The following is a 41,330-nucleotide window of genomic DNA, read 5'->3' on the forward strand; positions in this document are numbered from 1 at the left end:
ACGTACGGTTCTTAGAGGGGCGGCACTTGGTAACAAGTGTCGTCTACTCGACAAAGCATTCCTCTCATTTTTAGTACACGGCATATTTTTTAAACTGTCGATAGCGTCCAACTTCGTTGAGGATTGGTCTGTTAAGGTTACCTTTGTGCATAAGGAAGTTGCACATCACGCTATTAAGCCAACTAGCGCGCCTGAATGACATCGGACAAAAGGATTTGTTATGCCCACTCTATTTTCTAACTCACCACTTTTTCAGAAATTGAAGCAGCCGTGGCTGGTTTCTCTGACTCTAGTCGTGTTGTTGTCGATCTGGCTTGGTTTAGGCGTAGGGCAAGCAGAAGAGTCACCTGAAAAAAAGGCAACAGAAATTCCGCTGGCTAAGGTTTCCTTTCAAACCTTCACCTCATCACCGACCTTTAAAACGATTGATCTCTATGGAAGAACGGCGCCCGATAGGCATGCTCGTCTAGGTGCAGAAGTCGCGGGTAAGATTATCAGATTGAATGTTGTTAAGGGGGGGATGGTTAAAGCAGGACAAGCCATTGCCCAGATAGATAAGGGTGATTTAGAGATTCAACTAGAGCGAGCATCTGCGTTATATCGCTTGAAGCAGAAAGAGTTCAAAGCGGCGCAGTCACTGAAGAAAAGAGGACTGCAAGGTGAAATCGCCTACACCACAGCTGAGGCTTCATTAACAGAAGCAAAAGCCATGATGCGCAATGCGGAATTGGCTTTAAAGAATACTGTGATTACTTCGCCTTTTTCGGGTGTGGTTCAAGATTTGATGGTGGAGCTCGGTGATTTCGTTAGTGTTGGCGATCCTGTTGCTGGCGTGATTGACCTCGATCCTTTGGTTATTGAGGCGGATGTCAGTGAGCGTCATATCCAACATTTGCTAGTCAATCAATCTGCTTTGGTTCGTTTGTTAGGGCGAGAAGAAGCGGAAGGCCGTTTACGCTATGTTTCTCGTATCTCTTCTGTTGCTACTAATACCTTCCCAATCGAGATAGAAATCGATAACTCTAAAGGCCTATTACCAGCAGGTGTCAGTGCCGAAGTTAAACTCAACCTAGAAACAAGAGATGCAATAAAGATAACACCGGCGATGCTAGCATTGGATGAGGCGGGTAACCTAGGGGTCAAAACCTTGGTTTCAGTCGATGACTCACCAACGGTGAAGTTTGTAGGCATTCAGCTAGTAAAGGCCGAACAAGATGGAGTGTGGCTCACGGGGCTAGGTCAACGCGTCGATATCATCACAGTAGGCCAAGGGTTTGTGCGTGATGGTGATTCGGTGATTGCTGTTGAGCAAGTCGCTGAACTCTCTAACGTAACCGCAGAGTAGGAGATAACCGATGTATTCAATTATTGATGCAGCCTTGTCTCGTGCTCGAACAATGCTCTCCCTTTTAGCGTTAATCCTTGTAGCCGGTGTCGTCACCTATATCACGATACCTAAGGAATCGAGCCCAGACATTACCATCCCAATTATCTATGTTTCGGTCGGGCACCAAGGGATCTCGCCAACGGATGCAGAACGTTTATTGGTTCGACCTATTGAGCAAGAGCTGAGGTCGATTGAAGGCGTAAAAGAGATGACAGCAACCGCAGCAGAAGGGCATGCCTCTGTTGTGTTGGAGTTTAATGTTGGCGTCGATCTCACCAAAGCAATGGCCGATGTGCGTGACGCGGTTGATCTGGCTAAACCAAAACTACCAGAAGACAGTGACGAACCGACCGTAAATGAGGTGACGCTGGCTTCTGAGCAACCTGTTTTGTCTGTTGTGCTATTCGGTACCGTTCCTGAGCGCACCATAGTGCAAATTGCCCGAGAGCTTGGAGACAAATTAGAAAGCTATCGCCAAATCCTTGAAGTCGATATTGCGGGCGATCGCGCTGACATCGTCGAGATCATTGTCGATCCGTTATTGATGGAGAGCTACAGCTTAGATCAAGCGGATATCTATAATCTGATCGCTCTGAACAATCGAGTGGTGGCCGCAGGTTTTGTTGATACTGGCTACGGACGTTTTTCTGTCAAAGTCCCTTCGGTATTTAACTCCTTAAAAGACGTGCTTGAGTTGCCTATTAAAGTGGATGGCAAGCAGGTGGTCACTTTTGGCGATGTCGCTACGGTTCGTCGAGCGTTTCGAGATCCTGAAAGTTTTGCTCGTTTAGATGGCAAATCTGCGGTGGTGTTGGATATCAAGAAGCGTGCAGGTGAGAACATCATCGAAACCGTTGAGCTAGTCAAAGCGGTAATGGCTGGTGCTCAGCAGCAAGCGGAATGGCCAAATAACCTGTTGGTCAAATACACCTGGGATGAATCTAAAGATGTGAAGATCATGCTTAATGATCTGCAAAACAATATCTTATCCGCCATTATTCTGGTGGTGATCGTTATCATCGCGATTCTTGGTGTGCGTACCGCTTTGTTAGTGGGTATTTCCATTCCAGGCTCATTCCTAACCGGGTTATTGGTTCTTTCGGTGTTTGGCTTAACCGTCAACATCGTAGTGCTGTTCTCTCTGATTATGGCGGTGGGGATGCTAGTAGACGGTGCGATTGTGGTGACCGAATTTGCAGACAGGCGAATGCAAGAGGGTGAAGGGCGCAAAGCCGCTTACCGAGATGCAGCGAAACGGATGGCGTGGCCGATAACCGCATCGACTGCCACAACCTTAGCCGCATTTGCTCCGTTACTGTTTTGGCCTGATGTGACGGGCGAATTTATGAAGTTCTTACCACTAACTCTGATCGCGACTTTAACTGCATCATTGATCATGGCGTTGTTGTTTGTGCCCGTGCTGGGCGGTTTGATTGGCAAACCTCAATACGTATCGTCTAAAAGCCAAGCTCGAATGGTCGCACTGCATAATGGTGACTTTTCACAGGCTACTGGTTTAACCAAGGCTTACTACCACACGCTTTCTTTAGCGATTAAACACCCCTTTAAGATTTTGTTCAGTGCGGCACTGCTCGCGGTTGCAGTTGGTTTTACTTATTCAAAAGCGGGTCTAGGTGCAGAGTTCTTCCCAGAAGTTGATCCGCCATTCTTTAATGTCAAAGTTCGCTCGCATGGGGATCTGTCTATCCAAGAAAAGGATGACATCATGCGTGATATTGAACTGATGATGCTCAATCATGATGAGTTCGATACCGTTTACACGCGTACTGGTGGTGACGACCAGATTGGTTTGATCTCAATTACGCCTGTTGACTGGCAATATCGACGCAGCGTTAAGGCGATTATTGATGAGTTGAAGGTACAAACCGATCAATACGCTGGTGTTGAGATTGAATATAAGTTCCCTGATGCTGGGCCTCCGGTTGAAAATGACTTAGTGATTGAGCTGTCGGCAAGAACTCCAGAGCAGCTCAATCAGGCTGCAAAAATTGTGAGAGGTTGGGCTGATGGAAATAAAGCACTGACCAATATCAGCGATACTGCGAGTAAAGATGGCATCGATTGGAAGGTGGATATTCGCCGCGACGATGCTGCGCGCTTTGCAGCTGATGCGACCTTAGTGGGTAATACCGTTCAATTCGTGACTAATGGTCTCAAGATTGGTGATTATCTGCCCGATGACTCTTCAGAAGAGGTCGATATCTTGGTGCGCTACCCTAATGATAAGCGTGATATCGGGCGCTTCGACCAGCTTAGGGTGAAAACGCCAGCAGGTTTAGTACCTATTACTAATTTCGCTCAGATCGTTCCCGACCATAAGCAAGACACCATTAAACGCCTTGATGGCAAGCGTGTGGTGAACATCATGGCGGATATGGAAGAAGGGTATAACCTTGCTCTCGAACTACCAAAGATCGAACAAGCATTGAGTGAGCTAGGGCTGCCGAGTAGCGTGGAATTTCGCATCCGTGGTCAAAACGAAGAACAAGAAAACTCGTCAGCCTTTTTACAAAGTGCTTTCTTGGTTGCTTTGGCGGTAATGGCTTTGATTCTGATTACTCAGTTCAATAGCTTCTATCAAGCGTTTTTGATTCTGAGTGCTGTATTGTTTTCGACCGTTGGCGTGTTCGTTGGCTTACTGATCTTCCAACGTCCGTTTGGCATTGTGATGTCGGGAATTGGGGTAATAGCGCTCGCCGGCATAGTCGTGAACAACAACATCGTGTTGATTGATACTTATAATCAGCTCATCAAAAGAGGCTTGGACAAGCGAGATGCGATTCTAAGAACCGGTGTTCAGCGTTTAAGGCCAGTAATGCTCACGACGGTTACGACTATCTTAGGTTTAATGCCGATGGTGTTAGAGATGAACATCGACCTGATTAATCAAAAGATAGAGTTTGGCGCGCCAAGTACACAATGGTGGTCACAGCTTGCGACCGCTATTGCTGGTGGTTTGGCGTTTGCCACGGTGCTGACTTTAGTATTAACCCCTTGTTTGTTAATGCTTGGACGGAACAACAAACCTGAAAAACAGTAGCTAGTTGTGGTATGTGAGCATAAAAAAGAGCGCCTTGATGGGCGCTCTTTGCATTTTTCTATTTTGCAGTGAAGCTACAAACGCCTAGTTAGTCGCTAGTAACTGACCGTATCGCTCAAGGTTTCTTAATCGAATCTCTGAGTTGGCAATAAAGGTTGCTTTTGCTTTACCAGTTAACGACTTGGATTGAGGCAATTTCACGGTACGCGCATTTTTATGTACGCCATTAACCAAGAATTCATAATGTAAGTGCGGGCCAGTCACACGGCCTGTACCGCCCAAAGTACCAATGGTTTGGCCTTGTTTTACGCGCTGACCGGTTTTCACCATACGTCGCTTCATGTGCAGGTACTTGGTGATGTAGGTGTTGCTGTGGCGGATGAACACGTAGTTACCATTGAATTGGTTGTAACCTGACTTCTGAACAATACCGTCACCGGCTGCCCAGATAGGCGTGCCAACAGGGGCTGCGTAGTCAGTACCGCGGTGAGCTCGAATCTTACCGGTTACTGGGTGTCTCCTGGTAGGGTTAAAGTTCGATGTTACGCGACGAAAATCAATTGGTGAGCGCAAGAACGCCTTCTTCATCGCACGACCATTTTCATCGAAGTAGTTGCCGCTTTTATCATCCAATACCGCGGTAAATGAATCGCCTTGGTTTTTGAATACGGCTGCCATGATCTTACCGCGACCAACTACTTCACCTTCAACCACTTTCTCTTGGTATAAGATTTTGAAGCTGTCGTTCTTACGAATATCTAACGCAAAGTCGATATCCCAACCGAAGATGCCGGCCAGTTCCATAATTTGGTTTGCGGTTAAACCTGCGCTGACGCCAGCGTTCCAGAAGTTAGAGGTGATGTTGGCTTCGGCATAATTGTATTGGTATACCACTTCTTTTTTGTCGAAACTTGATGAGAAAGAATCGCCAGATTTAGTGATCTTGAAGCTTTCAAACGCACTAAGTTGTCGTTTTAACTGAATAAGGTCGTTGTTTTCATCAAAGCCGAACTGCAAGACATCACCAGGTCTTAGGTTAGACAGCTGCTTCTTAATATCATTATTGGTATTGAGTAGCGTGATCAGCAGACGGTATGAGAGGCCAATACGTTCAAATAAAACAGAGGTGCTTTCGCCAGAGCGAACGGTGTATTTCTCCCAATTGAGCACTGCCGTCGGTGGAGCGTCACTTGAGCTAATAAGTGCAGAGGCATTGATAGTCAGTGGGTAATGTTTTCCCACAACTAAAGCGCCCGAATCGTCACGCAAACTGTTGACGTCGGGGAGTAAGAAAATCGCGACGAAAATTATGGCACTAAAAAATGCGATAAAAGCCCGGTGCAAAATAGGAAGGCGTGCAAAAATAGACAACATGTTCCGGTTCGTTCTGTAAATATTATGAAAATCGACGACGGAATAGTGTAACTGGTTTCAAAATACATCGCTATTCAAGTAAGATGTCTAATTAATGTATTTTTGCCAAATCTGTGGGAGTGAACAAGAATGGCGAGTATTGAAGCTGCACTAGCCGAGATCAAACGTGGCGTAGAAGAACTGATTCCAGAAGACGAACTGATTGCAAAACTAAAAGAAGGTCGTCCTTTACGCATTAAGCTGGGTGCCGATCCAACAGCTCCAGATATCCACCTAGGCCATACGGTTATCTTTAACAAGCTTCGTGCTTTCCAAGAGCTTGGTCATGAAGTGACATTCCTTATCGGTGATTTCACTGCAATGGTTGGTGACCCATCAGGTAAAAACTCAACACGTCCACCGCTAAGCCGCGAAGACGTATTGAAGAATGCTGAAACTTACAAAGAGCAAGTATTCAAGATTCTAGATCCTGCGAAGACGCAAATTCGTTTCAACTCTGAATGGCTATCTGAGCTTGGCGCTGAAGGCATGATTCGTCTTGCTTCTAACCAAACTGTTGCTCGTATGCTTGAGCGTGATGACTTCAAAAAGCGTTACGCTGGTGGTCAACCGATCGCAATCCACGAATTCATGTACCCACTTCTACAAGGTCACGACTCTGTTGCACTAGAGAGCGACGTTGAGCTTGGCGGTACTGACCAGAAGTTTAACCTTCTAATGGGTCGTGAACTGCAAAAAGCAGCAGGTCAAAAACCACAAGCGGTACTAATGATGCCACTACTTGTTGGTCTAGACGGTGTTAAGAAGATGTCTAAGTCTGCGCATAACTACATCGGTATTAGCGAAGCACCAAGCGAGATGTTTGGTAAGATCATGTCTATCTCTGACGATCTAATGTGGAGCTACTACGAGCTGCTGTCTTTCCGTCCTCTTGAAGAAGTTGCGGAACTGAAAGCTGGCGTTGATGCAGGTAAGAACCCGCGTGACGTTAAAGTGCTTCTTGCTAAAGAGATCATCGCTCGTTTCCACAGTGAAGCAGATGCTGAAGCCGCTGAGCAAGAGTTCGTTAACCGTTTTGCTAAGAACCAAGTTCCTGATGAAATGCCGGAGTTTGAATTCGAAGCAGGCCTGCCAATTGCGAACGTTCTAAAAGAAGCGGGTCTTGTAAACTCGACTTCTGATGCGATGCGTATGATCAAGCAAGGCGCGGCTAAGCTTGAAGGCGAGAAGATTGAAGACAGCAAATTCGTACCTGAAGCAGGTACTGCAGTTTACCAAGTAGGTAAGCGTAAATTTGCTCGTATTACTATCAAGTAATATTAAATCTCAATGATTTAACGAAAAGGCATCTACGGATGCCTTTTTTATTGACCCCTATTTATTGACAGGAATTTGACGAAGTTTTTGAACGGCTATTGCTACACTATGCGCGCTGTCATATTGACAGTAATTCTGGAGATTTTTATGAACAATACCGACCATCCTCCTAGTTTGAATGGAGAAGAATAACCCGTCTCGGTATTGATCTATTGTCCTGCCGTTCGGGTAGGGTATCTTTGTTTTTCCCCCTCATTCTTTTCCACACACTAGATTCTAACAAGTAGACACACCAGTAGCTTTCAGCTCTTGGTGCGCATAAATCCATAAATCTATAAATCTATAAATCTATAAACTTATGCTATTTGTTTTGATGGTCGTTACCTTTGCCAATCGGGAGATTCGCCATGACGGTAATGAACAACACTTTTTTATCTATTGAAGCTCTGTACTCAGAGCAAGACATCCAAGCTGTATCGAATGCATTTCAACAGTACGGACGTGAACAACAAATTAATCTTTTGAACCGAATGCCACTCGAAGATGCGGTGTTAGTGCTGGGACAATGCTCTTTGAGTACGATTCAGACTTTACTTAGTGAGTTAGAAGAGCAGGGCTTTGAGAAGCGCTCTCGACATCTAGCTCACCAACTAGGGCTGATTTACTCAGAGGTGGAGCCTCAACAGGGCTACCTTTCTACTGGCGTCATGAGCCACGTAAGGCAGCGTATCGGTTGGATTATTGCGCTAGCACTATTGGGAATTGTCTCAGGGCTTATAATTGCTCAGTATGAAGACATTCTCAGTCAGTTGGTTCTTTTGGCTATCTACATGCCGGTAATTGCTGCTGCTGGTGGTAATACCGGAACACAAGCCGCGACTTTGGTTATCAGAGCCTTAGCCACAGGTGAGTTAAAAAAACGCCAATGGGCTAATGTTCTGTGGAAAGAGTTTAGAGTTGCTATTTGTCTAGCTCTAGCGATTGCTGTAGTGATGATTGGACGTATTCTGCTATTTAGCGAAAACCAATCGACAGGTGGCTATGACATCAACATGATTGCGTTAGCGATTGCGGTAGCGCTGTTTATTCAGGTGACCATATCAACCGTGCTGGGTGGCGGATTGCCGATAGTTGCTAGGCTATTTAAGCTTGATCCAGCGGTGTTAGTGAGCCCAGTGCTTGCTTCCATAGTTGATATCTCAGGAATGTGGATCTACTTCACTGTGGTTAACTCATTCCTCGGTATCGCTTAGCTCCTATAAAAATAGGCACCTATAAAAATAGCTAAATACATCTGAGAAACAAAAATGGCGCTGAAGATTTAAGGTCTTCAGCGCCATTTTTATTGTTTGAGTAGAAGTTTACACAGAGCTAAGCATTACTTAGATTTGCTTTGTGTTTGACTGAACTCGACCACATCTTTGTAGAAAGCACGCTCAAACTGGGTGATAGGTGCTTCCACTGGTTTGTCTGGATCTTGTTCTTCAGGGAAGTAATCACGGACAAATTGTACAAACAGAGAGTTTGGTTTTCCCGCTTTATCTAATCCGTATCCCGCCATGTTGTAACTGCCGTATAGAGAACCACTCTTGGCGATAATGTTGCCTTGAATCGGTGCTTTTCTCATGCTCTGACGGTATTTGAGCGTTCCATCAGTGCCAGATGTAGGCATAGCCTCAATCAGGCTGAGCTGTTGATCGTTTTCCCAGATATAACGAAGCACTTGAGCCATGGTCTGTGACCTCATTCGGTTATTTCTGGATAGCCCTGAGCCATCGACGAGCTGCGCTTTACTGAGGTCAATATTAGCCTTGGTCAGCAGTATCTGTTTTATTGCTTCAGTGCCGTTATTGAAGCTGCCCGGTTGAACATAAAATGTTGCTCCTAGCGTTTTAGTTAGATTATCTGCGATAAGGTTATCTGACTTCTTGAGCATGATATCGAGCAGTTCAGGAAGCTTTTCTGAGTTGTGACTAGCGACTAACGTGGTTTTGTCTGCTTGCGCTTTTTTACCAATAATCACATCACCTTTTACTTCTATTTTCAGTTCTTTGAGAAGCGATGTAACGACTTGATAGGTGTAAAGTTCTGGATTTTGAATCGCGAACTTGAGTGGCAGTGGCTTCTTACGCTCTACTAAGCAACCAGAGAGCTTGTAAGCGTTGTCTGGAGTGGTAATGAGCTCTAAGTCGCATTGTGTCGCCTTCTGCCCTGATCGAGTTACCGTGGCTGCGGTGGTTGTCACGTCTATCGGATAGTGAGCGGGAATATAGACACGAGTGCTGCCGTTATCTTTTGTATAAATAGAGGCTTGTGCGCAGTTGCTGTCTAAGGTCATCGCACTCGAAGGCGCGCTGTAACAAACCCCTAGAATGTCCCAAGGCCAACCCACCGCTCGCTGATAGCCCGTAAAAGTCGAGTTATCTAGGTATAAGTTGCCCTTGATGGTTCTGGATTGAGATTTTGCGTATTGAGCCAAAAGGCTTTTAAGCTGTTCTCGTTGTAGCGTTGGGTCGCCACTAAATGAAATGATAGAGTCATTACCAGAACGAACAATGCTGGTCGTGTAGTGAAAGTCATCCCCTAACTCCAACTTAGCCGCCAAAGCTGTCACCAGCTTCAAAGTACTGGCGGGTGGATAGAAGCCATCACTATTGGAATTCAGTTTGTTTGAATCGCCTTTCAGGGATTCCAAAATTACACTGGTGCTACTGCCATCAGGCAGTTTATCTAGAGGGGGGTAAGCGAAAGCGTTAACTGAGAAAGCGCTAATGGAAAAACTACATACAAGTAGTGTGGGTAGAAGGCGCATAGAAGATTTCTTGGATGGCTGATGTTTTTAGTATACAGATATAAAAAACGCCCGCTAGATAGCGGGCGTTTTGATTCTCAATTAACTAATTAATCAATTAGATAATCAGAATTAGAAGTCGTAACGTAGACCTAGAGCGATTTCGTCTTCAGCTTGAGCAGAAGTTGCTTTGCCGTTAGAAGCTAGGTTTGTTGTACCGATCGTATCATTTTCAGAGATTAGGTTGAAATTGTACGAGATGTAAGTACGGAAGTTAGGCTTGAAGTAGTAAGTTGCATCGATTGCAACGTTATCTGCAGAAGTTTCACCGTCAGTTTCTGCATTGTTGTACGTTAGCGTGAATGCAGTTTTATCTAGTGTGTACGCAGTTGCGAATTCGTAACCTGTGTAGTCTACAGAATCGTTCTTGATTACACCTGTAGTCTGTTTTTCGCCATCAGTGAATACACCAGCGAAGTAGAAATCGCTCATGCGGTAAGATGCAGAAAGCATGTATTCGTTAGATTGATCTTGGTCTGCGTAACCAGCACCTAGCTTAACGCCAGAATCGCCGATTGCGTAGATAGCAGATAGAGAGTAGCCATCTTTACCGTTGTCGCTGAACTCATCGTTAGCGTCAACATCACGGTCAGCGAAGCGGTAGCTTGCTTTTAAGCCTAGGTCTTGGAATTGACCTTTGTAAGAAAGCATGTTGTCTGAACGGTCAGCTACTGCGATTTTGTCTGCCGCTGAGTTACCGTGGTAAGACATGATATCGGTAAAGTCAGTGATAACGCCTAGCGCACCGTCGTTTTTACCGTATGTAACTTCACCGAAGTCACCGCCGATACCTGCGTATGTGTAACGGTTAGTGATATCGCTGCTATCACTGTTATCAGTCGCGCCGCCGTCTTCGTTAGTTGTGAATTCACCTTCGTAGAAACCAACACCGTATAGGCCGTCTTGGATTTCAACTTTACCTAGGAAGTTAAGACGTACACGTGTTTTGTCTTCAGCTTTGCCATCTTTTAGAGATAGACGAGCTTCAGCACGACCACCGATTTCTAGAGAAGTGCCGTTTGAGCTGTATACAGAAGTACCGGCAATATCACCAGCTTGTTTACCGTCGGCTGCCACTGCGTTAGTAGCAAGAGCTGCAGCAGATACAGCAAGCGCGATCATAGTCTTGTTCATGTTATTATTTCCTAATTACTGTCCATAGAAGTTTTATTAAGGATTTGAACCCTTTTGTGTATTGCCTGTATTAATCAGGCTTCATAATCATGATTAGAACAGAAGTCTGAAAATGCCAGTGCAATCCATGGGTTACTTTTTACCTCTAAAGTTCCATGGTCAGTTAGTAAAATGATATAAAACTAAAAAATGAACACTGTTTTATTATATCTTTTTTGTTTAAGTGGTTGTTTTTGAGTGTATTTTATAAAAGTGTGATCTGTGTTTATTTTGTTTGTTTTTTGTTTTTTTAGGTATTTGGCTCTCCACTTATTGATGGGGAGGTTATTATTCATTTTTGTGATGTCTGTAATTTAGACCTAGATAAAGCTTTTATAACGCAAAGTGGAATAAAGGTGATTTAGCCATAAAGTTTGTTTACACTAAGCCAAATCGTTTTGTTTCTATCACCCAATAAATACGTTGGGTGTATTTATGTTGGCCAAAGAAAGCTTTGGCATAGAGGTAAAAAATGGAAAAGGTTCCAATGACAGTACGTGGCGCTCAGCAGCTACGTGACGAATTAGATCGCCTACTTAAGCTACGCCCTGTTATCTCAGCAGCTATTGGTGAAGCACGTGAACTAGGTGACCTGAAAGAGAATGCTGAATACCACGCCGCTCGTGAAGAGCAGGGTATTTGTGAAGCTCAGATCCGTGATATTGAATATAAGCTATCACTGGCTCAGATCATCGATGTAACGCAAATGGATAATACGGGCAAGATTATCTTTGGTACGACAGTGACACTGATTGATGTGGATACCGATGATGAGTTCCGCTACCAAATCGTTTCAGAAGACGAAGCAGACATCAAAACGGGTCGCATTTCTGTGAAATCGCCAATTGCTCGCGGTCTTATCGGTAAAATGGAAGGCGACGAAGTCATGATCTCTACCCCTGGTGGTGACAAAGACTTCGAAATCGACAAAGTAGAATATATCTAATTGAATTTTCTTTGTTTCTGATAAGTAAAAAGGTCGCTAAATGCGACCTTTTTCGTTTCTCACGCTACACTAAAAGATAAGCGCTGTGGCTTTCTCTTGGTGAAGTCAGCTTATATTAAGCTCTTATTTACGTGGAATCTCGATTTTACGTGCTTCTGACTGACGGAACAGTACTAGAACTTTACCGATAGTCTGTACTTTCTCAGCTTTAGTTTCACGTACAATTGCATCGATAATCAGTTGCTTAGTCTCACGGTCTTCTGATGCAACTTTAATCTTGATCAGTTCGTGGTGGTCTAGAGCTAATTCGATTTCCGCTAGAACAGCTTCAGTAAGTCCATTTGCGCCCATTAGCACAACAGGTTTTAAACTGTGAGCTAGGCCCTTTAGATGCTGCTTTTGTTTGGTACTTAGGTTCATTACGCGGCCAATTTTCTTTACTATTAGGGTTGAAAAAACCTATTTTAACGCCATCTAAAGCTGAAGACTATAATTTATTCAGCAATTAGTACTTTCCTCCAATTTAGGTATCCAATGAGCAAACAGAAACACTCGGCCAGTTCAGGCCGTTGGTTGAAGGAACACTTCGACGACAAGTACGCAAATGAAGCAAGAAAGAAAGGCTATCGTTCACGTGCTTATTTCAAAATGGAAGAGATTCAAACGAAAGATAAATTGCTGTCTCCTGGGATGACCATTGTGGATTTGGGTGCAGCACCTGGCGGTTGGTCTCAATATGCTGCTAAGATTGTTGGAGACAACGGACAAATCATTGCGTGTGACTTGTTACCAATGGATCCGATTGCTGGTGTTAGCTTTTTACAAGGCGATTTCCGCGAAGAAGCTGTGCTAGATGCCTTGTTGGAACGTATACAACCAAACATGGTTGATGTCGTGATGTCAGATATGGCACCTAATATAGCAGGCAACAATTCTGTGGATCAGCCAAGAGCTATGTATTTAGTTGAATTAGCTTTGGATATGTGTCGACAAGTTCTAGCTACCAATGGTAGTTTTGTTGTAAAAGTATTCCAAGGCGAAGGGTTTGACCAATACGTTAAGGACGTCCGTGAGATGTTTAAAACAGTAAAAGTTAGAAAACCCGACTCTTCTCGAGCTCGATCTCGTGAAGTGTTTATCGTAGCCACTGGTTACAAAGGTTAACGATTCTCTTCCAAGAGTGAGAGTTAACAACATGGCTACAGGTTACAAACTGTAGTACCCTACCTTTAATTACAATTAGTTATCGAGAGGCTTACACCTTGAGTGACATGGCAAAAAATTTAATTCTGTGGCTTGTTATCGCGGTAGTGTTGATGTCGGTATTCCAGAGCTTCGGCCCTGGGGAAAGTAACGGCAGAGCAGTAGATTACACCACGTTTGTACAGGAAGTTGGCCAAGGCCAGATTCAAGACGCACAGTTCAATAACAGCGAAATCACTTTCACACGTCGTGGTGGTGGTTCTAAGTATGTAACTTACATGCCTGTTTATGATCAAAAGCTACTTGATGACTTAATTAATCAAAACGTAAAAGTTCAGGGTACACCACCTGAAGAGCAGAGCTTGCTTGGCACTATCTTCATCTCATGGTTCCCAATGATCTTACTGATTGGTGTATGGATTTTCTTCATGCGTCAAATGCAAGGCGGCGGCGGCGGTAAAGGCGCGATGTCTTTCGGTAAGAGTAAAGCTCGAATGATGAGCGAAGAACAAATCAAAACGATGTTTGCTGATGTTGCTGGTTGTGACGAAGCAAAAGAAGACGTGAAAGAGCTTGTGGACTACCTTCGTGACCCAAGCCGCTTCCAAAAGCTAGGTGGTAAGATCCCGACAGGTATCCTGTTGGTTGGTCCTCCTGGTACGGGTAAAACATTGCTTGCAAAAGCGATTGCCGGTGAAGCGAAAGTACCGTTCTTTACTATCTCTGGTTCTGACTTCGTTGAAATGTTTGTTGGTGTTGGTGCATCTCGTGTGCGTGACATGTTCGAACAAGCGAAGAAAGCGGCACCTTGTATCATCTTTATCGATGAAATCGATGCTGTAGGTCGTCAACGTGGCGCTGGTGTTGGTGGTGGTCACGATGAACGTGAACAAACACTGAACCAAATGCTGGTTGAGATGGATGGTTTCGAAGGTAACGAAGGTATTATCGTTATCGCTGCGACTAACCGTCCAGACGTACTAGACCCTGCATTACTTCGTCCTGGTCGTTTTGACCGTCAAGTTGTGGTTGGTCTGCCTGATGTACGTGGTCGTGAACAGATTCTTAAAGTACACATGCGTAAAGTGCCACTATCAGGTGATGTTGAACCATCGCTGATCGCTCGTGGTACTCCAGGCTTCTCTGGTGCAGATCTTGCGAACCTTGTGAACGAAGCGGCGCTATTTGCTGCTCGTGGTAACAAGCGCAATGTATCTATGGTTGAGTTTGAACTTGCGAAAGACAAAATTATGATGGGTGCAGAGCGCCGTTCAATGGTTATGTCTGAAGAAGTGAAAGAGTCAACGGCTTACCACGAAGCGGGTCACGCAATTGTTGGTCGTTTGGTACCTGAACACGATCCAGTGTACAAGGTGTCAATCATTCCACGTGGTCGTGCGCTTGGTGTAACTATGTACCTACCTGAGCAAGACCGCGTAAGCATGTCTCGCCAACATCTAGAATCAATGATCTCTAGTTTGTACGGTGGTCGTCTTGCTGAAGAACTTATCTACGGTAAAGACAAAGTTTCGACTGGTGCGTCTAACGATATCGAACGTGCAACTGATATTGCTCGCAAGATGGTTACGCAGTGGGGCTTCTCTGAAAAACTGGGTCCTCTTCTATATGCTGAAGAAGAAGGTGAAGTTTTCTTAGGTCGTGGTATGAGCCAAGCGAAACATGTTTCTGACGATACGACTAAGCTGATCGATGAAGAAATTCGTATTCTTATCGACCGTAACTACGATAGAGCTAAGAAGATTCTTGAAGATAACATGGATATCATGCATTCGATGAAAGACGCTCTAATGAAGTTCGAAACGATCGATGCAGGTCAAATTGATGACTTGATGGAGCGTAAGCAAGAGATTCGTGATCCAGCTGGTTGGGGTGATCAGGTAAAAGCTGAACCTACAAAGGAAGAAGCAAAACCTGAAGCTAAGGCAGAAGAAGCTAAAGCGGAACCAAAAGCTGAAGAGTCGAAAGTTGAAGAAGCTAAATCTGAAGCAGATGATGCTCAAAACAAAGATTCTTAATCGCTAAGTTATAAATTAAAACCCTGAGTACGCTCAGGGTTTTTCTGTTTCTAGCCCTAGATGTTTTTACCTTTAAGACCCACCTTCCATGATATTAAAAGCACACAATAAAACGCTCGTTTTAGACCGCCCACATGTGATGGGTATCCTCAATGTTACGCCTGACTCTTTCTCTGATGGCGGAAAATTCAATTCATTAGATAGTGCTCTACTGCAAGCAGAGCGAATGATTCAAGCTGGTGTTAGCATTATTGACATTGGTGGTGAGTCAACTCGCCCGGGAGCACCTGATGTACCTTTAGAAGAAGAGCTCGCTCGCGTTATTCCTGCCATTAAAGCAATTCGCGCTAAGTTTGATGTGTGGATCTCCATTGATACCAGTAAAGCTGAAGTGATGCGCCAAGCCGTTGAAGCGGGGGCTGATTTGATCAATGATGTGCGCGCACTACAAGAGCACGGAGCTCTGGAAGCGGCCGCCGATGCTAATGTGCCAGTTTGCCTGATGCACATGAAAGGTCAGCCAAGAACCATGCAAGCTAACCCTAATTACGATGATGTCCTAATGGATGTTGAAGCGTTCTTAAAAGAAAGGGTGGAGGCTTGTGAGGCTGTTGGTATATCAAAAGATCAGCTGATTCTGGATCCTGGTTTTGGTTTTGGTAAAACCATTGAGCATAATTACCACCTATTAGCGCACCTTGAAAAGTTTCACAGGCTTGGGTTGCCAGTCTTAGCGGGGATGTCGAGAAAGTCGATGATCTTTAAGCTACTAGACAAAGCTCCAGCAGATTGCATGGTTGCTAGCGTCACTTGCGCTACCATCGCTGCAATCAAAGGCGCACAAATTATTCGCGTTCATGATGTTGAAGATACATTGGAAGCGATGAAGATAATCGAAGTGATGAATAACAATCACTAATCATAATTAAGGAAAATCAATATGTCTGATAAGAGACGTTACTTCGGCACAGATGGTGTACGTGGCAAAGTAGGCCAGTACCCGATTACACCTGATTTTGTTCTGAAGCTTGGCTGGGCTGCGGGTCGTGTTCTTGCGAAGCAAGGCACAAAGAAAGTCATCATTGGTAAAGATACTCGTATCTCTGGTTACATGCTTGAGTCAGCGCTAGAAGCTGGCCTTGCTGCTGCTGGTCTTCAGGCTACGTTTACTGGCCCAATGCCAACACCTGCTGTGGCTTACCTAACTCAAACCTTCCGCGCTGAAGCAGGGATCGTTATCTCTGCATCACACAACCCATACTACGATAACGGTATCAAGTTCTTCTCTTCTGAGGGAACAAAACTGCCGGACGATATCGAGTTGGCAATTGAAGCTGAATTGGATAAAGACATCGAATGTGTTGATTCATTTGAGCTTGGTAAAGCAGTACGTTTGAACGATGCGGCTGGCCGTTACATCGAGTTCTGTAAGAGCACATTCCCAAATCAGATGACGCTTGCAGGAATGAAAATTGTTGTCGATTGTGCACATGGTGCGACTTACCACATAGCTCCTGCCGTATTTAAAGAGCTGGGTGCTGAAGTTATTGCGATTGGTGTTGAGCCAAACGGTACTAATATCAACCACGAAGTCGGTGCGACGGATGTACGTGCTCTGCAAGCAAAAGTGCTTGAAGAAAAAGCGGCATTAGGTCTTGGCTTTGATGGTGATGGTGACCGTATCATCATGGTTGACGAGCTAGGTAACAAAGTTGATGGCGATCAAATCGCTTACATCATTGCTCGTGATGCACTGCGTCGCGGTGAGTTGAAAGGTGGCGTTGTTGGTACACTAATGACCAACCTTGGTATGGAAAATGGCCTTAAGCAGTTAGGTATTCCGTTTGTACGTGCTGCTGTTGGTGACCGTTACGTAATGGAACAGCTTCTTGCTAAAGGCTGGAAGATCGGCGCTGAAAACTCGGGGCACGTTATCCTACTAGATAAAGTGACGACGGGTGATGCTATCGTTGCTGCTCTGCAAGTTTTGGCTTCAGTTGTTGATAGCGAAATGACACTGAATGAGTTGTCTCAGGGCATGACGTTGTACCCTCAAGTTCTAGAAAACGTTCGTTTCAGCGGAGATTCAAACCCACTAGAAGCCGAAGCGGTAAAAGCAGCGGTTGTTGAAGTAGAAGCAGAGCTTGGCGAGAAAGGCCGTGTACTATTACGCAAGTCTGGTACCGAGCCACTACTGCGTGTCATGGTTGAAGGCGAAGATGCAGAGCTTGTTCAAGCATCAGCGCTTAAGATTGCAGATGCAGTAAAAGCAAACTGCTAATTTAACCTTTTACTTAGCTGGCGCAGCGAATAGCGCTTGTGATTAGAAGTGGTTGACTTATATCACGGTCAAAAGATATAACGGTCAAAAGAGACATAAATGAGTTTTGTGTCGCTTTTGACCTTTTTTTGACCATTCACTTGGTAAAGGCTTATTTTTTAGCAAATTCTCCTTGTCAGCCATCGTCGCATTCGCTAGTATTGCTCGGCCTTCAGTTAGGAGGTCGCTAGCCTTGTTCTTAAAAATAGTTTTTTGAACGGCGCTGGCTCAACAATTAGGAACATAGGTGGAAAAATGTTTACAGTTCTACTTGTGATTTACCTGTTGGCAGCGCTTGGTGTAATTGGCCTAGTGTTGATTCAACAAGGTAAAGGCGCAGATATGGGAGCCTCTTTCGGTGCTGGCGCTTCAAACACTGTGTTTGGTGCTGGTGGCTCAGGAAATTTCCTTACCCGAATGACTGCAATTTTTGCAACTACATTTTTTATCCTTAGCTTAGTGCTTGGTAATATGTCTACACATAAAACTGAGTCACAATGGATTGACCCGACCCAAGGTCAGGTGATTCAACAAGCTGATGATGCAGTGAGTGAAGTTCCGGCGCAAGGCGACGAAATTCCACAATAATCTGTAAAGATTTGATGCCGAGATGGTGAAATTGGTAGACACGCTAGCATGAGGTGCTAGTGCCTTAGGGTGTGAGGGTTCGAGTCCCTCTCTCGGCACCATGTTTACAAACTTGTAAAACATCTTGTTGGGCGTATAATGCTCGCAAGTCGGACGCGGGATGGAGCAGTTTGGTAGCTCGTCGGGCTCATAACCCGAAGGTCGTCGGTTCAAATCCGGCTCCCGCAACCAATTTCAATGCTATTATATAGCTTGTATTGGTAGCAAGTTTGCACAGTGTGAACCTCACTGTGAGTTAGGTGCGATATCGAATGTGATGGCACTTAACATATAAGGGTCCAGCAACAAAAACCCCGGCTTATACGGGGTTTTTTGTTATCTAAGCATTTGTAAATGTATTTAGATAATGTTTGCTTGGAATTTAAATTGGGCTTTGAGCCCTTTTTTTGTTTCTGGAGTGGTTAAATGACTGGTTTAGAAAGACAACTTACTGAAATGCTTGACGCTCCAGTAGCAGCATCAGGTTATGAGTTAGTTGGATTAGAATTTATTCGTGCTGGTGAGCACTCAACGCTACGTATTTACATCGATTCACCAAACGGTATCAATGTAGATGATTGCGCTGAAGTTAGCCACCAAGTAAGTGCCGTAATGGACGTTGAAGATCCAATTTCAGTGGCTTATAACCTTGAAGTGTCTTCACCAGGTTTAGAGAGACCACTGTTCAAAGCAGAGCATTACCAACAATTTATTGGTCACGAGGTAAGCATCGTTTTGAAAATGGCTGTCGGCAACCGTCGTAAATGGAAAGGTGATATCCAATCTATCGAAGGCGAGACAGTGAAAGTATTGGTTGAAGGACAAGAAGAAGAATTCGTCCTGAGCAATATTGCGAAAGCTAACCTGATCCCTAAATTTTAGTTCTCCTAGAGAGAAGAGCTTAAGAGGCTAGATTAATGAACAAAGAAATTTTGGCGGTAGTAGAAGCTGTTTCAAATGAGAAAGCAGTTCCTCGTGAGCGTATTTTTGAAGCGCTTGAAATCGCGCTTGCAACGGCAACAAAAAAGAAAAGCGAACTAGAAATTGAAGTTCGTGTTGAAATTGACCGTAAAACGGGTGATTTCGAAACTTTCCGTCGTTGGGAAGCTGTTGAGGAAGTTGAATTCCCAACAAAAGAAATCTCTATTGAAGCTGCAAAGTACGATGACCCAGAGATCGAACTTGGCGGTTTCATTGAAGATGATATCGAATCAGTAACGTTTGACCGTATTACGACTCAAACGGCTAAGCAAGTTATCGTACAGAAAGTACGTGAAGCTGAACGCGCTCAAATCGTTGAGCAGTTCATCGATAACGAAGGCGAGCTAGTAACTGGCGCAGTTAAGAAAGTTAACCGTGACACTATTATTCTAGACCTAGGTAACAACGCTGAAGCGGTAATCCTTCGTGATGACCAACTTCCTCGTGAAAACTTCCGTCCAGGTGACCGTGTTCGTGGTCTTCTTTACGCAGTTAAACCAGAAGCTCGTGGTTTCCAGCTTTTCGTTACTCGTTCGAAGCCAGAAATGCTAGCTGAACTATTCCGTGTTGAAGTGCCTGAGATTGGTGAAGAGCTAATTGAACTTAAAGGTGCTGCACGTGACGCTGGTTCTCGTGCTAAAATCGCTGTGAAAACAAACGACAAACGTATTGACCCAGTTGGTGCGTGTGTTGGTATGCGTGGCGCACGTGTACAAGCTGTTTCTAACGATCTTGGTGGTGAGCGTATTGATATCGTTCTTTGGGATGATAACCCGGCTCAATTCGTAATCAACGCAATGGCTCCTGCTGATGTTGCTTCAATCATCGTTGATGAAGACGCACACTCTATGGATATCGCTGTTGAAGCGGATAACCTAGCACAAGCGATTGGCCGTAGCGGTCAAAACGTACGTCTAGCGTCTCAACTTACTGGTTGGGAACTGAACGTAATGACTGTTGCTGATCTTGAGAAGAAGCACCAAGAAGAAGCAGTTGCTTCTATTGAAAACTTCATGAAGCACCTAGACATTGAAGAAGACTTTGCTCAAATGCTTGTTGAAGAAGGCTTCTCTACGCTTGAAGAAGTAGCATACGTTCCTGTGAACGAGCTTCTTGAAGTAGACGGTCTAGACGAAGGTATCGTTGAAGAACTACGTAACCGCGCAAAAGACGCACTGACTACTCTAGCGCTAGCGAAAGAAGAAACTTTCGACGGTGTTGAGCCTGCTGAAGACTTACTTGCACTTGAAGGTCTTGAGCGTGAAATGGCTTACAAGCTAGCAGCAAAAGGCGTTGCGACACTGGAAGACCTAGCTGACCAAGGCGTTGATGAACTAGAAGGCATCGAAGACCTAACTGCAGAGCGTGCAGGCGAGCTAATTATGGCTGCGCGTAACATCTGTTGGTTCGGCGACGAAGAATAATTCAGCAAGGAGAGAAAGCGGTATGACACAATTAACAGTTAAAGCACTGAGTGAAGAGATTGGTACGCCAGTTGACCGCTTAATTGAACAACTTGCTGATGCAGGCATGAAGAAAGCAGGGTCGGATCAAGTGACTGATTCAGAGAAGCAAACATTGCTAACGCACCTTAAAAAGGAGCACGGCGATACTTCAGGCGAAACAGAACCGACTCGTTTAACTCTTCAACGCAAGACCCGCAGCACGCTAAGTGTTGCCGCTGGAGGCGGTAAGAGTAAGGATGTTCAAGTAGAGGTACGTAAAAAGCGTACTTACGTGAAGCGCAGCACTATTGAAGATGAAGCGAAACGTGAAGCTGAGGAAGTAGCTAATCGTGAAGCGGAAGAGAAAGCACAACGCGATGCTGAAGAGCAAGCGAAACGTGATGCTGCAGAGAAAGCACAGCGCGAAGCCGAAGAAAAAGTAACACGTGAAGCGGATGCAAAACGTGAAGCTGAAGAGAAGGCTCAACGCGCACAAGCTGAAAAGGCTAAAAAAGACATGAATTCAAAAAATGCAGACGCTAACGCACAAGCGAAAAAAGAAGCGGATGAACTTAAAGCTCGTCAAGAGCTAGAAGCAACTCGTAAAGCAGAAGCTGAAGCAGCTAAGCTTGTTGAAGAAGCTCGTAAGTTAGCAGAAGAGAACCAAGAACGTTGGTCTGAAGAAGAGAAGAAGAAGAAAGAGCAAGAGAAATCTGCGGATTACCATGTGACTACTTCTACTTACGCTCGTGAAGCTGAAGATGCGGCAGATAAGAAAGATGAGAAAGCACCTCGTCGTCGCAAGAAGAAAGCAGCTCCTGCTAACCAACCTGCAAACAACCGTGGTGGTCGTAACCAACGTGGTCGTGGCGGTAAAGGTAAGCTTGCTAAACCAACTTCAATGCAGCAAGGCTTCGATAAGTCAGCAACTGTTGCTAAATCTGACGTTGCTATCGGCGAAACTATCGTTGTTTCTGAACTGGCTAGCAAAATGTCAGTTAAAGCAACTGAAGTTATCAAAGTAATGATGAAGATGGGCGCTATGGCGACTATCAACCAAGTGATCGACCAAGAAACAGCACAACTTGTTGCTGAAGAAATGGGTCACAAGGTAATCCTACGTAAAGAAAACGAACTTGAAGAAGCAGTACTAGCTGACCGTGATAGCGATGCTATCGCTGAAGGTCGTGCTCCTGTTGTTACTATCATGGGTCACGTTGACCACGGTAAAACTTCAACACTTGACTACATTCGTAAAGCACACGTTGCTTCTGGGGAAGCTGGCGGTATCACGCAGCACATTGGTGCTTACCACGTAGATACAGACAACGGCATGATCACTTTCCTTGATACTCCTGGACACGCGGCGTTTACCGCTATGCGTGCTCGTGGTGCTCAAGCGACAGATATCGTTGTACTTGTAGTTGCAGCAGACGATGGCGTAATGCCACAAACAATCGAAGCAATCCAGCACGCGAAAGCGGCAGGCGTTCCTCTGATTGTTGCTGTGAACAAGATCGATAAAGAGGGTGCAAACCCAGACAACGTTAAGAATGAGCTAGCTCAATACGACGTTATCCCTGAAGAATGGGGCGGTGAGAACATCTTCGTTCACATCTCTGCAAAACAGGGTACAAACATCGATGGTCTTCTAGAAGCTATCCTTCTTCAGTCTGAAGTTCTTGAACTTACAGCGGTTAAAGAAGGCATGGCGTCTGGTGTTGTTGTTGAATCTCGTCTTGATAAAGGTCGTGGTCCAGTTGCAACAGTACTAGTACAGTCTGGTACTCTAAACAAAGGCGATATCGTTCTTTGTGGTCAAGAGTACGGCCGTGTTCGTGCAATGCGTGATGAAAACGGTAAAGACATCGAAACTGCAGGTCCATCTATTCCTGTAGAAATTCTAGGTCTTTCTGGTGTTCCTTCGTCAGGCGATGAAGCGACTGTTGTACGTGATGAGCGTAAAGCACGTGAAGTTGCGAACTACCGTCAAGGTAAATTCCGTGATGTTAAACTAGCTCGCCAACAAAAAGCGAAACTAGAGAACATGTTCGCGAACATGACGGCTGGCGAAGTTGCTGAGCTTAACGTGGTACTTAAAGCTGACGTTCAAGGTTCTGTAGAAGCGATTGCTGACTCTCTACTGAAACTGTCAACTGACGAAGTGAAAGTGAACATCGTAGGTTCTGGTGTTGGTGGTATTACTGAAACTGATGCAACGCTTGCTGCAGCTTCTAACGCTATCATCCTTGGTTTCAACGTTCGTGCTGACGCAACTGCGCGTAACACGGTTCAGAACGAAAACCTAGATCTACGTTACTACTCAATCATTTACCAACTAATTGACGAAGTTAAACAGGCGATGGGCGGTATGCTTGCTCCTGAATTCCGTCAAGAGATCATTGGTCTTGCACAAGTTCGTGACGTATTTAAGTCGCCTAAACTTGGTGCAATCGCTGGTTGTATCGTGACTGAAGGTACGATTAAGCGTAGCAACCCAATCCGTGTACTTCGTGAAAACGTTGTTATCTACGAAGGTGAACTAGAGTCACTTCGTCGCTTTAAAGATGACGTTCAAGAAGTTAAGAACGGTTACGAGTGTGGTGTCGGCGTTAAGAACTACAACGACGTTCGCGTTGGTGACCAGATCGAAGTATTCGAAATCGTTGAGGTTAAACGTACTCTAGACTAATCAGTCTGTACGACTCGACATATTGACTAAGGTTACTAACATTACTAGTAAAGGTAATAAGTAATCGGTTGTTGAATACACCATGGGGGGCTGGTTATTACCAAGCCCCCCATCTTTCTAAGTGAGAAAAGAAAATGTCAAAAGAATTTAGCCGCACACAACGTGTGTCTCAGCAGCTTCAAAAAGAGCTTGCGCTTATCCTACAACGTGAAGTTCGTGACTCACGTATTGGTATGGTAACTATCTCAGACGTAGAAGTGTCTCGTGACCTTGCTTACGCAAAAGTGTTCGTGACTTTCCTATGTGTTGGTGAGCAAACACCGGAATCATGCCTTAAAGCTCTTAAAGAGCATGAAGTGCCAGTTCGTATGGCTCTTGGTAAGCGTATTCGCCACCGTCTAACGCCTGAAGTTCGTTTTACTTACGACAACACACTAGTAGAAGGCATGCGTATGTCTAACCTAGTAAGTGAAGTTCTGAACGATGATAAGCGTAAGCAAGAAGAAGCTGGCCGCACTGACGAAGCTCAGTCTAAGGGCGAAGAGTAATGGCTCGCCGTCGTAAAGGTCGCCCTATCAACGGGGTAATTCTATTAGATAAGCCGACTGGCATTTCGTCTAATGATGCACTGCAAAAAGTAAAGCGTATTTACTTTGCAGAGAAGGCAGGGCACACCGGTGCTCTGGATCCTCTTGCGACTGGCATGCTGCCAATTTGTCTTGGTGAAGCAACGAAGTTCTCTCAGTTTCTTCTAGATTCTGATAAGCGCTACGTTGTTATCGCTAAGCTTGGTGAGCGTACCAATACCTCTGACTCTGATGGTGAAGTGGTAGAGACACGTGATGTTAACGTGACTCAAGAACAGCTTGAACGTTGCATTGCGAGCTTCAAGGGTGAAACCGATCAGATACCATCAATGTTTTCGGCATTGAAGTATCAAGGTAAGCCTTTGTACGAATACGCACGTGCAGGTATCGAGGTTCCTCGTGAGTCTCGTAAGATCACTGTGTACTCTATTGAACTGCTTCGCTTTGAAGGTGATGAAGTTGAAATGGAAGTGCACTGTTCGAAAGGCACATACATCCGCACAATTACCGACGACCTTGGTGAAATGCTAGGTTGTGGTGCTCACGTGACCATGCTTCGTCGTACAGGTGTCGCAAAGTACCCATACGAGCGTATGGTGACTTTGGAGCAGTTAAACGAGATCCTAGAGCAAGCACAGGCGCAAGAAATTGCACCGAAAGAGCTGCTTGATCCACTGCTGATGCCAATGGACACTGCCGTTGAAGACTTACCAGAAGTAAACCTGAACGCGGAACTGACTGACCTAGTTCAGCACGGTATGCCAGTTCAGGTTGCTGGTGCGCCAACTGAAGGCACGGTTCGTATGACAAGTGGCGAAGAGAAGCTGTTTGTCGGCGTAGCTCAGATTGCTGAAGATGGCCGAGTTGCACCGAAGCGTTTGGTTGTTTTCAGAGATGAAGAGCCACAAGCGTAGCGCTTACATCGGATCTTAGCGCTGAGTCGTGAAAAGCGAGCAAATAAGATAGAAAGCGAACGCCTAATTTAGGTGGTTCGCTTTTTTCGTTTTTAATGGGTTCGATTGTTATTGCACCAACTGACAAACTTCCCTATAATCCTCGGCTCGCGTAGCGGCTGAATCAGAGATTGGCTGCTACAAATATAAACTTACTCTTATCAGGAGAGAATTATGTCTCTGAATGCAGAAACTAAAGCAGCAATCGTTGCAGAATACGCACAATCTGAAGGCGACACAGGTTCACCAGAAGTACAAGTAGCACTACTTACTGCTTCTATCAACCACCTACAAGGTCACTTCAAAGCGCACAAACACGATCACCACAGCCGTCGTGGTCTACTACGTATGGTTTCTAGCCGTCGTAAGCTTCTTGATTACTTGAAAGGCAAAAACCTTGCTCGTTACCAAGACCTAATCAAGCGTCTAGGCCTACGTCGCTAATAGCGATGTCTGCAAAGACAGTTTGAAGAAAAGGAGCATTTATGCTCCTTTTTTTGTGCCTGTAAGAAAATGCTAGGCTGGATGCTCAGAATATCATCTGGCTTTTTCTGATAGGAAATATATCTCCTAATAAAAATAGTTTATACTACGCCCGCCTATAGCGTTTTCAGCGTTTGGCAATCAACCTCTCAAGAGATTACAGTCACAGATGTCGGCCAATAGGTCGCGACTATTCAAAGGCGGATTTGGTCTTAATTCGGCGTATGAACACATACAAAGAGTCACCATCCTAAGTCCCTTTTCACTAGTCGCGATTGGTAATGTCTTGAGTCATTATTCACTTAATCTAAAGTCTGACTTTAGAGCTAAGGATATACAATGTTTGAAAAACCAGTTGTAAAATCGTTCCAGTACGGTAACCACACCGTTACTCTAGAAACGGGCGTAATTGCACGTCAAGCTACTGCTGCTGTAATGGCGACTATGGACGATACTTCAGTATTCGTTTCTGTTGTTGCTAAGAAAGAAGCAGTTGCAGGTCAAGACTTCTTCCCACTAACAGTAAACTACCAAGAGCGTACATACGCTGCGGGTAAAATCCCTGGTGGTTTCTTCAAGCGTGAAGGTCGTCCATCTGAAGGCGAAACACTAACAGCTCGTCTGATTGACCGTCCAATTCGTCCACTTTTCCCAAGTGCGTTTAAAAACGAAGTTCAAGTTATCGCTACGGTTGTTTCTATCAACCCTGACGTAAACCCAGACATGATCACTATGATCGCAACATCTGCTGCGCTTGCTATCTCTGGTGCTCCATTCAATGGTCCTATCGGTGCTGCACGTGTTGGTCACATCGACGGCGAACTTGTTCTTAACCCATCAAATACTGAGCTTGAAAACTCTAAACTAGACCTAGTAGTGTCTGGTACAGAAGGCGCAGTACTTATGGTTGAATCTGAAGCAGATAACCTATCTGAAGAAGAAATGCTTTCAGCTGTTGTTTACGGTCACGACCAACAACAAGTTGTAATCAAAGCAATCAACGAGTTTGCTGCTGAAGTTGCAACTCCATCTTGGAACTGGGAAGCACCAGCAGTTAACACTGAGCTTAAAGCTCAAGTTGCTGAACTTGCTGAAACTCGTCTATCTGACGCGTACCAGATCACTGAGAAAATGGCTCGTTACGAGCAAGTTGGCGCAATCAAGAACGACGTTGTTGAAGCTCTAATTGCACAAGACGAAAACCTAGATGAGCGCGAAATCCGCGGCATGCTTGGTTCTCTAGAGAAAAACGTAGTACGTAGCCGCATCATCGCTGGCAACCCACGTATCGATGGCCGTGAAAAAGACATGGTTCGTGCGCTAGACGTACGTACTGGTGTTCTTCCACGTACACACGGTTCTTCTCTATTCACTCGTGGTGAAACTCAAGCACTTGTTACTGCAACGCTTGGCACACAACGTGATGCTCAAATCATTGACAGCCTAATGGGTGAGAAGAAAGACAACTTCCTTCTACACTACAACTTCCCTCCATACTGTGTAGGTGAAACTGGTTTCGTTGGTTCTCCTAAGCGTCGTGAAATTGGTCACGGTAAGCTTGCTAAACGTGGTATCCAAGCAGTAATGCCTTCTGTTGAAGAATTCCCATACACAGTTCGTGTTGTATCGGAAATCACAGAATCTAACGGTTCTTCTTCAATGGCTTCTGTATGTGGTACATCTCTAGCTCTTATGGATGCTGGTGTTCCAATCAAAGCTTCTGTTGCGGGTATCGCAATGGGTCTTGTTAAAGAAGGCGACGATTTCGTTGTTCTTTCTGACATCCTTGGCGACGAAGATCACCTAGGTGACATGGACTTTAAAGTAGCAGGTACTAACGCTGGTATCACTGCACTTCAAATGGACATCAAGATTGAAGGTATCACTAAAGAGATCATGCAAATTGCACTTAACCAAGCGCAAGGTGCACGTAAGCACATCCTTTCTGTAATGGATGAAGCTATCTCTGGTGCTCGTGAAGATATCTCTGAATTCGCTCCACGTATCCACACAATGAAAATCAGCTCTGATAAGATCAAAGATGTTATCGGTAAAGGCGGCGCAGTTATCCGTGCTCTTTGTGAAGAAACGGGTACTACAATTGAAATCGAAGACGATGGCACAATCAAGATTGCTGCTACTGAAGGCGCAGCTGCTAAAGAAGCTATCCGTCGTATCGAAGAGATCACAGCTGAAGTTGAAGTTGGCCGCATTTACCAAGGTAAAGTTGCTCGTCTAGCTGACTTCGGTGCATTCGTTACTATCCTTCCAGGTAAAGATGGTCTAGTACACATCTCTCAAATCGCTGACAAGCGCGTTGAGAAAGTGTCTGACTACCTAACTGAAGGTCAAGAAGTTCCTGTTAAGGTTCTTGAAATTGACCGTCAAGGCCGTGTACGTCTAAGCATGAAAGAAGCAGTTGAAACGCCAGCTGAAGGCGAAGCACCTGCTGCTGAGTAATTCTCAGTGTGTCGATGGTGATATCGCTTTTTAGTGATTTCTAACCTATCGTCAACAAAGCATGTTATAAAGGGGAGCATATCGCTCCCCTTTTTTATTGCGGTCATAACAGGAGTAATTATTTGTGAAATGGTTTCAAACCGCGAGTATGTGTTTACTGCTTGTACTAACAGGTTGTGCGACAACATCAGATAACACCTCAAGTTGGGTTTATCCACCGATGGCTGTGCCACTGCAACCAAGCGTTCAGCAAGAAGTTCAAATTGCACGTCTTAGTCAGTTATTACAGCGCCCAGATTTGAACGATGAAGTTCGAGCTAAGATGCTGTTTGAACGTGGTAACTACTACGACAGTGTTGGCCTGCGTGATCTCGCGCGTCTCGACTTCAACCAATCTCTTTCATTGAACCCTGCTCAACCTGATATCTTCAATCTTTTGGGTGTTTACTTTACGCAGGTAGGGGAGTTTGATGCGGCTTATGAATCTTTTGATTCTACGTTAGAGCTTGATCCTGCAAACTCTTACGCAGAAAGGAACCGCTCTATCGCGCTTTACTATGGCGAGCGTTACGACTTAGCCAATGAAGAGATGATGAAGCACTATGCCGACGATCCTAGCGATCCGTTTCGCGCTCTGTGGTTGTACATCATTCAGCATGAGCTGACGCCAGAGCAGGCTAAGCTTGATTTGCAAAAACGTTACGAGAGCCGTGATGAGCAGTGGGGTTGGGTATTAGTCGCGATTATGCTTGATGACATTACTGAAGAGCAGGCTTTCAAGGCGATCTTAACCGGTACTCGTGACAACACGTTACTTGCGCAGCGTCTAACAGAGACGTACTTCTACCTTGCTAAGCGTTACCATATGAATGGTGATTACGCGAATGCTATCTCTTTGTACAAGTTAGCGGTTTCTTTTAACGTGTATGAATACGTAGAACATCGTTACTCTTTCTTAGAGTTAAGCCGTATCTTCACCACACTTAAAGCTGAGCACTTAGCGCAAGTTAAGCTGGCTGAGGCCGAAGAAGAAGCTAACGCTAAGTAAGCAACACATTTTGATTCCGAAAAGCCGCTGCCTGTGAACTGTCAGCGGTTTTTTTATGCTCCTTTTTTATGATCTTCATCTCGTTTTGATTGCTTTTTATTTAAACAACACTAAAATAGTTAGTCTTGCTAACTAAATGCCATTCTTTGATTAGGTGAGTATGCTGAACCAGAATTTAGAAAAGATTGAGCGCTTCGCCTCTAAGATATGGCGCACTCAGGTAAATGAAGATCCTATTTGCCAATTGAGCTTCAATGAATATGACTATTTGAAGGTCATTCAAGCCTCTCCTGAACCGATCCGATTGACAGATCTGGCGATTGAAATGCAAGTAACCAAGCCTTCAGCAACTACTATGGTTCAAAGGTTAGAGAGAAAAGGTCTCGTTGAGCGTAAAGCTTCGCTCGAAGATGCGAGGTCTAAGTTGGTCGTACTGACCAGCAAAGCGGAAGTCGGCTTGGAAGAAGAAAGTAAGATCTATCAGGTCATGGCACAGATACTGGAAAGCCGTTTGTCTGAGCAAGAATCTCAGCAGTTAAACCTATTATTAAATAAAGCTTTAAAGTAAATAATTTAGATATTTAGTTAGCCTTGTTAACTAATTTTTCGAGTCATATCTTGTTGATATGCGACTCACAAATGAAAGTAGAGTAAGAAATGAGTAACTCAATTAGTCGTCAATTTTGGCGATACACAATCCCTACCGTGGCGGCCATGTTGGTTAATGGCCTGTACCAAGTGGTGGATGGCATCTTCATTGGCCGCTATGTGGGGGCTGATGGACTTGCAGGTATCAATGTTGCGTGGCCTGTGATTGGTTCGATTCTTGGTATTGGTATGTTGGTGGGTGTGGGCACAGGTGCGCTTGTCTCGATTCGCCAAGGTGAAAAAGATACTCAAGGCGCTAAGCAGATCTTAGCAACGGGCTTAACCTTGTTGTTAGCGATAACGCCTATTGTCTCTGCATTGCTGTTCTTGTTTGCTGATAACTTCTTGCTTTGGCAGGGCGCTGAAGGGCGAGTGTATGAACTTGGTCTGCAGTACTTACACATTCTGATTGGTGCTAGTGTCTTCACGCTAGGTTCGATCGCGATGCCGTTTCTACTGCGTAACGATGACAGTCCGAACTTAGCGACGATACTGATGATCGTTGGTGCGGTGATTAATATCGTGCTCGATTACCTGTTTATCGCTCTCTATGGCTGGGAGTTGATGGGTGCAGCATTAGCAACAGCGATTGCCCAGTTTGTAGTAACGGCTCTCGGCTTGGCTTACTTCTTCTCGCGTCGAGCAAACCTACGTTTACGTTGGAATGAGTTGAGATTGAAGCTGGATGTGATTCCACAAATCTTCGCCATTGGTACATCAAGCTTCTTTATGTACGCTTATGGTTCGATGATGGTGGCGTTGCACAATGCGTTGTTCTCTCAATATGGCGACCAGTTGATGATCGGTGCTTACGCGATTTTGGGCTACATCGTGACGGTTTATTATCTCACGGCTGAAGGTATCGCCAACGGCATGCAACCATTGGTGAGCTACAACCATGGTGCGCGTAACCAAGCAAACATCCGCAAGCTACTTAAGATTGCGATGATGAGTTCGGTATTGATTGGTGTGGCGTTCGTGCTGCTTCTCAATGCGTTCCCACGTGAGTTTGTATCAGTATTTAACTCAGACGAACCTCAGTTGGTTGAGTACACCGTGTTGGGTATTCGCCTTCACATGTTTGCACTGGCGCTGGATGGCTTCTTGGTAGTCGCAGCTGCTTACTATCAAGCGGTGAACAAGGGCAGCAAGGCGATGTTTGTGACTATAGGTAATATGCTTATCCAACTACCGTTCTTGTACATTATGCCTAAGTTGTATGGTGTGCCGGGGATCTGGATTGCGTACCCACTGTCTAACATCGCACTAAGTGTGGTGGTGATGGTAATGCTCTACAAAGACTTAAAGAAGCTCGATGCCTCACCGATGGAAACCGCGACGGCATAGGCCGTGTTTCTTAAGTCGCATTAAAAAGGTCTAGCGAACGCTAGACCTTTTTTGTATCTGTTGCTGGTTAGTCCAATGCGAGGAACTAGATGTTCTTAACGTCTAAACCTGCAAGCTGATGCCAGTAACCATTACATTGGCGGCTTTCAATCTTCATCGGTTTTTGACCTTGCTCGTTCGCTCTGAAGTTATTGATTTCAGAGAAGGTATCGATGCCGAGTGGGCTTAAACGAACCACATCAACCAAGTCGTGCATATTTGGCAAATCGTTGACTAGGTTGTAGCAGTAGCCTGATTGCGTCTGAATACCGTTAAGGTTGAAGACTGATTGGCCTTCTTGGCTTTCTACTTGTAGCCCTGTTGGGTACTTGATACAGCAGGTTTCGCAATCGTCTTTAGCTTTGTTTTCAGCGCGAGCGGTAAAGCAGCGTGCTGAGTAAGCAAGCGGCAGGTAGCCGTGGCTAAACACTTCAACTTCGAACTTGTTACGAATATTTAGCTCTTCGCACTGGGTCATTACGTTGCTTAGCCATTCGCGAGAAAGCTCAACCGGCATACACCAACGCGTCATGCCTTGTTTCAAGAATAGGTTCAGGGTGCGTGCGTTGTAGGTGTTTACTGCCGGGCCAACCACGAAAGGTACTTTGCTTTCGCTGGCCAGTTGAATTGCAGACACATCATTGGCTTCGATCGCAAAGTCACCGTTATCGATGTACTTCTTCATGATGTTGACTTCGCTTGGTGCTTCTAGCAATGCCATGGTGGAAAGTACGACTTGCTTACCTGAAGCAGACAGCTCTTTAGCAATGTCCATCCAGTGTTTCGCTTTCATCTCACGACGCTTTGAACACACCGCTTCACCTAGGTAGATGATATCGGCAGAGCTTGATTTCGCTTGCTCATAGAAGCTTTCAACGTCTTGTTTTGGCCAAAAATAAAGTAGAGGGCCTAATGCGTATTTCATTGAGTTCTCCATTTGGCTCTATTGCCATTTACGGTGATAAGCGCCAAGCGTGGTTTGTGTACCTTCCGATACATTCGCCAGTGTCGCATTCCAAGCTTGTTCCACTTGGTATTGTTCTGGGTTCGCTAAGTAGCGATCGATAGCTGCACGCCACGTACGAGTGACTTGTTCAACATAAGCCGGGCTGCGTTGGCGACCTTCAATCTTCACTGAGGCAACGTTCGCCGCGAAAAGCTCAGGCAACATGGATAGCGTGTTGAGGCTGGTTGGCTCTTCAAGTGCGTGATAGCGCTTACGTTCACCATCGATATCTGCTTCAAAGCGGCCTTTACACAGCGTTGGGTAACCTGCGTTTTCACCTGCTTCATATTTATCGATAAGGATTTCGTTCAAGCGAGATTCGAGGCCAGTTTCTGTTTCTTGCCAGCGAACGTATTTCGCCGGAGAACAAGCACCAACAGTATTTGGTGATTCGCCTGTCATGTATGAAGAGAGGTAGCAACGGCCTTCTGCCATGATGCACAAGCTACCAAAAGCGAATACTTCAAGGTCAACGTCAGAAGTGATGTTACGAGAAAGCTGTTTGACCTGATGAATCGACAACACACGCGGTAGTACGACACGCTTAACGTTGAAGTTTTTATGGTAGAAGTCGATAGCCGCCGCATTGGTCGCAGATGCTTGCACTGATAGGTGCAGTTCTAGATCTGGATACTTATTTGCTGCGTACTCAAGCACCGCGATGTCTGCGATGATCAGCGCATCAACACCCAGAGCAGCGGCGTTGTCTACGGCATTAGTCCAACGGTCGAAGCCATTTGGGTGAGCAAACGTATTTAGGGCAACATGAATTTTCTTGTTGTGGTCATGCACATACTGCACAGCACGATCGAGCTTTTTACCCGCAAAGTTTAGGCCTGCAAAGTGTCGGGCATTGGTATCGTCTTTGAATCCGATATAGACAGCATCCGCACCACAATCAATAGCGGTTTTCAAAGCAGGTAAGTTACCCGCTGGGCATAAGAGTTCCATTTGCTCACTACCAGTAGAATTAAGTTGAAGCGAGCATTTTATGAAGAATTGTGAATGACGGAATTGATGTAAGGCAGGTTTAGATGGATAAATCTGCTTTTACTCCGTTTGAGGTACTGACGAGTGACCGTTTTACATGTTGGCTTGGTTTAAATATGAGGTACTTGATTAGTTCTTATGACGGCGGTTTTGGGCAAACAACTCTTCGACATCTTGTTTTGGTTGCGGACGGTAGAAGTGGAAGCCTTGAATCGAACTACAGTTGAGGTTCGATAATAGAGTCGCTTGCTCACTGGTTTCGACACCTTCAGCAACCACGGTCAAATCGAGAGATTTACCTAGGTTGATGATGTTTTCAATTACGGTGATTTGCTTTGGTAGGGTATCGATATCAGAGATGAAAGCACGGTCTATCTTAAGCTCATCAATTGGGAAGCGAGCAAGGTAAGACAGTGAAGAGTAACCTGTACCAAAATCATCAATGGAGAGAGCAAAGCCAAGTTTCTTGATGGCGTTAAGCATTTGGAGTGTGTGTTCACTATCACTCATCACCGCACTTTCCGTTAGCTCGAACGTAATCACACTTGGATCAAGCTCGGTCGAACGCAGTAGCTTTTCCATGTAATCAATCAGCTTTGGGTTACCAAACTGTTCTGGTGAAAGGTTGATAGCCACTCGACCTGGAAGGATACCTTGTATCTTCCAGCGTTTAACCGTAGCAAACACTTCGCGCATTACCACTCGGCCAAGTTGTTCGATAAGACCAGCTCGCTCCGCTACAGGAATGAACGCAGCAGGACTGATATAACCTTCGACAGGATGCTTCCAACGTACCAGAGCTTCAGCGCCGTTGATGGTGAAATCACGGGCATTCACTTTTGGTTGATACCAAACCTCAAGTCCATTCTGTTGCAGCGCTTTTTGTAGCTCTATCTCAAGCCACAGTCGCATGCGCGCTTCTTTGTTCATCTGTTCGTTGAACTTGATCAGGCGGTTGCGACCACGATCTTTGGCTTCATACATTGCTGTGTCTGCATTTTGCAGCAAGATACGAGCATCAGTCCCATCTTGAGGAAAGCTCACGCTACCAATTGAGCAGGATAAGCGTTTGCTAAAGTGGTGAAGATCGAAGGGTTGGTTGATAAGGGATATGATCTTTTCAGCGAGCATTTCAGGTGTTCGCTGATGTTCAGGTTCTGGCAAGATAATACCAAACTCATCCCCGCCTAAATGCCCAATCACGGCCTTACGAGGCAGTAAGCGTTTAAGGCGCGAAGCGACCTCTTTTATCACCTTGTCACCGATGTGATGACCGAGTGAGTCATTGATATTCTTGAAGTTATCAATGTCTAAGTAGAGCATCACCACCGGCGTATCGTTGTGAATGAACTGCTCAAGACGCTTAGTAAACCCAACTCGGTTGTAGAGCTTGGTCAGTGCATCGATGTAGGCATCTTCACTGTTTGCCGGTGTGTATTGTTTTGCGGTTTCTTGTGCGTCTTGGATAAGCACCAACTGAGTGTTGCTTCCAAGAACAGTGGTGGAGTCGATGTTGAGCTGAACCTTACGTTCAAAGCCGCATCGTGCACCCGTTAAGCAAACCAAACCAGACTCAGAAATAATAGAGCTGAGGTTATTATTGAAGACTGTTTTGGTTTGTTCATCGATAAATAGGCGTCCCAACTCTTCACCAATTAACTCTGTGGTTGAGTTAAAGCCAAGCAAGCGCGCTGCTGCTGGGTTAGATGACAAGATGTAGTCACTTTCAACGAGCAGTAATCCATCTGGAAGTAGTTGAGATAGTTTGTGGAATTTGGCTTCGGATTCTTCTAAAGAACGGACAAGTACTTGGTTTTCTGATGTGTCGAAGGCGTGAAAGACGATGTAGTCGGTTTTGTTGCCATTGGTAAGCGGAGATAGGCTGAAATGAAGGCTGGTATCGAGGTCTGTTTCGTTGAGGGTGACTTCGGCCTCAATCGTTTCGCCACTGAATGCACGCTCATAGTAAGGCTTGAGATGTTGGTAGAACTGTTCGCCCAATGTTTGGCGATCATTCATGCCTGCAAGCTCTGTTTGACTCAAACCAGCAATATCGCAGTAACGCTCATTCACCATAAAATAGTTATGTTGAGCATCAAGTACTGCAAAAAAGAACGGACTATTTGCAGTTAGCTGGGTAAACCAATGTTGTAGTTGTTGGGGAGGCATCAAAGTACTACCAATTCTCCAAGAGCTTGAATATTCACTATCGATAAATATTTATTACTTTTTGTGTGGCTATCGATATTTACCTGTGAGTGCAGCGATCCGCTGTAATTCTCATTACCTGAGTTACTATAACTGTGATTTTCAGGATATTAAAGGTCGAGTATCAAACAGAAGTTAATTTGATACATAACAGTAACTGAGATCTCAACATCATCTATGATGCATTCCATATTATTGACAAAGTTACGGATAAGTCACGTGATAAACAAGATTCGCACTCAACTAGTTCAAAATGCCGCATCAATTTTGCGATCTCCAGTCCAGTTATTGCCTAAAACAGTACAAAAAAGAGCCTTATTGGAGGCGCTTAAGAATGTATTCAAGGAAGCTTTAGAGGACGGTGACTTTGAGTTTTTAGAAGACAAATGGCTGAAAGTCTCAATAAAAGACATGGGGTTAAGTTGGTGTATTAGCTACAAAAATGAGCAACTGGTTGTAGCTGATAAAGAGGTGGTTGAAGATGTAAGCTTTAGCGGCAATCTTAACGATCTTGTGTTGATTGCGGGGCGTAAAGAAGACCCAGATACGCTTTTCTTCCAACGTAGACTGTCTATTGAAGGCGATACCGAGCTCGGTTTAGAAGTTAAAAACTTGATGGATAGCGTAGATTTGGACTTATTGCCGACTCCTATGAAAACTTTGTTAAATCAATTAGCTGATTTTGTGCAGAAGGGAGTACAATCCCCAGATACACAAAGTGAGGTAATGAATGCTTATTCGAACTGAAGCACCGGCAGATATACTTGTCATTGATCGTTTATTGAAATCTGTTTTTGAAACAGATGCAGAAGCTAACTTGGTTATGAGCTTGCGTGAGAATAGCCATTTAACGCTATCGCTGGTGGCTTGTTCTGATGAAGGCGAGGTGGTTGGTCACCTGATGTTTAGCCCTATCACTCTTGATGGCGACGATCATAACTGGCAAGGGCTTGCGCCTCTCGCTGTGAAAGAAGAATTCCGCAACCAAGGCATTGCCAAATCTCTAGTTGAAGATGCGTTTTCCACTTTGGTTGATTTTGGTTACCCAGCTTGCGTTGTGTTGGGTGATCCTGCTTATTACAGCCGCTTTGGTTTCAAGGCTGCGAGCGAGTTTGGACTGAGTTGTGTTTGGGATGTGCCTGAAGGTGCTTTCCAAGCGATTGAGTTGGTAGACAGTGCGTTTGCTGGACATGCTGGTGAGATTGCTTACAGCTCCGAGTTCAACGACTTATAAGCTGATTTATCACGCAATAAGATACAAACTGATTTAGTCTAAATAAAGGAGCTTGATGCTCCTTTATTTTTTGTTAGTATCAGCCCAGTTCTAATAAGCTTCGGCTCCAATAAACTTAAGGTTACTACCGCTAGATATGTCACAAACACACGCGCAATACCTACAAGAGATGGGCATTAGCCAATGGGAACTAAGTCACCCAGAGCGTTTAGCAGGTTATGAATCTGAATTGACTCCGCTCTCGAACGATTGCAAGTTGCTGTTGGTTTCGCCTGAAAAACCTCAGGAAGATCTCGCTGTGATGTTTGAGCGAGTACTCAAAAGTATCAAGCTCGACTTATCTCAAGCCTTACATATTCAGCCTCAACACTTATCTTCTATCGAACTTGGTGATGTTGAATGGGTGTGGTTTGCGGGTTGTGAGTCGGCTCAAGAGCTGAAGGCTAAAACACTTCAATCGCCATTACTGTCTGACATTAACGGTAACAACCAACACCGCCGCGACTTATGGCAACAAATTTGTGCTTATGACTAATCAATTTTTACCGACTTCACAACAACACCTAGACGCCATTTGGAAGATAGAGCAGGCCGCGCATTCTCACCCTTGGTCTGAAAATATGATCCGAGATCTTGATAGCCGAGGCGCTTGTCATCATGTCCTTGAAGTTGATGGACAAGTGGTGGGCTATTTCTTCGCTCAAAATATTGTTGGTGAAGTGACGCTGCTTAATATTGCGGTAGACCCAAGCAAGCAAGGCAAAGGTTATGGTAAGGCACTAACTGAACATTTCCTTGATATATGTGAACAAGCTGATGCTGAAAGCGCTTGGCTGGAAGTTCGCGAAAGTAATGTGAACGCGTTTAATCTTTACGAAAAGGCAGGCTTCAACGAAGTTGATCGCCGTCGTAATTACTATCCAACTAAACAAGGCAACGAAGATGCCATCATTATGAGCTATCTTTTTATGTCTTTTAGCTAGTCATGTTACGTCTTTTCGCTAACTAGATAGCTAATCACAAAATTAGCCAAAAAATAGGGTGTAAACTGACCCTTTAGAAAGTGATACGCTTTCTGTATAATCCGCACACAGAATTCAAGGGCAAGTATTATCTACTTGCCCTTTTTACGCTTTAGATCAGCAAAGGGCGACTATGTCTTTCCAACAAGAAGTGAGCAAACGTAGAACGTTTGCGATTATCTCTCACCCGGATGCGGGTAAAACCACGATTACTGAAAAAGTTCTTTTATTCGGAAACGCGATTCAAAAAGCGGGTACCGTAAAAGGCCGTGGCTCTAACCAGCACGCTAAATCTGACTGGATGGAGATGGAAAAAGAACGTGGTATCTCGGTAACTACGTCGGTAATGCAATTCCCATACAATGATTGCCTAGTAAACCTACTCGATACTCCAGGACACGAAGATTTCTCGGAAGATACGTACCGTACGCTAACAGCGGTTGATTCTTGTTTGATGGTTATCGATGCTGCTAAAGGTGTCGAAGACCGTACTCGTAAGCTGATGGAAGTAACACGTCTTCGTGATACTCCAATCGTAACGTTTATGAACAAACTTGACCGTGATGTTCGTGACCCGATGGAAGTGCTTGATGAAGTGGAAAGCGAGCTAGGTATGGCCTGTGCTCCAATCTCATGGCCAATCGGTTGTGGTAAAGAGTTTAAAGGTGTTTACCATATCCACCGTGACGAAACGATCTTGTACGAATCTGGCCACGGCCACGAGATCCAAGAAGTTCGTATCATCAAAGGTCTAGATAACCCTGAGCTAGATGAAGCAGTAGGTGCTGATCTTGCGGAAAGCGTACGTGAAGAGCTAGAGCTTGTTATCGGTGCTTGTCCTGAGTTTGACCATGAATTATTCCTAGCGGGTGAACTAACGCCGGTTTACTTCGGTACTGCATTGGGTAACTTTGGTGTTGACCACATGCTTGATGGTCTAACGAAATGGGCTCCAGCACCTCAAACGCGTCAAGCGAACGAGCGTGATGTTGAAGCGACAGAAGAGAAGTTCTCTGGTTTCGTATTTAAGATCCAAGCAAACATGGACCCTAAACACCGTGACCGTATCGCATTCATGCGTATCGTTTCGGGTACTTACAACCAAGGTATGAAGATGAACCATGTTCGTACAGGCAAGAGTGTAAGTATCTCTGATGCGGTAACCTTTATGGCGGGTGACCGTGCACGTGCTGAAAAAGCATACGCGGGTGATATTATCGGTCTACATAACCACGGTACTATCCAGATTGGTGATACCTTTACTCAAGGTGAGAGCCTTAAGTTCGCTGGTATTCCTAACTTCGCGCCTGAGCTATTCCGTCGTATCCGTCTACGCGATCCACTGAAGCAGAAGCAACTTCTAAAAGGATTAGTTCAGCTTTCAGAAGAGGGCGCAGTACAAGTATTCCGTCCTATGCAGAACAACGACCTGATCGTTGGTGCGGTTGGTGTCCTTCAGTTCGACGTGGTTGTAGCGCGCTTGAAAGCGGAATACAACGTAGAAGCTATCTACGAAGGTGTTAACGTTGCAACAGCTCGCTGGGTTGAATGTGATGACGCTAAGAAACTAGAAGAATTCAAACGTAAGAACCAATCTAACCTTGCGCTAGATGGCGGTGACAACCTGTCTTACATCGCACCAACTATGGTGAACTTGAACCTAGCTTCTGAACGTTTCCCTGAAGTTCAATTCCGAGCGACGCGCGAGCACTAATAGCGACAGTTCTACATAACATTGTTGGATAATATTAAAGCCGAATTGCTTCTAGCATTCGGCTTTTTTGTTACACTAAGAGTACACCGTTTTGATGGAGTAAAGCGTGTTTGATCTCAATTTAGTAAAGCCATTCCTCTCTGTATATCAACAAAGATCGATAACCAAAGCTGCTGAATCGTTAGAGCTAACTCAACCTGCGGTTAGTGCTGCAATCAAGAGGTTTGAAGCGGTGGTAGGCTATGCGTTGTTCGTAAGAGTAGGGCGTTCAATAGAACCAACGTCAATGTCTCACAAACTGGCTGGTCAATTATCTGATGCTTTAGAGTTGATGGAAGGTGCAGTATCAAGAAAGCGTGATTTTACGGTTTATATGCCTGCGAATCTGCTCCACAAAATGCCCATGCTCAATGGTGTTCAGTTAGTTGAATCCCCAATTTCTGTAGAGAATGTTGTCGAGGATATCCGACTCAATCGAGTAGATTTAGTGGTCGATACTGGTTTACCTAAACAGTCAAGTTTAGCGTCTGAATTTGCAACTACTGATAGATTGCTTCTTATGAGTGATCCTGAAAACAGTCAATTTGGTGAGAAGATTTCGATGGATGAGTTTCTTGAAGCACGGCATGTAACCTTGAAGTTACTTCGCCAAGATACTCAAATAGTCGACTTTCTTTCCGAAAAGAGCTTTACTCGTGATGTTGCTATCGAAGTAAGAAACATCACTAACTTGATATTGGCGGTAAAAGGGACTGACTATATTGCAGCTGTTCCGGTTAGCATGATCCATTTAGCAAAAATCATTGGCTTACAAATTCATGAGCCTCCATTCTCAATGCGTCCCGTGGAGTTTGAGTTTTTCTATCACAAGAAGTATCAAACTAATGGGCAACATCAAGAGTTACGAGATGAGCTTAAACAGTTATTAAATGGCTAGAAATCGAAGGCTAAACCGAATTCCACATAGTTTTTGGTTTCAGGGTATATGGTATAGGTAACGGACGGTTTTACGTACTTCAAGTTAAAGAATACAGCTACTTCGTGATAATGAATGTTGGTCCTAGTTTCATTTCTGATATGTCTAGATCTCGTAGTAGTCTCATCTTTAATATAAAAGTCTTGGGTATCTTTTTTGAATCCGATTTCTTGGTTGAATTTGTAAAGAAAGTCAGCATATTGAATCGGGCTCCACAGAGCGCCTGCACTATAATCGAATGTGTCAGAGGTTTTATATTCCATGTATAAGTTTGGAAGACAAGCATCGAAATCTCTGTCCATATAGTTGTAGTTGATATCGCCAAGCAGTGTCCAATTTTCATGAATCAACTTAGCAACAAAAATGCCTGTTGTGATCTCATGTTCGCTGACTTTTACGGTGTTTTCAGTGTAGTACGTGTCCCCTTGCCAGAATGAATATCCCAACCCTGCTTGCCAATAGTCTTGAGTATCAACCTCTCCAAAAACACGCAATTTATCATTGATTTGATAGTTTATATCAAGTGTGGCGACTGTCTTATCATTGTCTGGGCTTTGAGATAAGCTGACGGAAAAGATATCTGTAAAACGCTCAATAGATTCAATAAGGGTGTCATTTGCAGACGAGTAAAAAGGGAAAGTCAAAGCAAGTATTAATAGAAGGCGTTTCATATTCAAATTCCGAATCGCTTTCCTTAGCTAGTGAGTAAAAACACCCGATAATAGCGTTCACTATTATCGGGTGAGAGGATTTAACTTGGTTTTAGATTAACCGCGCAAACGCTGTTGAATTGCTGATTTAGCTTTTTGTAGCTTGGTTGGGTCGATAGATTGCACTCTGTCTTTTACGTTGTTTTTAACCGCTGGAGGAAGTGTTACATCACCTCGGTCATTTACAACAATACCGTTCCCAAAAGTGACTGTTCCATTTACTTCATCTATGTAGCCTTCACCCACAATATTTCCATGACGATCTTTGATGTGAACCACACCACGATCATCAGCCTCTGCTGTGTAGTCAGTCGTTTGGGATCTGCCATTTACCGTGATTTCAACATAGCCATCGTTAATATCAACTGACACAGTGTGATGACCGTGACCTGGAGGTGTTGGTTCTAAAGGGAGTTCATCTGTTGGTGGTGTAATTGGACGGTCACCAGAAACTAGATAAAAAGATTTGCCATCAAAGCCATACATTTTACC

Annotated in this window: 36 protein-coding genes and 2 tRNA genes; 29 read left to right on the forward strand and 9 right to left on the reverse strand. The window is 44.7% G+C overall.

Features of this window, described 5'->3' with window-relative positions; genetic code table 11:
* The 3 genes from AB6E78_RS02530 to AB6E78_RS02540 form a co-directional block, all read left to right on the forward strand.
* The coding region (locus AB6E78_RS02530; protein ID WP_372130689.1) for a hypothetical protein at nt 1–199 on the forward strand (199 nt) is incomplete at its 5' end.
* Nucleotides 200–220: 21 nt separating this feature from the next.
* Complete coding sequence (locus tag AB6E78_RS02535) at nt 221–1,345, forward strand: efflux RND transporter periplasmic adaptor subunit (protein WP_372132669.1); 1,125 nt, start codon at nt 221–223, stop codon at nt 1,343–1,345.
* A 10-nt stretch (nt 1,346–1,355) separates the two neighbouring features.
* Nucleotides 1,356–4,448 carry an efflux RND transporter permease subunit gene (locus AB6E78_RS02540; RefSeq protein ID WP_017063268.1) on the forward strand — a complete coding sequence of 1,031 codons (3,093 nt, stop codon included), beginning with the start codon at nt 1,356–1,358 and terminating at the stop codon, nt 4,446–4,448.
* Nucleotides 4,449–4,532: 84 nt separating this feature from the next.
* On the opposite strand, the gene AB6E78_RS02545 is transcribed toward AB6E78_RS02540, so the two are convergent.
* A complete protein-coding gene (locus AB6E78_RS02545; protein ID WP_065584911.1) occupies nt 4,533–5,822 on the reverse strand; it encodes a peptidoglycan DD-metalloendopeptidase family protein in 1,290 nt (429 codons plus the stop codon).
* A 129-nt stretch (nt 5,823–5,951) separates the two neighbouring features.
* Here AB6E78_RS02545 and tyrS point away from each other — a divergent pair, with 129 nt between their 5' ends.
* Together tyrS and AB6E78_RS02555 are read left to right on the forward strand one after the other, a co-directional pair.
* A complete protein-coding gene (gene tyrS / locus AB6E78_RS02550) occupies nt 5,952–7,139 on the forward strand; it encodes a tyrosine--tRNA ligase (protein ID WP_017059402.1) in 1,188 nt (395 codons plus the stop codon).
* 407 nt (nt 7,140–7,546) lie between these two features.
* The gene (locus AB6E78_RS02555) at nt 7,547–8,392 is read left to right on the forward strand and encodes a magnesium transporter (protein ID WP_017068902.1); all 846 of its coding nucleotides are present in this window, start codon (nt 7,547–7,549) and stop codon (nt 8,390–8,392) included.
* 125 nt (nt 8,393–8,517) lie between these two features.
* Here AB6E78_RS02555 and dacB read toward each other — a convergent pair whose 3' ends face one another.
* Together dacB and AB6E78_RS02565 are read right to left on the reverse strand one after the other, a co-directional pair.
* Nucleotides 8,518–9,951: a serine-type D-Ala-D-Ala carboxypeptidase gene (gene dacB, locus AB6E78_RS02560; protein WP_372132666.1), complete on the reverse strand. Its 1,434-nt coding sequence runs from the start codon at nt 9,949–9,951 to the stop codon at nt 8,518–8,520.
* 111 nt (nt 9,952–10,062) lie between these two features.
* Nucleotides 10,063–11,124: a porin gene (locus AB6E78_RS02565; RefSeq protein WP_372132663.1), complete on the reverse strand. Its 1,062-nt coding sequence runs from the start codon at nt 11,122–11,124 to the stop codon at nt 10,063–10,065.
* A gap of 511 nt (nt 11,125–11,635) precedes the next feature.
* Between AB6E78_RS02565 and greA the strand changes: the two genes are divergently transcribed.
* Complete coding sequence (gene greA, locus AB6E78_RS02570; protein ID WP_017059397.1) at nt 11,636–12,109, forward strand: transcription elongation factor GreA; 474 nt, start codon at nt 11,636–11,638, stop codon at nt 12,107–12,109.
* Nucleotides 12,110–12,232: 123 nt separating this feature from the next.
* On the opposite strand, the gene yhbY is transcribed toward greA, so the two are convergent.
* Nucleotides 12,233–12,529, reverse strand: a complete 297-nt coding sequence (gene yhbY / locus AB6E78_RS02575; protein ID WP_004738252.1) for a ribosome assembly RNA-binding protein YhbY — start codon at nt 12,527–12,529, stop codon at nt 12,233–12,235.
* 114 nt (nt 12,530–12,643) lie between these two features.
* On the opposite strand from yhbY, the gene rlmE reads away from it, so the two are divergent.
* The 17 genes from rlmE (at nt 12,644) to AB6E78_RS02660 (ending at nt 30,939) form a co-directional block, all read left to right on the forward strand.
* A complete protein-coding gene (rlmE, locus tag AB6E78_RS02580) occupies nt 12,644–13,273 on the forward strand; it encodes a 23S rRNA (uridine(2552)-2'-O)-methyltransferase RlmE (protein ID WP_017059396.1) in 630 nt (209 codons plus the stop codon).
* A gap of 107 nt (nt 13,274–13,380) precedes the next feature.
* A complete protein-coding gene (ftsH, locus tag AB6E78_RS02585; RefSeq protein ID WP_372132660.1) occupies nt 13,381–15,348 on the forward strand; it encodes an ATP-dependent zinc metalloprotease FtsH in 1,968 nt (655 codons plus the stop codon).
* Nucleotides 15,349–15,436: 88 nt separating this feature from the next.
* Nucleotides 15,437–16,267, forward strand: a complete 831-nt coding sequence (folP, locus tag AB6E78_RS02590) for a dihydropteroate synthase (protein ID WP_372132657.1) — start codon at nt 15,437–15,439, stop codon at nt 16,265–16,267.
* A gap of 21 nt (nt 16,268–16,288) precedes the next feature.
* Nucleotides 16,289–17,629: a phosphoglucosamine mutase gene (glmM, locus tag AB6E78_RS02595; RefSeq protein WP_193841587.1), complete on the forward strand. Its 1,341-nt coding sequence runs from the start codon at nt 16,289–16,291 to the stop codon at nt 17,627–17,629.
* Between the two features lie 294 nt (nt 17,630–17,923).
* A complete protein-coding gene (secG, locus tag AB6E78_RS02600) occupies nt 17,924–18,256 on the forward strand; it encodes a preprotein translocase subunit SecG (protein ID WP_017059392.1) in 333 nt (110 codons plus the stop codon).
* A gap of 16 nt (nt 18,257–18,272) precedes the next feature.
* Nucleotides 18,273–18,357 (forward strand) — tRNA-Leu (locus AB6E78_RS02605).
* 53 nt (nt 18,358–18,410) lie between these two features.
* Nucleotides 18,411–18,487 (forward strand) — tRNA-Met (locus AB6E78_RS02610).
* A gap of 234 nt (nt 18,488–18,721) precedes the next feature.
* On the forward strand, nt 18,722–19,177 hold the full coding sequence (rimP, locus tag AB6E78_RS02615) for a ribosome maturation factor RimP (RefSeq protein WP_004738265.1): 456 nt from the start codon (nt 18,722–18,724) through the stop codon (nt 19,175–19,177).
* Nucleotides 19,178–19,212: 35 nt separating this feature from the next.
* On the forward strand, nt 19,213–20,700 hold the full coding sequence (gene nusA / locus AB6E78_RS02620; protein ID WP_017059230.1) for a transcription termination factor NusA: 1,488 nt from the start codon (nt 19,213–19,215) through the stop codon (nt 20,698–20,700).
* Nucleotides 20,701–20,722: 22 nt separating this feature from the next.
* Nucleotides 20,723–23,413, forward strand: a complete 2,691-nt coding sequence (gene infB / locus AB6E78_RS02625; protein WP_017059231.1) for a translation initiation factor IF-2 — start codon at nt 20,723–20,725, stop codon at nt 23,411–23,413.
* A gap of 134 nt (nt 23,414–23,547) precedes the next feature.
* The gene (gene rbfA, locus AB6E78_RS02630; protein WP_017059232.1) at nt 23,548–23,961 is read left to right on the forward strand and encodes a 30S ribosome-binding factor RbfA; all 414 of its coding nucleotides are present in this window, start codon (nt 23,548–23,550) and stop codon (nt 23,959–23,961) included.
* Nucleotides 23,961–24,914 (forward strand): tRNA pseudouridine(55) synthase TruB, encoded by a 954-nt coding sequence (gene truB / locus AB6E78_RS02635; protein ID WP_017059233.1) that lies wholly within the window; start codon nt 23,961–23,963, stop codon nt 24,912–24,914. Before rbfA ends, truB begins: the two co-directional genes overlap by 1 nt.
* A 213-nt stretch (nt 24,915–25,127) precedes the next feature.
* On the forward strand, nt 25,128–25,397 hold the full coding sequence (gene rpsO, locus AB6E78_RS02640; RefSeq protein ID WP_010436144.1) for a 30S ribosomal protein S15: 270 nt from the start codon (nt 25,128–25,130) through the stop codon (nt 25,395–25,397).
* A gap of 378 nt (nt 25,398–25,775) precedes the next feature.
* Nucleotides 25,776–27,896, forward strand: coding sequence for a polyribonucleotide nucleotidyltransferase (gene pnp / locus AB6E78_RS02645; RefSeq protein WP_019819855.1), 2,121 nt, complete (start codon nt 25,776–25,778; stop codon nt 27,894–27,896).
* A 124-nt stretch (nt 27,897–28,020) separates the two neighbouring features.
* Nucleotides 28,021–28,944 (forward strand): lipoprotein NlpI, encoded by a 924-nt coding sequence (nlpI, locus tag AB6E78_RS02650; RefSeq protein WP_017059235.1) that lies wholly within the window; start codon nt 28,021–28,023, stop codon nt 28,942–28,944.
* Nucleotides 28,945–29,104: 160 nt separating this feature from the next.
* On the forward strand, nt 29,105–29,512 hold the full coding sequence (locus tag AB6E78_RS02655) for a MarR family winged helix-turn-helix transcriptional regulator (protein ID WP_017056675.1): 408 nt from the start codon (nt 29,105–29,107) through the stop codon (nt 29,510–29,512).
* An 89-nt stretch (nt 29,513–29,601) separates the two neighbouring features.
* Nucleotides 29,602–30,939 (forward strand): MATE family efflux transporter, encoded by a 1,338-nt coding sequence (locus tag AB6E78_RS02660; RefSeq protein ID WP_017065966.1) that lies wholly within the window; start codon nt 29,602–29,604, stop codon nt 30,937–30,939.
* An 85-nt stretch (nt 30,940–31,024) separates the two neighbouring features.
* Here AB6E78_RS02660 and AB6E78_RS02665 read toward each other — a convergent pair whose 3' ends face one another.
* From AB6E78_RS02665 to AB6E78_RS02680, 3 genes are all read right to left on the reverse strand, one after another.
* Nucleotides 31,025–31,903: a U32 family peptidase gene (locus tag AB6E78_RS02665; RefSeq protein ID WP_017059237.1), complete on the reverse strand. Its 879-nt coding sequence runs from the start codon at nt 31,901–31,903 to the stop codon at nt 31,025–31,027.
* Nucleotides 31,904–31,921: 18 nt separating this feature from the next.
* Complete coding sequence (locus tag AB6E78_RS02670) at nt 31,922–32,935, reverse strand: peptidase U32 family protein (RefSeq protein WP_017059238.1); 1,014 nt, start codon at nt 32,933–32,935, stop codon at nt 31,922–31,924.
* A gap of 168 nt (nt 32,936–33,103) precedes the next feature.
* Nucleotides 33,104–35,143 (reverse strand): EAL domain-containing protein, encoded by a 2,040-nt coding sequence (locus tag AB6E78_RS02680; protein WP_372132654.1) that lies wholly within the window; start codon nt 35,141–35,143, stop codon nt 33,104–33,106.
* 258 nt (nt 35,144–35,401) lie between these two features.
* Between AB6E78_RS02680 and AB6E78_RS02685 the strand changes: the two genes are divergently transcribed.
* From AB6E78_RS02685 to AB6E78_RS02710, 6 genes are all read left to right on the forward strand, one after another.
* Nucleotides 35,402–35,929: an SCP2 domain-containing protein gene (locus AB6E78_RS02685; protein ID WP_029235120.1), complete on the forward strand. Its 528-nt coding sequence runs from the start codon at nt 35,402–35,404 to the stop codon at nt 35,927–35,929.
* A complete protein-coding gene (locus tag AB6E78_RS02690) occupies nt 35,913–36,416 on the forward strand; it encodes a GNAT family N-acetyltransferase (RefSeq protein WP_372132651.1) in 504 nt (167 codons plus the stop codon). Before AB6E78_RS02685 ends, AB6E78_RS02690 begins: the two co-directional genes overlap by 17 nt.
* A 136-nt stretch (nt 36,417–36,552) precedes the next feature.
* Complete coding sequence (locus AB6E78_RS02695) at nt 36,553–36,951, forward strand: DNA polymerase III subunit psi (RefSeq protein ID WP_132743247.1); 399 nt, start codon at nt 36,553–36,555, stop codon at nt 36,949–36,951.
* A complete protein-coding gene (gene rimI / locus AB6E78_RS02700; RefSeq protein WP_017059243.1) occupies nt 36,944–37,399 on the forward strand; it encodes a ribosomal protein S18-alanine N-acetyltransferase in 456 nt (151 codons plus the stop codon). The genes AB6E78_RS02695 and rimI overlap by 8 nt, the downstream gene beginning before the upstream one ends.
* Before the next feature lie 172 nt (nt 37,400–37,571).
* Nucleotides 37,572–39,152 (forward strand): peptide chain release factor 3, encoded by a 1,581-nt coding sequence (gene prfC, locus AB6E78_RS02705; protein WP_017059244.1) that lies wholly within the window; start codon nt 37,572–37,574, stop codon nt 39,150–39,152.
* Between the two features lie 106 nt (nt 39,153–39,258).
* The gene (locus AB6E78_RS02710) at nt 39,259–40,089 is read left to right on the forward strand and encodes a LysR family transcriptional regulator (protein ID WP_372111982.1); all 831 of its coding nucleotides are present in this window, start codon (nt 39,259–39,261) and stop codon (nt 40,087–40,089) included.
* Here the strand turns inward: AB6E78_RS02710 and AB6E78_RS02715 are convergent.
* On the reverse strand, nt 40,086–40,799 hold the full coding sequence (locus AB6E78_RS02715; protein WP_372132648.1) for a hypothetical protein: 714 nt from the start codon (nt 40,797–40,799) through the stop codon (nt 40,086–40,088). The genes AB6E78_RS02710 and AB6E78_RS02715 overlap by 4 nt on opposite strands.
* 96 nt (nt 40,800–40,895) lie before the next feature.
* On the reverse strand, nt 40,896–41,330 hold a 435-nt coding region (locus AB6E78_RS02720; protein WP_372153725.1), incomplete at its 5' end, for a hypothetical protein.

This window comes from Vibrio sp. 10N.247.310.98, from assembly GCF_041467395.1.
Classification (GTDB): domain Bacteria; phylum Pseudomonadota; class Gammaproteobacteria; order Enterobacterales; family Vibrionaceae; genus Vibrio; species Vibrio crassostreae_C.

Excerpts from the sequence above, each read along its gene's own strand:
- AB6E78_RS02535 (WP_372132669.1), top strand. The coding sequence starts at position 221 with ATGCCCACTCTATTTTCTAACTCACCACTTTTTCAGAAATTGAAGCAG.
- AB6E78_RS02540 (WP_017063268.1), top strand. The coding sequence starts at position 1,356 with ATGTATTCAATTATTGATGCAGCCTTGTCTCGTGCTCGAACAATGCTC.
- AB6E78_RS02545 (WP_065584911.1), bottom strand. The coding sequence starts at position 5,822 with ATGTTGTCTATTTTTGCACGCCTTCCTATTTTGCACCGGGCTTTTATC.
- tyrS (WP_017059402.1), top strand. The coding sequence starts at position 5,952 with ATGGCGAGTATTGAAGCTGCACTAGCCGAGATCAAACGTGGCGTAGAA.
- AB6E78_RS02555 (WP_017068902.1), top strand. The coding sequence starts at position 7,547 with ATGACGGTAATGAACAACACTTTTTTATCTATTGAAGCTCTGTACTCA.
- dacB (WP_372132666.1), bottom strand. The coding sequence starts at position 9,951 with ATGCGCCTTCTACCCACACTACTTGTATGTAGTTTTTCCATTAGCGCT.
- AB6E78_RS02565 (WP_372132663.1), bottom strand. The coding sequence starts at position 11,124 with ATGAACAAGACTATGATCGCGCTTGCTGTATCTGCTGCAGCTCTTGCT.
- greA (WP_017059397.1), top strand. The coding sequence starts at position 11,636 with ATGGAAAAGGTTCCAATGACAGTACGTGGCGCTCAGCAGCTACGTGAC.
- yhbY (WP_004738252.1), bottom strand. The coding sequence starts at position 12,529 with ATGAACCTAAGTACCAAACAAAAGCAGCATCTAAAGGGCCTAGCTCAC.
- rlmE (WP_017059396.1), top strand. The coding sequence starts at position 12,644 with ATGAGCAAACAGAAACACTCGGCCAGTTCAGGCCGTTGGTTGAAGGAA.
- ftsH (WP_372132660.1), top strand. The coding sequence starts at position 13,381 with ATGGCAAAAAATTTAATTCTGTGGCTTGTTATCGCGGTAGTGTTGATG.
- folP (WP_372132657.1), top strand. The coding sequence starts at position 15,437 with ATGATATTAAAAGCACACAATAAAACGCTCGTTTTAGACCGCCCACAT.
- glmM (WP_193841587.1), top strand. The coding sequence starts at position 16,289 with ATGTCTGATAAGAGACGTTACTTCGGCACAGATGGTGTACGTGGCAAA.
- secG (WP_017059392.1), top strand. The coding sequence starts at position 17,924 with ATGTTTACAGTTCTACTTGTGATTTACCTGTTGGCAGCGCTTGGTGTA.
- rimP (WP_004738265.1), top strand. The coding sequence starts at position 18,722 with ATGACTGGTTTAGAAAGACAACTTACTGAAATGCTTGACGCTCCAGTA.
- nusA (WP_017059230.1), top strand. The coding sequence starts at position 19,213 with ATGAACAAAGAAATTTTGGCGGTAGTAGAAGCTGTTTCAAATGAGAAA.
- infB (WP_017059231.1), top strand. The coding sequence starts at position 20,723 with ATGACACAATTAACAGTTAAAGCACTGAGTGAAGAGATTGGTACGCCA.
- rbfA (WP_017059232.1), top strand. The coding sequence starts at position 23,548 with ATGTCAAAAGAATTTAGCCGCACACAACGTGTGTCTCAGCAGCTTCAA.
- truB (WP_017059233.1), top strand. The coding sequence starts at position 23,961 with ATGGCTCGCCGTCGTAAAGGTCGCCCTATCAACGGGGTAATTCTATTA.
- rpsO (WP_010436144.1), top strand. The coding sequence starts at position 25,128 with ATGTCTCTGAATGCAGAAACTAAAGCAGCAATCGTTGCAGAATACGCA.
- pnp (WP_019819855.1), top strand. The coding sequence starts at position 25,776 with ATGTTTGAAAAACCAGTTGTAAAATCGTTCCAGTACGGTAACCACACC.
- AB6E78_RS02655 (WP_017056675.1), top strand. The coding sequence starts at position 29,105 with ATGCTGAACCAGAATTTAGAAAAGATTGAGCGCTTCGCCTCTAAGATA.
- AB6E78_RS02660 (WP_017065966.1), top strand. The coding sequence starts at position 29,602 with ATGAGTAACTCAATTAGTCGTCAATTTTGGCGATACACAATCCCTACC.
- AB6E78_RS02665 (WP_017059237.1), bottom strand. The coding sequence starts at position 31,903 with ATGAAATACGCATTAGGCCCTCTACTTTATTTTTGGCCAAAACAAGAC.
- AB6E78_RS02670 (WP_017059238.1), bottom strand. The coding sequence starts at position 32,935 with ATGGAACTCTTATGCCCAGCGGGTAACTTACCTGCTTTGAAAACCGCT.
- AB6E78_RS02680 (WP_372132654.1), bottom strand. The coding sequence starts at position 35,143 with ATGCCTCCCCAACAACTACAACATTGGTTTACCCAGCTAACTGCAAAT.
- AB6E78_RS02690 (WP_372132651.1), top strand. The coding sequence starts at position 35,913 with ATGCTTATTCGAACTGAAGCACCGGCAGATATACTTGTCATTGATCGT.
- AB6E78_RS02695 (WP_132743247.1), top strand. The coding sequence starts at position 36,553 with ATGTCACAAACACACGCGCAATACCTACAAGAGATGGGCATTAGCCAA.
- rimI (WP_017059243.1), top strand. The coding sequence starts at position 36,944 with ATGACTAATCAATTTTTACCGACTTCACAACAACACCTAGACGCCATT.
- prfC (WP_017059244.1), top strand. The coding sequence starts at position 37,572 with ATGTCTTTCCAACAAGAAGTGAGCAAACGTAGAACGTTTGCGATTATC.
- AB6E78_RS02715 (WP_372132648.1), bottom strand. The coding sequence starts at position 40,799 with ATGAAACGCCTTCTATTAATACTTGCTTTGACTTTCCCTTTTTACTCG.